The sequence below is a fragment of the uncultured Pseudoxanthomonas sp. genome (assembly GCF_947498795.1).
Classification (GTDB): Bacteria; Pseudomonadota; Gammaproteobacteria; order Xanthomonadales; family Xanthomonadaceae; genus Pseudoxanthomonas_A.
In genome coordinates, this window is the sequence record NZ_CANMLQ010000001.1 from 894516 (window position 1) to 950016 (window position 55501).

53 protein-coding genes, 2 tRNA genes and 2 pseudogenes (2 of these 57 only partly in view) are annotated in these 55501 nt (G+C 67.7%); 30 read left to right on the top strand and 27 right to left on the bottom strand.

All coding sequences use genetic code 11. The annotated features are described in order from the left end of the window. Positions 1–1022: the end of a serine/threonine-protein kinase gene (locus Q0907_RS04410; RefSeq protein WP_299341939.1), read on the top strand. The gene continues 1720 nt to the left of window position 1, outside the view; the window shows 1022 of its 2742 coding nt (coding positions 1721–2742); its start codon lies beyond the left edge, outside the window; the stop codon is at positions 1020–1022. 13 nt (positions 1023–1035) lie between these two features. Here Q0907_RS04410 and Q0907_RS04415 read toward each other — a convergent pair whose 3' ends face one another. From Q0907_RS04415 to Q0907_RS04440, 6 genes are all read right to left on the bottom strand, one after another. Then, positions 1036–1944, bottom strand: coding sequence for a DMT family transporter (locus tag Q0907_RS04415; RefSeq protein ID WP_296280188.1), 909 nt, complete (start codon positions 1942–1944; stop codon positions 1036–1038). Positions 1945–1956: 12 nt separating this feature from the next. Next, positions 1957–2997, bottom strand: coding sequence for a UDP-N-acetylmuramate dehydrogenase (gene murB, locus Q0907_RS04420; protein ID WP_299341942.1), 1041 nt, complete (start codon positions 2995–2997; stop codon positions 1957–1959). Next, a complete protein-coding gene (locus tag Q0907_RS04425; RefSeq protein WP_299341951.1) occupies positions 2994–4049 on the bottom strand; it encodes a quinone-dependent dihydroorotate dehydrogenase in 1056 nt (351 codons plus the stop codon). The genes murB and Q0907_RS04425 overlap by 4 nt, the downstream gene beginning before the upstream one ends. 14 nt (positions 4050–4063) lie before the next feature. Beyond that, complete coding sequence (locus tag Q0907_RS04430; protein ID WP_296280191.1) at positions 4064–4342, bottom strand: DUF4190 domain-containing protein; 279 nt, start codon at positions 4340–4342, stop codon at positions 4064–4066. A 147-nt stretch (positions 4343–4489) separates the two neighbouring features. Beyond that, positions 4490–6022, bottom strand: coding sequence for an aldehyde dehydrogenase family protein (locus Q0907_RS04435; protein WP_296280192.1), 1533 nt, complete (start codon positions 6020–6022; stop codon positions 4490–4492). A gap of 245 nt (positions 6023–6267) precedes the next feature. Next, positions 6268–6344 (bottom strand) — tRNA-Arg (locus Q0907_RS04440). Positions 6345–6461: 117 nt separating this feature from the next. On the opposite strand from Q0907_RS04440, the gene Q0907_RS04445 reads away from it, so the two are divergent. From Q0907_RS04445 to Q0907_RS04470, 6 genes are all read left to right on the top strand, one after another. After that, positions 6462–6917: a GNAT family N-acetyltransferase gene (locus Q0907_RS04445; protein WP_296280193.1), complete on the top strand. Its 456-nt coding sequence runs from the start codon at positions 6462–6464 to the stop codon at positions 6915–6917. Positions 6918–7244: 327 nt separating this feature from the next. After that, positions 7245–9737 carry a bifunctional aspartate kinase/homoserine dehydrogenase I gene (thrA, locus tag Q0907_RS04450; RefSeq protein ID WP_296280194.1) on the top strand — a complete coding sequence of 831 codons (2493 nt, stop codon included), beginning with the start codon at positions 7245–7247 and terminating at the stop codon, positions 9735–9737. Positions 9738–9768: 31 nt separating this feature from the next. Continuing rightward, complete coding sequence (locus Q0907_RS04455; protein WP_299341957.1) at positions 9769–10698, top strand: homoserine kinase; 930 nt, start codon at positions 9769–9771, stop codon at positions 10696–10698. Between the two features lie 53 nt (positions 10699–10751). After that, a complete protein-coding gene (thrC, locus tag Q0907_RS04460; RefSeq protein WP_299341959.1) occupies positions 10752–12041 on the top strand; it encodes a threonine synthase in 1290 nt (429 codons plus the stop codon). 200 nt (positions 12042–12241) lie between these two features. Continuing rightward, entirely contained in the window at positions 12242–13282 is a 1041-nt protein-coding gene (locus Q0907_RS04465; RefSeq protein WP_299341962.1) for a L,D-transpeptidase, read from the top strand. Positions 13283–13331: 49 nt separating this feature from the next. Next, positions 13332–14069: a murein L,D-transpeptidase catalytic domain family protein gene (locus Q0907_RS04470; RefSeq protein ID WP_299341965.1), complete on the top strand. Its 738-nt coding sequence runs from the start codon at positions 13332–13334 to the stop codon at positions 14067–14069. A gap of 5 nt (positions 14070–14074) precedes the next feature. On the opposite strand, the gene Q0907_RS04475 is transcribed toward Q0907_RS04470, so the two are convergent. The 5 genes from Q0907_RS04475 to Q0907_RS04495 form a co-directional block, all read right to left on the bottom strand. Beyond that, positions 14075–14935 carry an MBL fold metallo-hydrolase gene (locus Q0907_RS04475; RefSeq protein WP_299341968.1) on the bottom strand — a complete coding sequence of 287 codons (861 nt, stop codon included), beginning with the start codon at positions 14933–14935 and terminating at the stop codon, positions 14075–14077. Between the two features lie 65 nt (positions 14936–15000). Further along, complete coding sequence (locus Q0907_RS04480; protein WP_299341971.1) at positions 15001–15357, bottom strand: carboxymuconolactone decarboxylase family protein; 357 nt, start codon at positions 15355–15357, stop codon at positions 15001–15003. 22 nt (positions 15358–15379) lie between these two features. Further along, positions 15380–15745, bottom strand: a complete 366-nt coding sequence (locus Q0907_RS04485) for a rhodanese-like domain-containing protein (protein ID WP_299341973.1) — start codon at positions 15743–15745, stop codon at positions 15380–15382. Continuing rightward, positions 15745–16107 carry a metalloregulator ArsR/SmtB family transcription factor gene (locus Q0907_RS04490; protein ID WP_299341978.1) on the bottom strand — a complete coding sequence of 121 codons (363 nt, stop codon included), beginning with the start codon at positions 16105–16107 and terminating at the stop codon, positions 15745–15747. The genes Q0907_RS04485 and Q0907_RS04490 overlap by 1 nt, the downstream gene beginning before the upstream one ends. Continuing rightward, the gene (locus tag Q0907_RS04495; protein ID WP_299341981.1) at positions 16104–16493 is read right to left on the bottom strand and encodes a rhodanese-like domain-containing protein; all 390 of its coding nucleotides are present in this window, start codon (positions 16491–16493) and stop codon (positions 16104–16106) included. The genes Q0907_RS04490 and Q0907_RS04495 overlap by 4 nt, the downstream gene beginning before the upstream one ends. Before the next feature lie 108 nt (positions 16494–16601). Between Q0907_RS04495 and Q0907_RS04500 the strand changes: the two genes are divergently transcribed. The 6 genes from Q0907_RS04500 to Q0907_RS04525 all read left to right on the top strand — a co-directional run bounded on the left by Q0907_RS04500 (position 16602) and on the right by Q0907_RS04525 (position 24223). Continuing rightward, positions 16602–17873 (top strand): FAD-dependent oxidoreductase, encoded by a 1272-nt coding sequence (locus tag Q0907_RS04500; protein ID WP_299341984.1) that lies wholly within the window; start codon positions 16602–16604, stop codon positions 17871–17873. 31 nt (positions 17874–17904) lie between these two features. After that, positions 17905–18108, top strand: a complete 204-nt coding sequence (locus tag Q0907_RS04505; RefSeq protein WP_299341987.1) for a DUF2892 domain-containing protein — start codon at positions 17905–17907, stop codon at positions 18106–18108. Positions 18109–18122: 14 nt separating this feature from the next. Continuing rightward, complete coding sequence (locus tag Q0907_RS04510) at positions 18123–19196, top strand: efflux RND transporter periplasmic adaptor subunit (RefSeq protein ID WP_299341992.1); 1074 nt, start codon at positions 18123–18125, stop codon at positions 19194–19196. A 1-nt stretch (position 19197) separates the two neighbouring features. Beyond that, positions 19198–22455: an efflux RND transporter permease subunit gene (locus Q0907_RS04515; RefSeq protein ID WP_299341995.1), complete on the top strand. Its 3258-nt coding sequence runs from the start codon at positions 19198–19200 to the stop codon at positions 22453–22455. Between the two features lie 78 nt (positions 22456–22533). Continuing rightward, complete coding sequence (locus tag Q0907_RS04520; RefSeq protein WP_299341997.1) at positions 22534–23016, top strand: OsmC family protein; 483 nt, start codon at positions 22534–22536, stop codon at positions 23014–23016. Between the two features lie 172 nt (positions 23017–23188). Beyond that, positions 23189–24223, top strand: coding sequence for a LacI family DNA-binding transcriptional regulator (locus Q0907_RS04525; protein ID WP_299342625.1), 1035 nt, complete (start codon positions 23189–23191; stop codon positions 24221–24223). Positions 24224–24383: 160 nt separating this feature from the next. Here Q0907_RS04525 and Q0907_RS04530 read toward each other — a convergent pair. Continuing rightward, positions 24384–26059 (bottom strand): annotated as a pseudogene (locus Q0907_RS04530) (alpha-amylase family glycosyl hydrolase). After that, positions 26059–27444 (bottom strand): MFS transporter, encoded by a 1386-nt coding sequence (locus tag Q0907_RS04535; protein WP_299342000.1) that lies wholly within the window; start codon positions 27442–27444, stop codon positions 26059–26061. The pseudogene Q0907_RS04530 and the gene Q0907_RS04535 overlap by 1 nt, the downstream one beginning before the upstream one ends. A gap of 371 nt (positions 27445–27815) precedes the next feature. On the opposite strand from Q0907_RS04535, the gene Q0907_RS04540 reads away from it, so the two are divergent. Further along, complete coding sequence (locus Q0907_RS04540) at positions 27816–29432, top strand: alpha-glucosidase family protein (RefSeq protein WP_299342003.1); 1617 nt, start codon at positions 27816–27818, stop codon at positions 29430–29432. A gap of 311 nt (positions 29433–29743) precedes the next feature. Continuing rightward, positions 29744–32494 (top strand): TonB-dependent receptor, encoded by a 2751-nt coding sequence (locus Q0907_RS04545; RefSeq protein WP_296280205.1) that lies wholly within the window; start codon positions 29744–29746, stop codon positions 32492–32494. Positions 32495–32620: 126 nt separating this feature from the next. On the opposite strand, the gene Q0907_RS04550 is transcribed toward Q0907_RS04545, so the two are convergent. Next, positions 32621–32696, bottom strand: a tRNA-Ala gene (locus Q0907_RS04550). Positions 32697–32713: 17 nt separating this feature from the next. Further along, positions 32714–33823 (bottom strand): ribonuclease D, encoded by a 1110-nt coding sequence (gene rnd, locus Q0907_RS04555; RefSeq protein ID WP_299342006.1) that lies wholly within the window; start codon positions 33821–33823, stop codon positions 32714–32716. Between the two features lie 229 nt (positions 33824–34052). Here rnd and Q0907_RS04560 point away from each other — a divergent pair, with 229 nt between their 5' ends. The 7 genes from Q0907_RS04560 (at position 34053) to Q0907_RS04590 (ending at position 39003) form a co-directional block, all read left to right on the top strand. Further along, positions 34053–35783: a formylglycine-generating enzyme family protein gene (locus Q0907_RS04560; protein ID WP_299342627.1), complete on the top strand. Its 1731-nt coding sequence runs from the start codon at positions 34053–34055 to the stop codon at positions 35781–35783. A 17-nt stretch (positions 35784–35800) separates the two neighbouring features. After that, positions 35801–36712 (top strand): M48 family metallopeptidase, encoded by a 912-nt coding sequence (locus tag Q0907_RS04565; protein ID WP_296280207.1) that lies wholly within the window; start codon positions 35801–35803, stop codon positions 36710–36712. Beyond that, positions 36709–37242, top strand: a complete 534-nt coding sequence (locus Q0907_RS04570) for an SRPBCC family protein (protein WP_296280208.1) — start codon at positions 36709–36711, stop codon at positions 37240–37242. The genes Q0907_RS04565 and Q0907_RS04570 overlap by 4 nt, the downstream gene beginning before the upstream one ends. A gap of 34 nt (positions 37243–37276) precedes the next feature. After that, positions 37277–37516, top strand: coding sequence for a hypothetical protein (locus Q0907_RS04575; protein WP_299342012.1), 240 nt, complete (start codon positions 37277–37279; stop codon positions 37514–37516). 33 nt (positions 37517–37549) lie between these two features. Continuing rightward, positions 37550–37909, top strand: coding sequence for a hypothetical protein (locus Q0907_RS04580; protein WP_299342014.1), 360 nt, complete (start codon positions 37550–37552; stop codon positions 37907–37909). A 91-nt stretch (positions 37910–38000) separates the two neighbouring features. Further along, positions 38001–38351, top strand: a complete 351-nt coding sequence (locus Q0907_RS04585) for a VOC family protein (protein ID WP_299342016.1) — start codon at positions 38001–38003, stop codon at positions 38349–38351. A 208-nt stretch (positions 38352–38559) separates the two neighbouring features. Then, positions 38560–39003 carry a phage tail protein gene (locus Q0907_RS04590; RefSeq protein ID WP_299342019.1) on the top strand — a complete coding sequence of 148 codons (444 nt, stop codon included), beginning with the start codon at positions 38560–38562 and terminating at the stop codon, positions 39001–39003. A gap of 3 nt (positions 39004–39006) precedes the next feature. Here the strand turns inward: Q0907_RS04590 and Q0907_RS04595 are convergent, their stop codons facing one another. The 7 genes from Q0907_RS04595 to gluQRS all read right to left on the bottom strand — a co-directional run bounded on the left by Q0907_RS04595 (position 39007) and on the right by gluQRS (position 43023). Then, entirely contained in the window at positions 39007–39222 is a 216-nt protein-coding gene (locus tag Q0907_RS04595) for a hypothetical protein (protein ID WP_299342020.1), read from the bottom strand. Between the two features lie 6 nt (positions 39223–39228). Beyond that, a complete protein-coding gene (locus Q0907_RS04600; RefSeq protein ID WP_299342023.1) occupies positions 39229–39522 on the bottom strand; it encodes a hypothetical protein in 294 nt (97 codons plus the stop codon). A 78-nt stretch (positions 39523–39600) separates the two neighbouring features. Next, on the bottom strand, positions 39601–39771 hold the full coding sequence (locus tag Q0907_RS04605) for a hypothetical protein (protein ID WP_155944648.1): 171 nt from the start codon (positions 39769–39771) through the stop codon (positions 39601–39603). A gap of 53 nt (positions 39772–39824) precedes the next feature. After that, positions 39825–40565 (bottom strand): acetoacetyl-CoA reductase, encoded by a 741-nt coding sequence (gene phbB / locus Q0907_RS04610; RefSeq protein WP_296280214.1) that lies wholly within the window; start codon positions 40563–40565, stop codon positions 39825–39827. 72 nt (positions 40566–40637) lie between these two features. Beyond that, complete coding sequence (gene phaR, locus Q0907_RS04615) at positions 40638–41141, bottom strand: polyhydroxyalkanoate synthesis repressor PhaR (protein ID WP_296280215.1); 504 nt, start codon at positions 41139–41141, stop codon at positions 40638–40640. Between the two features lie 175 nt (positions 41142–41316). Next, entirely contained in the window at positions 41317–42057 is a 741-nt protein-coding gene (locus tag Q0907_RS04620; RefSeq protein ID WP_296280216.1) for a beta-ketoacyl-ACP reductase, read from the bottom strand. Between the two features lie 45 nt (positions 42058–42102). Next, a complete protein-coding gene (gene gluQRS / locus Q0907_RS04625; protein WP_299342027.1) occupies positions 42103–43023 on the bottom strand; it encodes a tRNA glutamyl-Q(34) synthetase GluQRS in 921 nt (306 codons plus the stop codon). 119 nt (positions 43024–43142) lie between these two features. On the opposite strand from gluQRS, the gene htpX reads away from it, so the two are divergent. Further along, positions 43143–44024: a protease HtpX gene (htpX, locus tag Q0907_RS04630; RefSeq protein ID WP_299342029.1), complete on the top strand. Its 882-nt coding sequence runs from the start codon at positions 43143–43145 to the stop codon at positions 44022–44024. Between the two features lie 76 nt (positions 44025–44100). Here htpX and Q0907_RS04635 read toward each other — a convergent pair whose 3' ends face one another. Further along, positions 44101–46176, bottom strand: a complete 2076-nt coding sequence (locus Q0907_RS04635; protein ID WP_299342032.1) for an EAL domain-containing protein — start codon at positions 46174–46176, stop codon at positions 44101–44103. A 97-nt stretch (positions 46177–46273) separates the two neighbouring features. Further along, the gene (gene epmB / locus Q0907_RS04640; protein ID WP_296280220.1) at positions 46274–47293 is read right to left on the bottom strand and encodes an EF-P beta-lysylation protein EpmB; all 1020 of its coding nucleotides are present in this window, start codon (positions 47291–47293) and stop codon (positions 46274–46276) included. A gap of 103 nt (positions 47294–47396) precedes the next feature. Between epmB and efp the strand changes: the two genes are divergently transcribed. The 7 genes from efp (at position 47397) to folE2 (ending at position 52858) form a co-directional block, all read left to right on the top strand. Next, positions 47397–47963, top strand: coding sequence for an elongation factor P (efp, locus tag Q0907_RS04645; RefSeq protein ID WP_162338187.1), 567 nt, complete (start codon positions 47397–47399; stop codon positions 47961–47963). Then, positions 47963–48172 carry a hypothetical protein gene (locus Q0907_RS04650; protein ID WP_299342034.1) on the top strand — a complete coding sequence of 70 codons (210 nt, stop codon included), beginning with the start codon at positions 47963–47965 and terminating at the stop codon, positions 48170–48172. The genes efp and Q0907_RS04650 overlap by 1 nt, the downstream gene beginning before the upstream one ends. Before the next feature lie 11 nt (positions 48173–48183). Beyond that, complete coding sequence (locus Q0907_RS04655; protein ID WP_299342036.1) at positions 48184–49524, top strand: TRZ/ATZ family hydrolase; 1341 nt, start codon at positions 48184–48186, stop codon at positions 49522–49524. A 46-nt stretch (positions 49525–49570) separates the two neighbouring features. Then, complete coding sequence (ubiG, locus tag Q0907_RS04660; protein ID WP_299342039.1) at positions 49571–50290, top strand: bifunctional 2-polyprenyl-6-hydroxyphenol methylase/3-demethylubiquinol 3-O-methyltransferase UbiG; 720 nt, start codon at positions 49571–49573, stop codon at positions 50288–50290. 2 nt (positions 50291–50292) lie between these two features. Beyond that, the gene (locus Q0907_RS04665) at positions 50293–50970 is read left to right on the top strand and encodes a phosphoglycolate phosphatase (RefSeq protein ID WP_299342631.1); all 678 of its coding nucleotides are present in this window, start codon (positions 50293–50295) and stop codon (positions 50968–50970) included. Positions 50971–51106: 136 nt separating this feature from the next. Continuing rightward, complete coding sequence (locus Q0907_RS04670; protein ID WP_299342042.1) at positions 51107–51814, top strand: phytoene/squalene synthase family protein; 708 nt, start codon at positions 51107–51109, stop codon at positions 51812–51814. A 111-nt stretch (positions 51815–51925) separates the two neighbouring features. After that, positions 51926–52858, top strand: coding sequence for a GTP cyclohydrolase FolE2 (gene folE2, locus Q0907_RS04675; protein WP_299342044.1), 933 nt, complete (start codon positions 51926–51928; stop codon positions 52856–52858). 217 nt (positions 52859–53075) lie between these two features. Here the strand turns inward: folE2 and Q0907_RS04680 are convergent. The 3 genes and pseudogenes from Q0907_RS04680 to yidD all read right to left on the bottom strand — a co-directional run. After that, positions 53076–53822 (bottom strand): annotated as a pseudogene (locus Q0907_RS04680) (M23 family metallopeptidase); the annotation flags it as partial. A 104-nt stretch (positions 53823–53926) separates the two neighbouring features. Beyond that, on the bottom strand, positions 53927–55273 hold the full coding sequence (locus tag Q0907_RS04685) for a dihydroorotase (RefSeq protein WP_299342047.1): 1347 nt from the start codon (positions 55271–55273) through the stop codon (positions 53927–53929). Continuing rightward, positions 55273–55501 carry the 3' portion of a membrane protein insertion efficiency factor YidD gene (gene yidD, locus Q0907_RS04690; RefSeq protein WP_299342050.1) on the bottom strand. 29 nt of this gene lie beyond the right edge of the window, so 229 of the gene's 258 nt are visible here — the last part of the coding sequence; the start codon falls outside the window, past its right edge; the stop codon is at positions 55273–55275. Before yidD ends, Q0907_RS04685 begins: the two co-directional genes overlap by 1 nt.

Genomic DNA, 55501 nt, shown 5'->3' on the forward strand with positions numbered 1-55501 from the left:
GCGTCGTGCAGGCCGTGCAGGAGCGCCTGCTCGCCAGCGTCGGCGAGCGCGATCCGGCCACGCTGGAGGCCACCAACAACCTCGCCGCCGTGCAGCGCAACCTGGGCGAACTGCCCGAGGCGCGCGCCAACATGGAGAATGTGGTGGCGCTGCGCACCGCGACGCTGGGTCCGGATGACGACGAAACCCTGTCCGCCATGGGCAACCTGGCCGTCCTGCGCATCATGAATCGCGAGAAGGACGCGGCGATCGCCATGCAGCGCGACCTCACCGCGCGCTACATCACCAAGCTGGGCAGCGAACATCCCACCACCCTGCAGGCGCGCAGCACGCTGGCCACGATGATGATCGACGGCGGCGACAAGCAGGCGGTGAAAGCCGCGGTTCCGGCGCTGCGCGAGGTACTCGCCGCGCGGGAACGCGTGCTTGGCCGCGACCACCCGCAGACGGTACGCACGCGCCTGAACCTGGCGACCGCGTATGCCAGGCTCGGCGATTTCGCCGCCGCACTGCCGCTGGAAGAGCAGGTCATCACCGCGCGCAGCCGGACCCAGGGTGCCGCGCACCCGGACACGCTGTCGACCCTGGTCAACCATGCCGGCACGTTGCTCAATGCCGGCCAGGCGGAAGCGGCACTGCGCCTGCTGGGCGACGTGCAGCCGCTGGCCTTGAAGACGCTCGGCGAAAAGCACCCGCAAGCGCAGGTCACCATGGTCATCCGTGCCGAAGCCTTGCGCGTGCTCGGTCGGACCGCGGACGCCGTGCCGGAGTACGAGCGCCTGTTCGCACTGCGCCGGCGCGTGCTGGGCGAGACGGACCTGGAAACCCGTATCGCGGCCTGGAACCTGATCGACACGTACAACGAGCTGGGACGCAAGGCCGAGGCCCAGGCCCTGTACGGGCAATACGTCGCCCCCCTGCTGGCGGCGGACCCGAACACGCTGGATGACGACGACGCGGATTTCGTGCAGCGCTATCGCGCCGGCGACCGGCCCGGCAAGCAGCCCGCCAGGCGGGGCTGAGTCGCCGGAACGGTCACTCGCCGGGTTTGGCGGCCGCGCTGGCGGCCTCCGAGGCCGAGCGCCGCGACAGCACCGCCTCGCGATGGGCGATGTACGCGTTGGCGCCGAAGATGATGCCGGCGCCAAGCAGCGTCCACCGGTCCAGCGACTCGTCGAACAACAGCCACCCGAACACCGCCACCACCGGCAGCTGCATGAAGCTGATCGGCGTGAGCGCCGATACTTCGCCCAACTTGAGCGCACGCGTCCACAGCATGTGGCCGCCGGTGCCGAGCACGCCGGCGGCGACGACCCAGGCCCAGGTAATGCCCTGCGGCCATTCCCACACGGCCAGCGCCGGCACCAGCGACATCGGCACCCACAGCAGGGTGGTGTAGATGACGATGCGGTCGGCCGGTTCGGTGTTCGAGAGTTGCTTGATCTGGATCGCGACCAGCGCGCTCATCACCGCGGCGAGTACCGCGATCATCGCGTCGGCGGTGAACTGCGACGTACCCGGGCGCACGATGATCAACACCCCGACGAACCCGAGTGCCACCGCAGTCCAGCGGCGTGCGCGAACCTGTTCGTTGAGCAGGGCGGCGGCGGCCAGGGTGACGAACAGCGGCGTGGAATACGACAGCGACACCGCCTGCGCCAGCGGCAGGTGGCCGATCGCCCAGAAGCCGGCCAGCATCGAACAGATGCCGATGACGCAGCGGAACAGGTAGCGCGGGAACTGCGTGGTCTTCAGGAAGCCGGGGCCGTGCCGCAGGATCAGCGGGGCCGCCGCCAGCAGGCCGAAGAAGTTGCGGAAGAACGCGATCTCGAACGTGTGCAGGGTCGCAGACGCCAGTCGGATCGCCACCACCATCAGCGCGAAGAACACCGTGCTGCCCAGCATCAGCACGGCGGCGCGATAGTGGGCGGGCAGGGCGGGCATGTGCAGGGCGATCTACCAGCGGGCGCCGATGATCTTCGGTTCCGGCTCGATGCGCACACCGAAGCGCGCATGCACCGCGTCCGCGATGCGTCGCGCCAACGCCAACAACTGCGCGCCGGTGGCCTCGCCATGGTTGACCAGCACCAGCGCATGCGCTGCGGATACGCCGGCATCGCCATCGCGGTGGCCCTTCCAGCCGCAGGCTTCGATCATCCAGGCCGCCGACAGCTTTCGGTTGTGCGTGGCATCGCCACGGAACACGGGCAAGGTCGGGTAATCGACCAGCAACGCATCCGCCTGCGCCTGCGAGACGATGGGATTCTTGAAGAAGCTGCCGGCGTTGCCGACCACGGCGGGGTCCGGCAGCTTGCGCCGGCGGATGCGGATGACCGCTTCGCCGACATCGCGGGCGGTCGGCGTGGCGATGCCCATCGCCGCCAGTTCGTCGCGGATGCCCGCGTAATCCAGCCGCAACGCAGGCGCGCGCGGCAGCAGGAACTCCACCGCAGTCACCAGATAGCGGTCGGGATCGTGCTTGAAGACGCTGTCGCGGTAGGCGAAGGCGCACGCGTCGCGGTCCAGGCGCACGCGCGTGCCGTCGCGGCGATCCATGGCCTCGACGACATGGATGAACTCGCCCACTTCGGTGCCATAAGCGCCGATGTTCTGGATCGGCGATGCGCCCGCGGTACCGGGAATCAGCGCCAGGTTCTCCAAGCCGCACAGGCCCTGGTCCAGCGTCCACATCACCAGCGGATGCCAGTCGACCCCGGCATCCGCGCGCACGAGCGCATGGCCACCATCGTCGGACAGCATGCGCACCTCGCGCGTGGCCATGGCGATCACGGCGCCCGGTGCGTCACCGGCGAACAACAGGTTGCTGCCGCCGCCGATCACCAGCGATCCGCCTTCGGCCACCTGGGGAAGCGCGAATACCTCGTCGAGCGCAGCTGCATCGTCGACCTCGATCAGCCACGGCGCCCGCGCCGGCACGCCGAAGGTGGTGCGCTCGCGCAGCGAGGCGTTCGGGGTGACGCGGTAGCCGGTGGTCATTCCGGCGCTACCGGCCCGCCGCTCGGGGCTTCGCGGCGGCGGCGGATCGCTTCCACGCATTCACGAACCAGTTCGGGGCCGCGGTAGACGAGGCCGGTGTAGCACTGCACCAGCGAGGCACCGGCCGACATCTTGGCCACGGCATCGGCGCCGGACAGGATGCCGCCGACGCCGATCAGCGGAATGCTGTGCGGCAGCCGCGTGCGCAACCGGCGCAGCACCAGCGTCGCCTGGCCCATCAGGGGCGCGCCCGACAGTCCCCCCGTCTCGCGCGCCTGCGGATGCTCCTGCACGCTCAGGCGCGAGACGGTGGTGTTGGTGGCGATGACGCCATCGACCTGCATGTCGCCGAGCACGCGGGCGACGGCGTCGATGTCGCTGTCCGACAGGTCCGGCGCGATCTTGACCAGCATCGGAACACGCTTACCGTGTTGCGCGGCCAGCTCTTCCTGCGCCTCGCGCAACGTGCCGATCAGCTGGCGCAGCGCCTGCTCTTCCTGCAGTTCGCGCAGGCCGGCGGTATTGGGCGATGAAATGTTGACGGTAATGTAGTCCGCCAGCGGGTAGACGCGCTCCAGGCAGTACAGGTAGTCGGAGGCGGCACGCTCGTTGGACGTGTCCTTGTTCTTGCCGATGTTGATGCCGAGCAGCCCGCGGTCGCGGCGCGCGGCTTCGACATTGCGCACCAGTGCATCGACGCCTTCGTTGTTGAAGCCGAGCCGGTTGATGACCGCCTGGTGTTCCGGCAGGCGGAACATCCTCGGTTTCGGATTGCCCGACTGCGGCTTCGGCGTGACCGTGCCGATCTCGACGAAGCCGAAGCCCAGCGCGAACAGGGCATCGATGTGCGCGCCGTTCTTGTCCATGCCGGCGGCCAGGCCGACGGGATTGGGGAAGGTCAGGCCCATGACCTTGGTGGGCATCGGCGTGATCGGCCGCGCCACCAGCGGGGTGGTGCCCGTGCGGTAGGCCAGGTCGAGCGCCTTCAGGCCCATGCCATGGGCGGTCTCGGCGTCGAGGCCGAACAGGAAGGGGCGGGCGAACGAATACATGGACGCGCGCGGAGTCAGTTCAGCGTCGCCAGCCAGGCCATGCCGCCCAGGAAGAGGAAGATCACCGCGATGCCGATCACCCACAGCAGCGCTGACACCCAGCCCAGTATCAAGCCGCCGATGGCCATGCCGTCGCCGTCCAGCGTGCCTGCGCTGCGGCGGATCTCGGCGCGCGCCATGTGACCGGTGATGATGGCTACGAGGGTGCCGATGAAGGGCAACAGGGTCCAGCCGAGGATGCCGGACACGAGGCTGGCGATGGCGAGGCTGCTGGTGGTGCGGGCTTGGTTCATCAGGGGCTCCGTGCAGGGGTCAGGGAGGCGCGCCGGCGCTGGACCGGGCGGACAAAAAAAAGCGCCACCCGGAAGGGGTGGCGCGATTATCCCAGAAGCCGGCCCGTTCAGGGCAGCCGGCACGCATGCCGGCCGGCCGCGTTCGGGTCAGAGATCGAACTTGATGCCCTGTGCCAGCGGCAGCGAGTCGGAGTAGTTGATCGTGTTGGTCTGGCGGCGCATGTAGACCTTCCATGCATCCGAGCCGGACTCGCGGCCGCCACCGGTCTCCTTCTCGCCACCGAATGCACCACCGATCTCGGCGCCGCTGGTGCCGATGTTGACGTTGGCGATGCCGCAGTCGCTGCCGGCCGCCGACAGGAACTGCTCGGCCGCCTTGAGGTTCTGGGTGAAGATCGACGACGACAGGCCCTGAGGCACGGCGTTCTGCATGTCGATGGCTTCGTCCAGGGTCTTGAACTTCATCACGTACAGGATCGGCGCGAAGGTCTCGTGCTGGACGACTTCATCGGAATTCTTCAGGCCGGTGACGATCGCCGGCAGCACGAAGTTGCCCGGGCGGTCGATCGCGGTACCGCCGGTTTCGACGGTGCCGCCGCTGGCCTTGGCCTTGGCGATGGAATCGAGGAACTGCTGCACGGCGCCCTGGCTGTTGAGCGGGCCCATCAGGTTGGCCGGATCCAGCGGATCGCCGATCTTGCCTTCCACCTGCTTGTACGCCTTGACCAGCGTGGACAGCACGGTGTCGTAGATGGATTCGTGCACGATCAGGCGACGCGTGGTGGTGCAGCGCTGGCCAGCGGTGCCGACGGCGCCGAACACGATGCCGGGGATCGCCAGCTTCAGGTCGGCGCTTTCATCGAGGATGATCGCGTTGTTGCCGCCCAGTTCCAGCAGGCTGCGGCCCATGCGGCGCGCGACGCGTTCGCCGACGGTACGGCCGACCTGGGTGGAGCCGGTGAAACTGATCAGCGGGATGCGCTTGTCGTCGACGAACTGCTGCGCCAGTTCCACGCCGGCGTCGTTGATCAGGAAGAAGATGTCCGGGAACCCGCCGGCCTTCAGCGCCTCGTTGCAGATCTTCATGCTGGCGATCGCGGTCAGCGGCGTCTTGTTGGACGGCTTCCAGATGCAGATGTCGCCGCAGATCGCGGCCAGGAACGCGTTCCATGCCCACACAGCGACCGGGAAGTTGAACGCGCTGATGATGCCGACCAGGCCGAGCGGCTGGTACTGCTCGTACATGCGATGGCCGGGGCGCTCGGAGTGCATGGTGTAGCCGTACAGCATGCGGCTCTGCCCCACGGCGAAGTCGGCGATGTCGATCATCTCCTGCACTTCGCCGTCGCCTTCGGGCTTGCTCTTGCCCATTTCCAGCGCGACCAGCGAGCCCAGCGCGTCCTTGTGCTTGCGCAGCGCTTCGCCGCACAGGCGCACCGCTTCGCCGCGGCGCGGCGCCGGCGTGGTGCGCCAGATCCTGAAGGCGGCCTGGGCGCGCGCGACGATCTTCTCGTAGTCGGCCTGGCTGCTCGCATGGACCTCGGCGATCACCTCGTCGGTGGTCGGGTTGATCGACTGCAGCAGGCCGGCGTCGGTGGTCGTGGACCACTCACCACTGCCGAGGTAGGTGCCGGAGTTGGTGGTGGTAAGGCCGAGGGCCTTGAGGAGGTCAGCAGGCATGGAAGCTCCAGGGTCGTTGCACGGGATGCCGCCGGACGGCGAAGCATCGAAAGAGGTGCGCGATTCTACCAGAGACGGCCCGCCGGACCTTGCGTAAGTCTGTGTTTTTCCAGCGATTCCGGGCCCATCGATGATTGCGCGGAACGCCGATGATTCGGTGCCGGGCTTTATTCGGATTGCCGATGCGGGAACGGATAGATCGTCGATTCGCCGAGGTGCGCAGGCGGCGCGGGCGATGGGAAAGATGGTGACCCCGGCGCGATTCGAACGCACGACCTGTCCCTTAGGAGGGGACCGCTCTATCCAGCTGAGCTACGGGGCCATCGGCGCCGATTCTCGCACGAAGCGCCGCCACGTACGACGCATCCGGCGCCCGGCCGTATCACGCCGACGATCCTCATGGCACTGTGGAACAACGCCCCCCCACCTGTTCGCACCCATGGACATCCGCCTCGATGACCTCCGCCATCCTGACGTCATTGCGCTGCTGCAGGAGCACCTGGACTGGATGCATCGCACCTCGCCGCCCGAAAGCGTGCATGCGCTCGACCTGGACGCGCTGCGGCAACCCGACATCGCCTTCTGGACGCTCTGGGACGGTGAGACGCTGGCCGGATGCGGTGCGCTGCGCGCGCTGGACGCGACCCACGGTGAAGTGAAGTCGATGCGGACCGCGCAGACGCACCTGAGACGTGGCGTCGCTGCGACGATGCTCGATCACATCCTGGCCGAGGCGCGCAGGCGGGGGTATGCGCGCCTCAGTCTGGAAACCGGTGCGATGGCGTACTTCGCCCCCGCGCATGCCCTGTATGCGCGTGCCGGTTTCCATCCATGCGCCCCCTTCGGCGATTACGTCGAAGACCCGAACAGCGTCTTCATGACACGTGCGCTGTAGGCAAGTGTATTGGTTTCAGTTGCATCCAACTGAAATCATTGGCTTTGTTGCGTCGCAGCGCTTGACAGCCCCCCGGGGTTCCGTGGTTCTCTTGCGCCATGCGACCTTCCGTCCACCCCTGTGCGACCCCGACCCCGGCCCCCATGCCAGCGTCGGCGCATGCGTGCGGCGGACGCTCCCTGATTACGACCATTACCACCCTGACTCGTCGGGTGCGGCTGGTCGTGTTCGCGTAATAAGCAAACCACGGCCCCGCACCCGGATCAGGATGCAGGGCCTCCCCACTTCCTGATGCGTGCCGGGCCTCCTACCCGAGGTTCCTGACCCATGTCGTCCCGCAACGCCGAAGTCCCACCTGCCAAACCGCGCACCGTCGTCCACAAGTTCGGCGGCACGTCCGTTGCCGATGCCGAGCGCTACCGCCATGTGGCGCAGCTGCTGCTGGCGCGCGACGAAGACGTGCAGGTCACCGTGGTGTCGGCGATGAAGGGCGTGACCGACGCGCTGATCGAGCTGTGCGAGTTGGCCGCGGCCAATCGCCCGGAATGGCATGAGGCCTGGCACGCCTTGCGCGCGCGCCATCGCGGTGCGGCCGTCGCGCTGCTCGGCGAGGCATCGGGACCGGTGATCGAATGGGTGGACGAGCGCTTCACCCGGCTCGAGGAAATCCTCAACGCACTGATCGTCATCGGCGGGCTGCCGGAACTCGTCCTGCAGCGCGTGCAGGGGCTGGGCGAAGTCTGTTCGGCGCGCCTGCTCGGGGAATACCTGACGCTGCAGGGCGAAGACTGCGCCGTGCTGGACGCGCGCGATGTGTTGCGCGTCGACCACGGCGAACTCGGCGTGGTGGTCGACTGGGAAACCAGCGCGCAGCGACTGGCGGCGTGGCAGGCCGCACACCCCCAGCGCCGCGTCGTGGCCACCGGCTTCGTCGCGCGCGACCGCGAGGGCCGTTTCACCACGCTCGGCCGCAACGGCAGCGACTACTCCGGCGCCATCTTCGCCGCCCTGTACGACGCCGCCGAACTGCACATCTGGACGGACGTGGACGGCGTGCTGTCGGCCGACCCGCGCGTGGTGCCGGAAGCCGTGCAGCTGGGTGCCCTGAGCTACGACGAAGCCTGCGAACTCGCATATTTCGGCGCCAAGGTCGTGCACCCGCAGACCATGTCGCCGGCGATGGAACGCGGCCTGCCGATCATCATCCGCAATACCTTCCATCCCGAACATCCCGGCACCCGCATCACCGCCGAACGCGATGCGGTCGGCCCGGTCAAGGGGCTGACGCTGAGCGCCGACCTGGCGCTGCTGAACCTGGAAGGCACCGGCCTGATCGGCGTCCCCGGCACGGCGGAGCGCGTGTTCGCGGCGCTGCGCAACGCGCATGTGTCGGTGGTGATGATCTCGCAGGGCTCGTCCGAGCATTCGATCTGCTGCGTGGTCCGGGCCAGCGAGGCGGGAAAGGGGCAGGCGGCGCTGCTGGACGCCTTCGCGCACGAGCTGGACACCCGGCAGATCCAGCGCGTCCAGCGGCGCGATGGCGTGAGCGTGCTCGCCGCGGTCGGCGATGGCATGGCGGGCACTCCCGGCGTATCGGCGCGCCTGTTCGGCGCGCTGGGGCGCGCGCAGGTCAATATCCTGGCGATCGCGCAGGGGTCTTCCGAGCGCAACATTTCGGTGGCGATCGACAGCGCCGACGCCACCAAGGCGCTGCGTGCGGCGCATGCGGGCTTCTGGCTGTCGCCGCAGACCTTCGCGGTGGGCGTGATCGGCCCGGGCAATGTCGGGGGCGCACTGATCGAGCAACTGCGCGCGGCGCAACCGCAACTGCTGGGCAAGGCCAACGTCGACCTGCGCCTGCGCGCCATCGCCTCGAGCAGGCGCATGCTGCTGGACGAGCGCAGCATCGGCGCCGACTGGCGCGCCCGCTTCGACGCCAGTACGCAACCGGCCGACCTCGACCGCTTCACACAGCACCTGCTGTCCGCGCACATGCCGCATGCGGTGATCGTGGACTGCAGCGCCAGCCCGGTGGTCGCGGACCGTTACGCCGAATGGCTGGCCGCCGGCATCCACGTCATCACGCCGAACAAGCAGGCCGGTGCCGGTCCGCTGGCGCGTTACCACGCCATCCGCGACGCCGCTGCGGCCAGCGGTGCCCGCTTCCGCTATGAAGCCACGGTCGGTGCGGGACTGCCGGTGATCTCGACACTGCGCGACCTGGTGGATACCGGCGACACCGTGGTCTCCGTGGAAGGCATCTTCTCCGGCACCCTGGCCTGGTTGTTCAACAGGTTCGACGGCAGCGTGCCGTTCTCGCAGCTGGTCACCGAAGCGCGCGGCCTGGGTTACACCGAACCCGATCCGCGCGATGACCTGTCCGGGACCGACGTGGCGCGCAAGCTGGTGATCCTGGCGCGCGAAGCGGGCCGGGAACTGGCGCTGGAAGACGTGCAGGTCGAGAGCCTGGTGCCGGAAGGGCTGCGGCAGGCGAGTGTCGACGACTTCATGGCGCGACTGGGCGAGGTGGATGCCACGTTCGGTGAGCGGCTTGCGAACGCGCGCGCCGCGGGGAACGTGCTGCGCTACGTCGCACGACTCGATGCCGAAGGCCATGCGAGTGTGGGGCTGGTCGAGCTGCCGTCGGGGCACGCCTTCGGCAACCTGCGCCTGACCGACAACATCGTGCAGTTCACCACGCGCCGTTACTGCGACAATCCGCTGATCGTGCAAGGCCCCGGCGCTGGTCCCGAGGTCACCGCCGCGGGCGTCTTCGCCGACGTGCTGCGCGTGGCGGCCGGGCAGGGGGCGAAGCTGTGAGGGATCCGACGACGAGGGACGGAGCGTGGGCATGAGGCAGCAGGCAAGTGCGTTTTCGCCGGCATCGGTGGGCAACGTCGGCGTGGGGTTCGACATCCTGGGCCACGTGATCGAAGGCGTCGGCGACACCGTCACCGTGCGTCGCATCGACGCGGCGGACGTCCGCATCTCGGCGATCCGCGGTGCCACTGTCGACCTGCCGCTGGATGCGCCCGGCAACACCGCGGGTGCGGCGCTGATCTCCCTGCGCGAAGCCCTGGCACTGCCGTTCGGATTCGAGGTGGAAATCGAGAAGGGCATTCCGCTCGGCTCGGGCATGGGCGGGTCCGCCGCATCCTGCGTGGCCGCGCTGGTGGCCGCGAACGCGCTGCTCGATGCGCCGCTCACGCGCGAGCAGCTGTATCCGCACGCACTCGTGGGCGAGGCGGTGGCCAGCGGCGGCAAGCATGGCGACAACCTGGGCCCGATGCTGCTGGGCGGGCTGGTGCTGTCGACGGCCGAGCGGCTGGTGCGCATACCCGTGCCCGATCACTGGCACAGCCTGCTCGTACATCCCGAGGCCATCCTGGAGACGCGTCGCGCGCGAGCCGCCCTGCAGGGAGCGTACGAACTCAAGGCGTTCGTGGCCCAGAGCGCGAACCTCGCACTGGTCCTCGCCGGCTGCCACGCCGGCGATGCGATGCTGGTACGCGACGGCCTGCGCGACGTGCTGGTCGAGCCGCGCCGTGCACCGTTGATCGCCGGTTTCGATGCCGTGAAACGCGCCGCGCTGGACGCAGGCGCACTGGGCGCCAGCATCTCGGGTGCGGGCCCCAGCGTGTTCGCCTGGTTCGAGTCGCGTGGCGAAGCGGAAGCGGCAACACCGTCCGTGCAGGCCGCTTTCGCCTCGGCCGGCTTCGACAGCCAGGCCTGGGTGTCGCCGATCAACGCCACGGGCGCGGAACTCCTGTCCGCCCACTGATTCCTTCCACCGGCCGCCGCGACTGCATGCGTGGTGCCTTGCCTGCGAACCCCATGAACTTCATCTCGACCCGACACGCTTCACCTGCCACCTCGCTCAGCCAGGCGATCGCCGCCGGCCTCGCGCCTGACGGCGGGCTGTATGTTCCCGAGGCACTCCCGAAGGCGCGCGAGCTCGCGCCCGGGCGCGACATCGCGGGAACGGCAACGGCCCTGCTGGCGCCGTTCTTCGCGGGTGATGGACTGGAACGAGAACTGGCCGCGATCTGCGGCGAGGCCTTCGACTTCCCGGCGCCGCTGCGTCCGCTCGGGACGCCGCGAGACCACGTACTCGAGCTGTTCCATGGACCGACCGCTGCCTTCAAGGATTTCGGCGCGCGCTTCCTCGCCGCGAGCATGGCGCGCCTGCGTCGCGGGCACGCCACGCCCTTGACGATCCTCGTCGCGACCTCCGGCGATACGGGTGCGGCAGTGGCGGCCGCCTTCCATCGCCAGCCGGGCCTGCGCGTGGTCGTGCTGTATCCGGACGGACGCGTGTCGCCGCGGCAGGCGCACCAGTTGGGCTGCTTCGGCGACAACATCGCGGCGTTGCGCGTGGCGGGTTCGTTCGATGATTGCCAGGCGCTGGTGAAGCGCGCCCTCAACGATGCCGACCTGCAAGCGCAGGTGCCCCTGAGTTCCGCCAACAGCATCAGCCTGGGCCGGCTGCTGCCACAGATGAGTTACTACGCCCATGCAGCGCTGGCGCACCACGCGGAGACGGGGCGGACATTGAACGTGGTCATCCCCACCGGCAACCTGGGCAACGCGATGGCGGCGATCCTGGCGCGCGCACTCGGCGTGCCGCTCGGCAGGATCGTGCTGGCGACCAATGCCAATCGCGTGCTGCCGGATTTCTTCGCGGGGGGCGACTATGCGCCGGCGGCCAGCGTGTCGACGCTAGCCAACGCGATGGATGTGGGTGCGCCGAGCAACTTCGAGCGCCTGCGCTGGCTCTACGCAGGCGATGACGCGGCACTGCGGACGGCGTTCACGGCGTCCAGTGTCGACGACGCGACCATACGCGCGGTCATCGCGCGCAGGTTCCGGGATCATGGCGAGGTGCATTGCCCGCATACGGCGACCGCGGTGAACGTACTCGAGGACCTGCGTGCGCAGGGGGAGGAGGGCGACTGGGCGGTCGCGGCCACGGCGCATCCTGCCAAGTTCGAGAGCGTGGTGGAACCGCTGATCGGCCGCGAGGTTGAAGTGCCGCCCGCGTTGGCCGACCTGCTGGCGCGTCCCGCGCAGGCCGATCCGATTCCGGCCGATTACGACGCCTTGCGCGAGCGCCTCTCGGTCTAGCCCGGCGACGGATCGCCCCTGCAGGAGCGACATGAGTCGCGACCGCACGGTCTGATGCACGTCGGCGTCTTCATGTGCGCCGGGGATGATGTCGAGAGGGCTTCCAAGCTGTCGCTGGTGCACGGTCGCGACTCGCGTCGCTCCTGCAGGAGGGCGTCGCCGTCCTCGGCGCACGACCCACCTGCGATAAGCTCTCGCCCATGAAGCGCACCCTGTTGCAGACCCTCCTGCTGGCCACCGTACTCGCCAGCATCGTTCCGACCATTACGCACGCGCAGTCCGCCGTACCGCAGGCCGATGTCCGTGCGCTGAAGCCGGGCGAATTCCTCTGGTACCCGCAGATCGCGCCGGAAGGCCCGGTGGTGCTGGTGGTCAGCCTCGACGAGCAACGTGCCTACGTCTACCGCAACGGCATCGCGATCGGCGTGTCCACGATCAGTTCGGGCAAGGCCGGCAAGGACACGCCGACCGGTGTGTTCACCATCCTGCAGAAGAACAAGGATCACCGTTCCAACCTCTACAACAATGCACCGATGCCCTACATGCAGCGGCTCACCTGGGACGGCATCGCGCTGCACGGGGGACACTTGCCGGGCTATCCGGCGTCGCATGGCTGCGTCCGCCTGCCGCAGGCCTTCGCCGAGAAGCTGTTCGGCATCACGCGCTTCGGTGACTCGGTGGTCGTGGCCAATGCGAAGGCATCGCCGGCCAGCCTGGTGCATCCCGCCGTGCTGGCCCCGGTGACCGCAGGAGGGCAGGTGGCACATCCGCCATTGTCGGCGTACGAGGTGTACTGGAACGAGGCGGCGTCCCCGGACGGGCCGGTCAGCATCCTGGTCAGCCTGTACGACCAGCGGGTATCGGTGTTGCGCAACGGCGTGCTCATCGGTGCCGCACCGGTGCAGCGGGTCCGCGACTTCGAGCTCAACGGCACCGTGCTGCTGGTGATGACGACCGAGATGGAGGACATCCCCAGCCTGCTCGATCCCCGGCACAAGGAACATCGCTGGGTCGCGCATCGGGTGCTGGGCGAGGAGGGCGCGCCGATGCCGCCGCTGCGCGCGCTGGGCGATTCCTTCTGGATTCCGCAGGATTTCGCCCGCCGCCTGTACGCCGTCCTCAAGCCTGGGACGACCGTACTGCTGTCCGATCTGCCCGGCGTGCGCGCAACGCAGGATGACCCGTCGACCGTGCCCGTCTTGGAATCGGACGAAAGCAGCCCCACGACAGGGGTACGCTGAGCCTCCCGGACGGAATCGGGAAGCTGCTTCCCATGCCCCGGATTCCGTCATGAACCGTTTCCACCGCGTGCTGCCGTTGTGCCTCGTCGTTGCGGGTATCGCCCCGACGTACGCGGTACGGGCCGCTTCGCCGCCTCCCGCGCCTTCCGAACGCCTGGTCGATGCGCTGCATCGTGCCGCGCCGTCGCTCGACCGCGAGGTGCTGTCGATGGCGGCGCATGCGCTGACGTGCACGATCCGGCGCGGCGAACCGGTGCCGATGCGGCGCCTCAGCGTGATCGACTATTCGTTGCCGTCGACGCAGCCCCGGCTGTGGGTGTTCGACCTGGAGCGCGCACGCCTGTTGTTCGAGGAGCGCGTCGCGCACGGGCGCAACACGGGGGAGAACCTCGCCACCCGTTTCTCCAATGCGACCGGCAGCTACATGTCCAGCCTCGGGGCGTTCGTCACCCAGGAAGCGTATAGCGGATCCAACGGCTATTCCCTGCGCCTGCAGGGGCTTGAGCCGGGCTTCAACGACAGGGCGCGTGAGCGCGCCATCGTCATACACGGCGCCCCTTATGTCAGCGACGCGCTCGTGCGCATGCAGGGACGCCTCGGCCGCAGCCTGGGGTGCCCGGCGGTCGGCAGTGCCGTGGCCAAGCCGCTGATCGACAGCATCCGCGGCGGTTCGTTCCTGTTCGCCTACTATCCCGATCCCGCCTGGCTGAAGCAGTCGCGCTTGCTCAGCGCCGATTGCGGAAGCGGCGTGGCCACCCATCCGGCATCGATCCCGCCGGGTGGATGATCGGGTCAGATCCTGATCGGAATCTTCAGGTAGCGTCGCCCGTTGTCTTCCGGTGCCGGCAGGCGGCCGGCGCGGATGTTGACCTGCAGCGACGGCAGCAGCAGCGTCGGCGCCGCCAGCGTGGCATCGCGCGCTTCGCGCATCGCGACGAAGCTGTCTTCGTCCACACCGCCGCCGATGTGCACGTTGCGCGCTTTCTCGTCGGCCACGGTGGTCTGCCACGCGTAGTGGTCGCGTCCCGGCGCCTTGTAGTCGTGGCACAGGTACAGAACGGTACTCGGCGGAAGGGCGAGCAGTTTCTGGATCGAGCGGTACAGCGTGCGCGCATCGCCGCCGGGGAAATCGGTACGCGCGGTACCGTAGTCGGGCATGAACAGCGTGTCGCCCACGAAAACCGCCTCGCCGACCCGGTAGGACACGCAGGCGGGCGTGTGGCCGGGGGTGTGGATCACCTCGACCTGCAGCCCCCCGAGCGCGAACGTGTCCCCATCGCGGAACAGGCGGTCGAACTCGCGCCCCTCGCCACTCACGTCATCCAGCCCGAACACCGGGGCGAACGTTCGCTGCACCTCGGTGATGCGCGAACCGATGCCGATCGCCGCGCCGGTCTTGTCCTTCAGGTAGGGGGCGGCACTGAGATGGTCGGCGTGCGCGTGCGTCTCCAGGATCCAGTCCACCGTCAGTCCGTGGTCGGCGACAAAGCCCAGCAACGTGTCGGCGCTGTGGTGCGAGGCGCGGCCGGAGCGGTGGTCGTAGTCCAGCACGGGGTCGATGATCGCCGCCTGGCGCGTGGCCGGGTCCCAGGCCACGTAGGTGATGGTGTTCGTGGCGTTGTCGAACTGCGCATGCACGCTGGCGTGTGTCATGGCACGGCTCCTGATTGACAGCGGTGGGCCATCATCGCAGGCCCCGAGTATTGATCAAAGAGCCCTCAGGATTCTTCCGCGGAGAACTCCTCGAACGCTTCCAGCGCATGCGCTGCATACATCAGCGATGGGCCACCGCCCATGTAGACGGCGACACCCAGCATCTCCTGGAACTCCTCCGGCGTGGCACCAAGGCGCACCAGCGCCTTGGCATGGAAACCGAGGCAGCCGTCGCAGCGCGCCGCCACGCCGATCGCCATCGCAATCAGTTCCTTGGTCTTCTCGTCGAGCGCACCAGCGCCCATCGCGCCGCGCGCCATGGCGCCGAATCCCTGCATCACCTCGGGCGCCGCCGTGCGGAAGGGGCCGAGGTGCCGGTTGATGCGGGTGGTCAGTTCCTGGTAACGGTCTGCACTGGACATGGGAATACCTTGTGGTGTCGGATCAATCGTGTCGCACGATGGGCAGGCCGTGGCTCTGCCACGCCGCCATGCCACCGGCCAGGTTGAGATAGGTGCGCGCGGGGTCGCCGGACAGGATGGCCTGGGCCACGCGCGAGCGCGTACCGCTCTGGCAGGCCAGCACGACCTCGTGCGTACCGGCGGCGAGGCGGGCATCCAGCAGCGCGGTGCTGCCGGCGCGCAGTTCGCCCAACGGGATGTTGAGGGCGCCTTGCACATGACCGCGTGCGAACTCGCCCTGTTCGCGCACGTCGACCAGTGCGGCTCCGCGGTTGAGGCACGCGACCGCTTCCTGCGGAGAAGCCTGCGCCCCACGACGGTCGAACAGGGCCTTGAGCACGCCCAGCATCACGACCTCCCCGTGCGCTTCCGGGGCGCTGGCGCCTCGGCCGGTGCGCAGTAGATGCCATGCAGCGTATGCATGACCTGCGCAGCCGGCCCCGGCATCAGTGCGTAGAACACGTTCTGGGCCTCGCGGCGCGTCTGCACCAGGCCTTCTTCGCGCAACACGGCCAGGTGCTGCGACAGCGCGGACTGGCTCAGGTCGAGCAGGGCGTTGATGTCGCCCACCGAGCGCTCGCCCGCGGTCAGCAGGCACAGGATCTGCAGCCGCTTCTCGTTGGCGAGGGCCTTGAGCAGTTGTGCGGCATCGCCCGCATGCGCCTGCATGGCGGCGATGTCGAACGTGGACGTGGAGAGGCTGCGGGTCATGCGGTTTCCGGGGTGAGGGGATGGCCGGCATTGCGCCATGCGGTGAGCCCGCCCGCAAGCGAGCGCACGCGGGTGAAGCCGAGCGCCTGCAGGCTGTCGGCCGCCAGCGCCGAGCGTCCGCCGGTCAGGCAGTAGAGGATCAGCTCGCGGTCGGGCAAGGCCAGCGCTTCGCTGGTGTCGCAGGCCATCGCCGGGTGCGCGTGGATCTGGAATTCCAGCACGCCGCGCGGCAGGTTGATCGCGCCCGGCAGGTGTCCCTGCACGTACTCGGCCGGTTCGCGCACATCGATCAGGACGCAGTCGTCCTGTGCCGCAAGCTGGTCGGGCGCGATCTCCTGGATGCGGCTGCGTGCCTCGATCACCAGATTCTGGACGGTGCGTGCCATGGGTGCCTCCAATATATTAGTTGACTCTAATATTAGTAGATGCTAATTTGTATTGCAAGCCGACCGGCACTCCCGCCGGGGGTGGCCATCGAACCTGGAGGGGAAGACATGGCACGCATCGTCGTATTGGGTGCAGGCATCGGGGGCATGAGCGCAGCCTATGAACTGCGCGGCACCCTGGGCCAGGGGCCGGAGGTCACCGTGATCGGGGAGGGCGACCGCTTCTCCTTCACGCCGTCCAATCCCTGGGTCGCCGTGGGCTGGCGCAAGCCGTCCGATGTCGAAATGCCGGTCGCCCGCTACCTGGCGAAGAAGAACATCGCCTTCGAGGGCGTCGGCGCCGAGCAGGTCGAGCCCGACCACAACCGTGTGCGGCTGCGCGACGGGCGCACTGTCGACTACGACTATCTGGTGATCGCGACGGGTCCGCGACTGGCGTTCGATGAAGTGCCGGGCCTGGGGCCTGAAGGCGGCTTCACCCAGTCGATCTGCACCACGCCGCATGCCACCACTGCCTGGCAGGCCTACCAGGCGTTCCTCGAAAATCCGGGCCCGGTCGTCGTGGGCGCCGCGCCGATGGCCAGCTGCTTCGGTCCGGCTTATGAGTTCGCGATGATCCTGGACAGCGACCTGCGCAAGCGCAGGCTGCGCGACCGGGTGCCGATCACCTACGTAAGCCCGGAACCGTACGTCGGACACATGGGCCTGGGCGGTGTCGGTGACTCCAGGGGCTTGATGGAATCGGAATTCCGCCAGCGCCACATCCAGTGGATCACCAACGCGAAGATCACCGCGGTGCGCGACGGCGAGATGGACGTGTCCGAAATGGACGATGTCGGTCAGCCGAGGAAGATGCACACCTTGCCGTTCGCGTATTCGATGGTGCTGCCAGCCTTCACCGGCGTGTCGGCGGTGCGCCAGGGAGAAGGGCTGTGCAATCCGCGCGGCTTCATCCTGATCGACAAGCATCAGCGCAACCCGGCCTATCCCAACATCTTCTCGCTCGGCGTGTGCGTGGCGATCCCGCCGGTGGAGGCCACGCCGGTGCCGACGGGCGCGCCGAAGACCGGCTTCATGATCGAGTCCATGGTCACCGCCGTGGCGCACAACATCCAGGCCGAGCTGGCCGGCAGGCCGGTCACCGCCGAAGCGACGTGGAACGCGATCTGTCTGGCCGACATGGGCGATACCGGCGCCGCCTTCGTGGCACTTCCGCAGATCCCGCCACGCAACGTCACCTGGGCCAAGGTCGGCAAATGGGTGCACGTAGCCAAGATCGCGTTCGAAAAGTACTTCCTGATGAAGATGAAGTCCGGCAACACCGAACCGATCTACGAGAAATACGTGCTCAAGCTGCTCGGCATCATGCGCACCCGCTGATTTCCCCCATTCCGTTTCCGGAGAACCCCTCATGAACCTCGACCGTGCCGTCCTCGGCTTCGCTGGCGTGATGACCCTCGCCAGCCTGGCGCTGGCTCACTTCGTTTCGCCGCTGTGGCTCTGGTTCACCCTCTTCATCGGCGTGAACATGCTTCAGGCCAGCGTGACCGGCTTCTGTCCGGCGGCCATCGTCTTCCGCAAGCTGGGCGTACGCGCCGGCTGCGCATTCAAGTGAGCGCGAGGCCTGCCGTGAGCCGCATCGCGATGTCGTCGCGCCCGTTGTTGCCTCTGTTGCTGGTGGCCGCCCTTGCCGCGTGCGGGCGCGAAGAGCCCGCCCCGACTGCCGCGCGCATCGAGGGACTGCAGACGTTCCAGGTGAAGACTTCCGATGCGGCGGGCGGCCGTGCCTGGGAGGGCGTGGTGGAAGCCGTGCAACAGGCCACGCTGTCGGCGCAGACGAACGGGCGCGTGGTCGCCGTGGCGCGCGACGTCAACGACCGCGTGGCGGCAGGCGACGTGCTGGTACGGCTCAGCGCGGTCGAACAGCAATCCGGTGTCGACGCCGCCCGCGCCCAGTTGCGCGCGGCCGAAGCATCCGCGACCGAGGCGGAAGCCAACTACCGGCGCTTCGCCAACCTGGCGAAGGACCAGTTCGTCTCCCGGGCCCAGCTCGACCAGGCCCGGATGGCGCGCGATTCGGCGGCCGCCGCACGCGACGCCGCCCGCGCCCAACTGGCGAACGCCGGCCAGCAGACCGACTACACCACGGTGCGCGCGCCCTACGCGGGCATCGTCGCCACCCGCGATATCGAGCCGGGCGAGAGCGTCGGCATCGGCCAGACCCTGATGACCGTGTTCGCACCGGGCGCCCTGCGCATCGAAGTGGCGGTGCCGCAGTCGGAAGCGGAGGCGGTCCGGGCCGACCCCACCGCCGTGGTCACCTTCGACGATGGGCGCCGGATCGATGCCGCCGACGTCACCGTCTTTCCGGCCGCGGATGCGTCCACCCACGCCGTGCGGATTCGCGTGCAGCTGCCGGCGCTCGATGTGCCGCCGCAACCCGGGCTGACCGCGAAAGTGGTGTTCCCGGCCGTGAAGGGCGCAGCATTCCCGCGCGTTCCCACCAGCGCACTGGTGCGCCGCGGCGAGGTGACGGCGGTGTACGTTCTTAGGGACGGGCGGCTGTCGTTGCGTCAGGTCAGGCTGGGTGATGCGGCCGGCGACCAGGTGGACGTGATCTCGGGATTGAAACCCGGCGAGAGGATCGCCACCGATCCTGTCGCCGCGCAGCAGGCGCTGGTGGCGGCGCGCAAGGACGACTGACATGGCATCGCTCCCGAACCCCCCGCGGCTAGGCATCTCCGGTCGCATCGCGCGCAGCTTCCAGGCCAATCCGCTGACGCCGATCCTCGCGCTGCTCGGCCTGCTGCTGGGGCTGGTGGCGGTGATGATCACGCCGCGCGAGGAAGAGCCGCAGATCGACGTCACCATGGCCAACGTCATCGTGCCGTTCCCGGGCGCGGATGCGCACCAGGTCGAGCAGATGGTGACCTATCCGCTGGAACAGAAACTGTCCGAGATCGAGGAGATCAAGCACACCTATTCGATCAGCCGGCCCGGCATGTCTGTGCTGACGGTGGAGTTCGACGTGGGCGTGAAGCGCCAGCCCGCGCTGGTGCGCCTGTACGACAAGGTGTTCTCGAACCAGGACTGGATGCCGGCGAACCTCGACGTGGGCCAGCCCATCATCAAGCCCAAGGGCATCGACGACGTGCCGGTGATGGCACTGACCCTGTGGACGGACGATCCGCAGCGCGGCGCACGCGACCTGGCCGAAGTGGCCCACACGCTGGAAACCGAACTCAAGCGCATCCCCGGCACGCGCGATGTATTCACCCTGGGTGCGCCTGAGCGTGCCGTCATGGTACAGCTCGATGCGGCGCGACTGGCCAGCCATGGCCTGGCGGTGAATGATCTGTCCGCGGCCCTGCAGGCCGCCAACCTGGCGCGCCAGGCGGGTGAGCGTGTCGGTGCGGACGGGGTGGTGCAGGTGACCTCCGGCCAGTTCCTGGCCGATCGCGCGGACGTCGCCGGCCTGGTGCTGGGCGTGTCGGGTGGCCAGCCGGTGCGCCTGGAGGACGTGGCGACGGTCCGCGATGCGGCCGATGCGCCGTCGAGTTACGTGTGGCACGGTGCGCCCGCCAAACGCTCGGGACCTTCCAGTGGCGTGGCGCCCGCGGTGACGCTGGCCATCGCCAAGAAGCCGGGCAGCAATGCGGCCGACATCACATCCGCCGCCCTGGCGCGGGTGGAGGCGCTGCGTGGCAGCGTGATTCCCGACGGCATCCAGGTGGAGACCACGCGCGACTACGGCCTGACGGCCAGCGACAAGGCGCAGACGCTGATCAAGAAACTGGTCTTCGCCACCGGCTCGGTGGTGCTGCTGGTGCTGTTCGCGCTGGGCCGCCGCGAGGCCATCGTGATCGGCAGCGCGGTGGTGCTGACCCTGGCGGTCACGCTGTTCGCGTCCTGGGCCATGGGATTCACCCTCAACCGCGTCTCGCTGTTCGCGCTGATCTTCTCCATCGGCATCCTGGTGGACGATGCCATCGTGGTGGTCGAGAACATCCACCGGCACATGGCGCAGGGCGGCATGTCGCTGGCCGAGGCCATTCCGCCCGCGGTGGACGAAGTGGGCGGTCCGACCATCCTGGCCACCTTCACCGTGATCGCGGCGTTGATGCCCATGGCCTTCGTCACCGGCCTGATGGGGCCGTACATGCGGCCTATCCCGATCAATGCCTCGGTCGGCATGCTGCTGTCGCTGATGATCGCGCTGGTGGTCACGCCGTGGCTGTCGTTGAAGCTGCTCAAGCGGCATGCGGTCGCGCCTGCGGGTGAGGGCGCTGCCCACGGGCACGCGGAAGGCACCATGGCCGCGCGCCTGCATCGCCTGTTCGAGCGCGTGATGACGCCCTTCCTGGATGCCGGCACGGGTGCGCGGCGCCGGCGCCTGCTGTTCGTGGCGATGGCCGTGCTGGTGGCGCTGGCCGCCAGCCTGGCGGTGTTCAAGCTGGTGGTGCTGAAGATGCTGCCGTTCGACAACAAGTCCGAACTGCAGATCGTGGTCGACCTGCCCGAAGGCCGCACGCTCGAGGACACCAACGCCCTGTTGACCGAACTCGCCGGCGTGCTGGACCGCACGCCGGAAGTCCTGCATTACGAGGGCTACGCCGGTACGGCCGCGCCGATCAACTTCAACGGGCTGGTGCGGCAGTACTACCTGCGCGAGGGTGCGAACGTGGGCGACCTGCAGGTGAACCTGGTGGACCGCCACGACCGCGAGCGCAAGAGCCACGAGATCGCCGTCGCCCTGCGCCCGCAGGTGGACGCGATCGGCCGTCGCCATGGCGCGTCGGTCAAGGTGGTGGAAGTGCCGCCCGGGCCGCCCGTGCTGTCGCCGATCGTGGCCGAGGTGTACGGGCCCGACTACGCGCGCCAGCGGCAGGTGGCGCGGGCGCTCGAGCAGCGCTTCATGGCCACCGACGGCATCGTCGACGTGGACACCAGCGTGGAAGCCGATGCGCGTCGCGACATCCTGGTGATCGACCGCGTGCGCGCGGCGCGCCTGGGGGTTCCGCAGTCGGCGATCACCGAGACGATCGCCGCGGGCCTGTCGGGACTGGACGCCACCCACGTGATCGATGGCGGCTCGAAGTATCCGCGCCCCATCCGCCTGCGCCTGCCGCTGGCCGACCAGGCGTCGCTCGACGGCCTGCTCGCGCTGCGGGTACGCGGCGGCAATGGCCAACTGGTGCCGTTGTCCGAACTGGTGCGGGCGCGTTCCACCTGGTGGGACGGTGCCATCCACCACAAGGACCTGCTGCCCGTGGTCTACGTGATGGGTGACGAGAGCGGCACGGTCGACAGTCCGCTGTACGGGATGTTCGATCTGGTAGGCCAGATCGCCGACAACGCCATCGACGGACAGCAGGTGGCGCAGTTCTTCATCCGCCAGCCCCCCGACACCACCGCCTTCGGCATCAAGTGGGATGGCGAGTGGCAGATCACCTACGAGACCTTCCGCGACATGGGCATCGCCTACGCGGCCGGCATGGTGCTGATCTACCTGCTGGTGGTGGCCTACTTCCGCAACTACGTGGTACCGCTGGTGATCATGGCGCCCATCCCGTTGACCGTGATCGGCGTGATGCCGGGCCACGCCCTGCTGGGCGCGCAGTTCACCGCCACCAGCATGATCGGCATGATCGCGCTGGCGGGCATCATCGTGCGCAACTCGATCCTGCTGGTGGACTTCATCAACCATCTGGTCGAGCGCGGGCAGTCACTGGAGTCGGCGGTCGTCGACGCCTGCGCGGTGCGTGCGCAACCGATCGCGCTGACCGCGCTGGCGGCGATGGCGGGTGCGTTCTTCATCCTGGACGACCACATCTTCAACGGCCTGGCGATCTCGCTGATCTTCGGCATCCTGGTATCCACGGTGCTGACACTGGTGGTGATCCCGTTGCTGTACTACGGGCTGCTGCAACGCAAGCAACGGCTTGCAGGGAAGGCGCGGTGATGCGTCCGTCGGTCACCCGGGACAGGCGTCCCGTGCCGTATGCTGGCCTCACCCTCGAGTACTCCGCGTGAGCCGACCATGAGTGACACCCAGCACATCAGCCTCACCCTGGAGCAGGAAGACGACTACGCCTTCCGCATCCGCTTCGACGAGACGACCATCGCCGACCTCATGACCGACGAGCCCGAGCCGCTGGGGAAGGGCGAAGGTCCGAACCCGACGCGCCTGCTGCTGTCGGCCGTGGCCAACTGCCTGTCGGCCAGCCTGTTGTTCGCCCTGCGCAAGTTCAAGAACGCGCCGGGCAAGCTGGTGACCCACGCGACCGCCGAACTGGTGCGGAACGAACAGGGTCGACTGCGCGTGGGACACATCCATGCCGATATCCGGCTGGCCGAGGCGGGGGCGACGCATGCCTCGCTGGAGCGGATCCTGGCCCAGTTCGAAAACTTCTGCGTGGTCACCGAGAGCGTGCGCCACGGCATCGAGGTCTCCGTCAGCATCACCGACGCCGATGGCGTGCAGCTGCACGGTGCGACTCGAACGGACCAGGGCACGCCCTGAGCTGCGAGCCCGCTCTTGGGGGAGCGAGGTACGTCGTGATGAGGCGCTGCCGGCGCCCTTTCGCGACTTGCGTCGCTCCCACGGCGGAAGGGGAGGCCCCGACCGGATCGCCGCCTGCGGCCCGGCGTGGCATGATCCTGTCCTCCGCCGTCCGTATCCGAAGCCGTCCGTGATCGCGCCCATCAAGGGGAAGGCCACCTCGCTGGACATCGCCCACCTCGCGGGCGTGTCCCAGCCCACCGTGTCGCGCGCCCTGCGGGGCAGTCCGATGGTCAACGAGGAAACACGCAAGCGCATCCTCGCCATCGCCGAACAGCTCAACTACAAGGTGGACAAGAACGCGTCCAACCTGCGCCGGCAGCATTCCGGAACGCTGGCGCTGCTTTTCTTCGAAGATCCCACGCCCGACGAATCGGCGATCAACCCGTTCTTCCTGTCCATGCTGGGCAGCATTACCCGTGCATGCGCACTGCGCGGCTACGACCTGTTGATCTCGTTCCAGCAATTGTCGACTGACTGGCAGGCCGACTACGAGGACAGCAAGAAGGCCGACGGCATCATCCTTCTGGGTTATGGAGACTATCTGGAAGCCCGCAGCCGGCTGGAGCGGCTGGTGGAGCAGGGCACGCATTTCGTCCGCTGGGGCGCCGTGCAGCCCGGTACGCCGGGGGTTTCGATCGGTTGCGACAACACCCAGGGCGGCCATGACATCACGGCGCACCTGATCGCGCAGGGGCGCCGCCGCATCGCGTTCCTCGGACATGCGTCCAACCACTATCCGGAATTCTTCGAACGCTACCTCGGCCATCGCCGGGCGCTCGAAGCCGCCGGTCTGGTGGCAGACCCTGCACTGCAGGTGGATGCGATCACGACCGAGCAATCCGGCTACGAGGCGGCCAGCACGTTGCTGGCGAGTGGTGCGACGTTCGACGCCGTCTTCGGCGCCAGCGACCTGATCGCCGTCGGCGCGATGAAGGCGCTGCTCGAACACGGCCGGCACGTGCCCGACGATGTCGCTGTGGCCGGCTTCGACGACATCCCGCTGGCAAGTTTCATGAATCCCGGCCTGTCCACCGTGCAACAGGACACCAAGCTGGCGGGCGCCCTGCTGGTCGAGACATTGCTGGCGCTCATCAATGGTGAACCGGCGGAAAGCCAGACCATTCCGGTGAAGCTGGCGCTGCGCGGATCGACCGCTGCCAAGTGAGTCTGCGGTTGTAGGAGCGACGTAAGTCGGGACCGCGCGCCATCAGCTCTGCTGGCGTTCCCCGTCTCCGGGAACGTGCCCTCTCCAGCGCGCCGACGCGCGTACAGGTCGTTTCTGGTTGACGGTCGCGACTTGCGTCGCTCCCACAGAAGGCATTGGTTCAATTCGCCTTCGGCGACTTGCGTGCCATCAGCTCCGCGAGACGTGCCCGCGTATCGGGCCGGTTGATCGCATCATCCAGCAGGAACACACGCACACCGTGGGCCGGCACGTCCGCCTGCAGGCGGTTGCGCACGCGCTGGGTCTTGCCGGTGAAGGCGTCGCGCCACTGGCCTGGCTCGAGATACTCGGACACGGACATCTTTGCCGGCGTATCCGCCTTGTTCAGCAGCACCAGGGCGGTCTGGGTGGTTCCTTCGTGCTGGAGCACGCGGTAGAAGATCGCCTGGTCGCCCTTCAGGCGTACGTTGAGCTGCAAGCCGCGCTGCAGGGCAGGTGTTTCGCGGCGCAGCTGCGCGATGCGCTTCAACGGGGCGAAGATCGGGCTCTGCGGTGCCGCGTCGATGCGTTCCTGGCCGAAGTAGTTGCGGTTGCCGGCGTGCTCGGCGTTGCCACGCTCGAAGCCCACTTCCGAGCCGTAATAGATCACCGGGATGCCGCGCGCCGTGAACAGCCAGTTGTGCGCGTCGATGAAGCCGGTGTCCGCGGCCTTCATGCGCGCCATGTCGTGGTTGTCGTAGAACGTCATGAGATCGTACGGATTGGCGTACGGACCGTCTTCCAGGTACAGCGCCTTGCCGAGTTCCTCGTAGCTGGTGCCCGGTTTCTCGAACACCTCGGTCAATTTGGCCTTCAGCGGGAAGTCCAGCACGCTATAGCTGCCATTGCGGGCCCAGGTATGGCCGGCGATGCTGGCGGCGTCGTAGTTGAAGTTCTCGCCGAACATGAAGAAGCCCGGCTTCTTCGCGCGGATGCGGTCGGCGAATTCCTTCCAGAACGCGTGCGGCATCCATGCGATGGTGTCCACGCGGAACGCGGCCGCGCCCTGGTCGATCCACTGCTCGTACGCGCCGACCAGGTACTCCATCACCGCCGGGTTGTTCTCGTTGAAGTCGGACAACTGCGCCAGGCCGCCGCCGGTGTTGTAGAAGGCGTGCATCGGCTTGCGACGCGGATCCAGCTTGTCCGGGTCCAGGTTCTGGTGGTCGGCGATCAGCTTGCCGTCCTTGTCCCACACCTTGCCGTACTGCGGTTGCATCTTCGGCATCGAGTACGCGGGCGAGCCGTGGTTGCCGACGATATCCAGCACCACGTCGAGCTTCTGATCCTTCATGGCGCGGGTGAAGCCGGCGAAATCCAGGCCTTCGCTGGGCAGGTGTTCATCCAGCTTGTAGAAGTTGACGCCCCAGTAGCCGTGGTACCCGGTCTTGCCGCGGTCGGTGAACATGCCTTCCCACTTCACCTCCTCGCCGCCGGTGAACGCTTCATCGGGATTGTCGACGATGGGAGTGACCCATACCGAGGTGAAGCCGAGGTCGCGGATGTAGCCGGCGTTGTCCAGCACACCCTTGAAGTCGCCGCCGAGGTAGCCGATGTTGTCGCTACGCCCGGGGTGGGGCGATCGAAGGTAGGGTGCTTCCCGCCCTGGTCGCGATGGTCGTTCGACGGATCGCCATTGACGAAGCGGTCGGTCAGCACGAAGTACACCGCCTCTTTCGCGAACGGTTCGGTCGTGCCGTAGACCTCGTCGACGGGAACGACGGCGAACGCCAGCGTGGGCGCGCACAGCAGGCCTGCGAGCAACACGGCGAGCGGGCGGGGGGCGGGAAAACGCATCAGTGCACCTGCGGCGGGGCGGAAGAGGGAGCGTCGGCGGCTTCGTGCACGCCGGCCAGCGAGAGGGCGGCAAGCAGCAGGCTGCCGCCGCTGATCACGAGGGCGAAGATCGCCTGGTTGTCGAAGAAGTGGCGCAGGGCCGGGCCGAGCAGGGTCGCGGCGACGATCTGCGGCACCACGATGAACATGTTGAAGATGCCCATGTAGATGCCCATCTTCTCCGCCGGAACATGGCTGGACAGGAGGGCGTACGGCATCGACAGGATGCTGGCCCAGGCCACGCCGACCAACGCGAACGACCCGATCAGCCATGACGGGTGGGGCACGAACCACATCGACAGGAAGCCGATCCCGCCCAGCACTAGCGAGCCGGCGTGCACGGCCTTGCGGTTCAGCGGCAGGCGTGCGGCGTAGAAGCTGAGCAGCAGCGCCACCAGCATCGACGACAGGCCGTAGTAGCCCATGTACGAGCCCACCAGGTCCGCCGCGTCCTGGAAGGCGCCGTTGGCCGACTGGAACGCCGCCGCCTGCGCGGGCACCGTCATGTCGAATGCCGCCGGATCCGGTGCGGCCGAATCGAACACGTGTTCGGTCAGGCCGGGCGTAGCCATGCTCCACATGGCGAAAAACGCCAGCCAGCTGAAGAACTGCACCACGCCCAGGCGGCGCATCTGCGCCGGCATGTGGACGACATGGCGGACGATCTCGCTGGCCACGTTGCCTTGCGCGCGCTTCTCGGCCTTGAACCGCTCCAGATCATCCGGCGGATATTCGCGCGTGGTGAGGATGGTCACCAGGATGCTGGCCATGAACACGAAGGCGCCGATGGCGAAGGCGATCTTCACCGAGGGCGGCACCACGCCCGGGCCCGCTTCGTTGGACACGCCCAACCGGGTGATGAACCACGGCAGGTTGCTGGCCACCCAGCTACCGATGCCGATGATCAAGGTCTGCAGCACGAAGCCGTAGGAGCGCTGGCTCTCCGGCAGTTTGTCGGCCACCAGCGCGCGGAAGGGCTCCATGCTGATGTTGATGCTCGCATCCAGCACCCATAGCAGGCCTGCGGCGATCCACAGGGTCGGCGAGTGCGGCATGAACACCAGCGCGATCGAACTCAGGATCGCGCCGGCGAGGAAATAAGGTCGGCGCCGCCCGAGCAGCGGGTGCCAAGTGCGATCGCTGAAGTAGCCGATCACCGGCTGTACCAGCAGTCCCGTCAACGGCGCGGCGATCCACAACAGCGGCAGTGCATCCTTTTCCGCCCCCAGTGTCTGGAAGATGCGCGACATGAAGCCGCCCTGCAGCGCGAACCCGAACTGGATGCCGAGGAAGCCGAACGACATGTTCCAGATCTGCCAGAAGGACAGGCGGGGCTTGGCGGTCATTCGGATCCCTGGGTTGCGTGTTTCAGTGGAAGTGCGCGCGCGATGGCGAACGTCGCGGCATCTTGCCGACATGCGCGTCCGATTCCATGCTGCACCGCAAACAACACGCAGGCGCGAGTTGCCGCCCATCCTTGCGATGCCATCGCCTGCGAGATGCATGCAAACCGTTGGCACGCATGGGTTTTGCGACAGGGAGTGCGTGGTCGGGGTGCGATGGCGCGAATGGCGTATCGCCGCGGGTCGTGCCGATCTGCATACGTATTCATGCGTGGCGACCGCGACCCGCGCGCACGCAGTCCGGCACGGCGTGGAATAGTGGCGCCCGCCGAGCGCACCGGAGGGGTGCGTTACGCATTGCGACGGGTGCATCGATGACGAAGAACAACTGGTGGCGTGGCGCGGTGATCTACCAGATCTACCCGCGCAGCTTCCTGGACACCAACGGGGATGGCGTCGGTGACCTGCCGGGCATCGTCGAGAAGCTCGACTACATCGCCGGGCTGGGCGTGGATGCCATCTGGATCTCGCCATTCTTCAAGTCGCCGATGGCCGACTTCGGCTACGACATCGCCGACTACCGCGATGTCGACCCGCTGTTCGGCACGCTGGAGGACTTCGATCGCCTGCTGGCCAAGGCGCACGCGCTGGGCGTCAAGGTGATGATCGACCAGGTGCTGAGCCACTGTTCGGTCGAACACCCGTGGTTCAAGGAGAGCCGGGAGAGCCGCGACAATCCCAAGGCCGACTGGTACGTATGGGCCGATCCCAAGGAAGACGGCACGCCCCCCAACAACTGGATGTCGCTGTTCGGCGGCGTTGCATGGCGCTGGGAACCGCGTCGCGAGCAGTATTACCTGCACAACTTCCTCGCCAGCCAGCCGGACCTGAACTTCCACAACCCGGCCGTGCAACAGGCCACGCTGGACAACGTGCAGTTCTGGCTGGACCGCGGTGTCGATGGCCTGCGCCTGGATGCGATCAACTTCTGCTTCCACGACGCGCAGCTGCGCGACAATCCTCCCAAGCCGAAAGACCAGCGCGTGGGCCGCGGATTCAGTCCCGACAACCCGTACGCCTACCAGTATCACTACTTCAACAACACGCAGCCCGAGAACATTCCCTTCCTGGAGCGCCTGCGTGGGTTGCTGGACGCATATCCTGACGCCGCGGCGCTCGGCGAGATATCGTCCGAAGATTCACTGGCCACCACGGCCGAGTACGTCACCGACCAGCGCCTGCACATGGGCTACAGCTTCGAGCTGCTGACCGAGGACGGCAGCGCCGCCTACATCCGCGGCACCGTCGAACGGCTGGAAGCGGCGATGGTGGAAGGCTGGCCGTGCTGGGCCGTGTCCAACCACGATGTGCAGCGCGCGGTGACGCGCTGGGGAGGCGGGGATGCTTCGCCCGCGCTGGCCGCACAACTGGTGGCCCTGGTGTGCTCGCTGCGCGGCTCCGTCTGCCTCTACCAGGGCGAGGAACTGGGCCTGCCGGAAGCGGACGTGCCGTATGAAGCATTGCAGGATCCCTACGGCAAGACCTTCTGGCCCAACTTCAAGGGGCGCGATGGGTGCCGTACGCCCATGCCATGGGACGGGGGAGACGAGGCCGGCTTCAGCCGGGCGTCGCCGTGGCTGCCGATTCCCGACGAACACCGCGCCATCAACGTCGCCCGGCAGGACGCCGATCCCGCGTCGGTGCTCAACCTCGTGCGCCGCTTCCTCGCGTGGCGACGCACGCAGCCCGCACTGAGAAGCGGAAGCATCCGTTTCCTCGACGCGCAGGAACCCGTCCTCGCCTTCGTGCGCGAAGCGGACGGGCAGCGCGTGCTGGCGGTCTTCAACCTGTCGGCGCAACCGGTCACCTGGTCGCTGCCGGAAGGCATGTCGGTGGACGCGCTGGACGGTCACGGCCTGCCGCGGGTGTCGCTGGAGGGAACACGGTTGTCTTTGCCGCCCCGCGGCGTGTTCTTCGCACGCGCGCGCTGACATTTTCCTTTTTCGAACGGTACGCACCCACCGTGCATGCGCGTGGGCGTGGCGTCGTGGACGGACCTTCCCGACGCCTGCGCGCGCATGCCGGCGATGCCGTGCTTTCGCCTGTTTTTCCGTACGGAACGCGCGTTACGGCGGGTCGCGGAAATATGCATGAATACGTATGCAGGGCGATTTGTGCGACTGCGTGCGCCACTACCATGGCCGCACGTTCCGGGGCCCCGTGTCCCGGCGTGTAAGACCCGGGCGATCGCATGGCGCGACGCACCCGGTTCGTCGCATACAACGTCCTTGGAGAGGGGAACATGCAACTCAAGCGCAACCTGCTGAGCGCGGCGTTGGCGTCTGCCATCGCGCTCACCGCGACCGGTGTGAACGCCCAGACCGCCGCCACGACCGAACAACAGACCCAACAGGCCGATGCCACCGAGCTGGATACGGTGGTCGTGACCGGCATCCGTCGCGGCATCGAGAGCGCGATCTCGGTCAAGCGCGATTCCACGTCCATCGTCGAAGCCATTTCGGCCGAAGACATCGGCAAGCTGCCTGACGTCAGCATCGCCGAATCGCTGGCGCGCCTGCCTGGCCTCGCGGCGCAGCGCGTCGCCGGCCGTGCGCAGGTGATCAGCGTGCGTGGCCTGTCGCCCGACTTCTCCACCACGCTGCTGAACGGTCGCGAGATGGTCAGCACCGGCGACAACCGCAGCGTCGAGTTCGACCAGTACCCGTCCGAGCTCGTCAGCGGCGTCACCGTGTACAAGACGCCCGATGCCGGCCTGGTCGGCCAGGGCCTGTCGGGTACCGTCGACATGCAGACCGTGCGTCCGCTGAGCTTCGATGCACCGGTCGGCGCCGTCGGCATCCGCGGCCAGCGCAACTCGCTGGGCAATGCCGCCGATGCGTCCGGCTACGGCGAGCGCATCAACGCCAGCTACATCACCCAGAACGAAGCGCGCACCTTCGGTTTCTCGATCGGCTACTCGCACGCGACCACGCCGATCCAGGAAAACCAGGTCGGCCTGTATGAGCCGTGGCAGGCCATCGGCGACAACTGGCGCCCGGGCGTGCCGGCAGGCACGTTCTACTCCGACGGCATCAAGGCGCTGCGCCGAACCGGCGAAACCAAGCGCGATGGCGTGATGGCCACGCTGCAGTTCCGTCCGTCCAACGCCTGGACCAGCACGCTGGACCTGTTCCACTCCGAAGCCGAGCAGGTCAGCACCGCGAACCAGTTCGAAGTGCACATCGGCGACTACAACGGCGGCTACGGTCGCCTGGACGTCGACAACCCCGTCATCAACGGCAACGACACGTTCACCGGCGGCACGGCCAACAACGTGTACCCGCTGGTGCGCGGCATGTACAACTACCGCGAAGACGAGATCAACGCCTTCGGCTGGAACAACGAGTTCAATGTCGGTTCGGTGCGCCTGACCGCCGACGTCAGCTGGTCGAAGACCAAGCGCGACGAGATCAACCTCGAGAACAACACCCAGCGCCTGCCGGCGCCGCAGCTGGATTCGGTGGACCTGACGTTCCGTTCGGGCGGCTTCTCGCAGATCAACCCGGGCTTCGACTACTCGGATCCGTCGCAGCTGTTCCTGGCCAACACGATCTACGGCTCGGGCTACGGCAAGACCCCGAAGGTCGAGGACGAACTGAAGGGCGTCAAGCTGGCGGCGTCGTTCCCGCTGCCGGAAGCGCTGGGCTGGTTCACCGATCTCGATGTCGGCCTGAACTATGCCGATCGCGAGAAGAGCAAGCGCCAGCCCGAGGGCAACATCAACCTCGGCGCACAGGGCGTCACCGCCGTCGGGTCCGACCTGCAGTACGGACTGGTGGACCTGCGGTTCGCCGGCATCGGCTACATCCCGTCCTGGAACGTGCCGGCTGCGGTCGCGCGCTACATGACGTTCAATCCTGTCGACGATCTGTCCTACCTGATTCCCAAGGCATGGGACGTCAACGAGAAGATCTCCACGGGCTTCGCACGCGCAAACCTCGATACCGAATGGGGTTCCGTGCCGGTGCGCGGCAACATCGGCGTGCAGATCCAGCACGTTGACCAGTCGTCGACGTCGCGGTACTGGGACAGCACCCAGCCGGCGGGCAGCAACGTGCAGCCGGTCGAGCGTGGCAAGACCTACACCGAAGTGCTGCCCAGCATGAACCTGGCGTTCTCGCTGCCGGCCGACCAGACGCTGCGCGTCGGCCTGGCCGAGCAGGTGGCCCGTCCGCGCGTGGATGAGCTGCGCGCTTCGCTGGAGTTCGGCGTCAATACCGCGACCGGCGAGCCGGGCGGCAGCGGCGGCAACCCGGAACTGGAGCCCTGGCGCGCCTACGCCTTCGACCTGTCGTACGAAAAGTACTTCGGCACGAAGGCGTACGTGGCCGCGGCGTTCTTCTACAAGGACCTGCGCACCTACATCTACACGGAATCGCGTGACGGCTTCGACTTCAGCGACTTCCTGGTCGACTACGTGCCCGGTCCGGGCGAGCCGCCGACGCAGAGCACCGGTCGCTTCACGGCGCCCTACAACGGCAAGGGCGGCAAGATGCAGGGCATCGAGCTGACCGCATCGCTGCCGCTCGACCTGTTCAGCGACGCGCTGGAAGGCTTCGGCGTGATCGCCAGCGCGAGCTTCAACGACAGCGACATCACCATCCCGCCGCCGCCGGGGTCCACCAACAGCGTCGGCAGCCAGGACATCGCGCTGCCGGGTCTGTCCGAGCGCACGTTCAACTTCACCGCGTACTACGAGCGCAACGGCTTCGAAGCGCGTGTCAGCCAGCGCAAGCGTTCGGATTTCATCGGCGAGATCGGCAACTTCGACGGCGACCGCACCCTGCGCTACGTGGTCGGCGAGGACGTCACCGACGCCCAGGTGAGCTATTCGTTCCCGGACGGCCATGCCTTGAACGGACTGAGCTTCCTGTTCCAGGTCAGCAACCTCACCGACGAGGCCTACCAGACCTACGCCGGCACCAAGGACCGTCCGCTGGAATACATCGAGTGGGGCCGCACGTACCTGCTGGGCGTCAACTACAAGTTCTGATCCACGCGTCACCTTGCTCTCCCAGCCCGCCGGCTCGCTGCCGGCGGGTTTTTCTTTTGGAGACTGCGGATAGCGGCGCGCAGGCAACAAAAAAGGCCAGGCATTCGCCTGGCCTTTCGTGTTGGATGGTGGAGCCAGGGAGGATCGAACTCCCGACCTCGTCATTGCGAACGACGCGCTCTCCCAGCTGAGCTATGGCCCCACAAGAGCGGCGCCATTCTAGCCCGCGGCCGCGGCCGGTGCCAAGCCTGAACGGTCGAGGATGGGGTCCAGGGCCGTTGCCAGTTCGGTGCGCCGCCAGCCCGCCAGTGCGGCAGGCCACCGGCCGGACTCCTGCAGCGCCTCCAGGTAGCGACGCGAGGCGAGTACGCCGTCGGGCAAGCCGAGTTCTACGCTGCGTGCCGACACCGCATCCTGCAGGCGCTTGAGCTGGGCCTTGTCGCCGTCGGTGGCGGTGCGGGCCAGCGGCATCGCGGCCTCGTCGTCCAACGGCGTGTCGAGGGCCTGCCAGATCGCGTCGGCCAGCTTGCGCGGTGCTTTCGGCTGGGTGTCGAACAGGCGCAACAGGGAGGCCTTGTCCGCGGGCGGCGTGCGCGCCAGCGCGACCGCCAGCTCGTTGTCGAGGATCCAGCTGCGCGGCTTGTCGCTGGTGCGCGCCTGCCTGTCGCGCCAACGCAGCAGGCGTACCAGCCGCTGCTGCGCTTCCGCGTCCAGGAACTGTGCGCTGCGCATCGACAGGTGCGGCCAGCGTTCGACGTCGTCGCTGGCGGCATTCTCGACGAAGCGCGCGCAGTCCTCTTCCAGCCAGGCAAGACGGCCGCTGGCGACCAGCTGCGCCTGCAGGGCATCGTGCACGGCGAACAGATAACGCACGTCGTCGGCGGCATAGTGCAGCTGCGATTCGCTCAGCGGACGACGCAGCCAGTCGGAGCGCGTCTCGCCCTTGGCCAGCACGACGCCGGTGACGCGTTCCACCAGCTTCTGGTAACCCAGGCCCGCGGCGATGCCCGCGATCGCCGCGGCGATCTGGGTATCGAACAGGGGCGCCGGCAATGCATCGCACGCCACCTTGAAGGCCACCAGATCCTCGCTGGCGCTGTGCATGACCTTGGTGATCGCGGGATCGAGCAGCCAGGGGCGCAGCGCCGCGGTCATGCCCGGCGCGAGCGGATCGACCAGCAGCACGTCGTCGTCGAGGGCGATTTGCACGAGGGCGAGCTGCGGCCAGTAGGTGCGCTCGCGCACGAATTCGGTATCCAGCCCGATCCGCGTGGGCCGGCGCTGCAGGTGCGCATCCAATGCGGCGGGGGTGTCGATCCAGTGGGGCACGTGTTCTCCGCGTGATGCTTCGATTGCTCAGTCAGGGGACAATAACCTAAGGTCCGGGCTGTGCAGGTAGTGTCTGCCCGCATTGTCTCACGGGGGCGCAGGCTCCCATCACGGAGGGTGTTTGCGCGCGATCCTCGCCGCATTGTTGCTGTCGCTGCCATGGCTGGCGGGCTGCTCGCGCGATGCGCCCGAGGCGCAGGACGCAGGCGCGGCCCGCGATGCCTTGCGCATGCCCAGTGTCACGGTCACCGGCGATGACAGCGGGGTCGAGGAGCTCAATTGGCGACCGCCCCCGGTGGCGCTGGCGCCCGAGGACGTCGCCGAGGCGCACAAGCGCGCTGCGGATGCACTGTCCGAGGGGCGCCTGTTCGACGGTCCCGATGACGCCATTCCCCTCTACCTTGCGTTGCGCGACATCGATGCGAACGATGCGAGGGCGAAGGCGGGACTGGACCGCAGTCTGGATCGCCTGCTGGATCAGGGCGCGCAGGCCGTGCGCCATGCCGAGGACCGGACCGAGTCGCTGCGCCGCGCCCGCCAGATCGCGGCCGTGGCACGCACCGTGGCGCCGGCCGATCCGGCGGTGGGCGCGTATCTGGCGCGGGTGGACGAAGCCGACCAGCTCACGCGCCTGAACATGGCCAGCGAGCGTGCGCTGCGTGAGGGCAGCCTGGGCGAGGCGGGCGGCGGCGCACTGGCCGGCTTCCGCGAAGTCCTGAAGTGGAAGCCGGGCCAGGCGCGTGCGCGGCAGGGCATCGCCGCGGTGGAAAGCGCGATGATCCGGCGGGCGGAGGTGGCGGCACAGGCCAGTGACTTCGCCACCGCGCGCACGTGGTTGGGACATGCTGCCGCCGTCCGCGACGACGCCCCGACGGTCGCCGATGCGCGCCTGCGCGTGGAGGGCATCCGCCTGGCGCGGATCATCGCGCTGAGGGATGCCGGCATCCGCGATCTGGCGACGGCGCTGGGGCTGAAGGACGCGCGCGTGAAGTTGGCCGAGGTGCTGCGCATCGCCGAACCCGGTGACCGGGTGGCTGCGGATTTCCGCCAGCGCATCGACCTGGCGACCCACTACGGCCTGTTCCGTCCCGGCCAGGCCTTCACCGACGCGCTGCACCATGGCGGGCGTGGTCCCGAAATGGTGGTGGTGCCGCACGGCGGCTTCAGCATGGGCGCGGCCGAAGACGAGGCCGGCGCGGCGGATGCCGAGAAGCCGGCCCATTACGTGCGATTCGACCGGGGATTCGCCATGGCGCGGCACCCGGTGACGGTGGGCGAATTCCGCCGGTTCGTCGAGGCCACCCAGTACCGCCCGCGCGCCACCCGCCGCGGACACTCGGTGGTGTACGACGAGCGCAGCGGCAACTTCGTGCGCCGCAGTGGCGTCGACTGGCAGTCCGACTATGCGGGCCAGCCCGCCAGCGACGACATGCCGGTGCTGCACGTGAGCGTGTACGACGCCGAGGCTTACGCCGAATGGCTCGCGGGCCAGACCGGGCACGGCTATCGCCTGCCCAGCGAAGCCGAGTACGAATACGCGCTGCGCGCCGGCCAGCAGGGCCGCTATCCGTGGGGCAACGGCCAGCCACCGCGCGGTGTCGCCAACCTCACCGGGGGCAACGACCGCTCGCCCAGCGGACGCAACTGGAACAACGCCTTCGTCGGCTATGGCGACGGTTATTGGGGCCCCGCGCCGGTGGGGCGCTTCCGCGCCAATGCCTTCGGCCTGAAGGACCTGGACGGCAATACCAGCGAATGGGTGGGCGATTGCTGGCATGCCAGCTACCGGCGTGCGCCGGCCGACGGCGCGGCGTGGTTCAATCCCGGCTGCCGGTCGCGGGTGGTGCGCGGTGGCTCCTGGGCCAGTTCGCCGGCGCAGGCGCGTGCCGCGTGGCGTTCGTCCTCGGATTCGGATATGACTAATGCGCGGGTGGGCTTCCGCGTCGTTCGCGGCATCTAGCCGCCAGGGAGAGGGTGATGAGGCAAGATCCTAACGGGCGCTCGCAGTACGGGCAGGGTGGCGGGCGTCGCGGCGGCGGACTGGGCAACCTGCGCTGGCTGATCCTGCTTGGCTTCCTGATCTATGGCGGCTGTTATTACCTGAGCAATCGCGTGGTAGATCCGTATACCGGCGAGAAGGTGCTGATCGACAATTCGATTGGCGTTGAAGAGGAAAAGGCGCTCGGCCTGCAGGCCTACGAGGAAATCCTGCAGCAGGAGCAGCCGGTCGATCCCAACTCGCAGATCGCCCAGCAGGTGCGCACCATCGCCCAGCGGTTGATCGCGAAGGTGCCCGAGGTCGAGGCCGCCATCGCGGCGGAGAAAGGAACCCAGCCCAGCGGCAACTGGAAGTCCTTCGACTGGGATGTCAACGTCATCCAGTCCGAGCAGGCCAATGCCTTCTGCCTGCCCGGCGGCAAGATGGCCGTGTATACCGGACTCATCCCCGTCGCGCAGAACGCCGATGCGGTGGCCGTGGTGATGGGTCACGAGATCGCCCACGCGCTGCTGCGCCACGGCGCCCAGCGCATGTCGCAGCAGAAGCTCACGCAGATCGGCCAGATGGCGGGCGCGATGAGCGGCATGGACCCGCAACAGCAGCAGATGGTGATGGCCGCGATGGGGTATGGCTATCTGCTGCCGTACGCGCGTGAGCATGAAACGCAGGCCGACGAAGTGGGCCTGATGCTGGCTGCCGCGGCCTGTTTCAACCCGGAGGAAGCCGTTCCCCTGTGGCAGCGCATGAGCGAAGCCAGTGGCGGGCAGGCACCGCCGGAGTTCTCTTCCACGCATCCGAATCCCGGCACGCGCATCCAGAACCTCACCGCGTTGATGCCGAAGGCGAAGGAGTACCGCCAGAAGTTCTGCCCGCAGGGAGCGGCACAGTGAAGGCGCTGGCGGTCATTGTTCTGCTCGCCGCCATCGCGCCGGCGCAGGCAGCGATCAAGGACGCGCAGCCGGATGGCTTCACGATCGAGAACGCGGAATGGGTGCCGGTGTCGCCGCAGGTGGCGTACGCAGCGCTGACCGATGACGTAGGCCGCTGGTGGCCAGCCGACCATACGTGGTGGGGTGATGCCTCGAAGCTCTCCATCAGCGACAAGGTCGGTGGCTGCTTCTGCGAAATCAATGGTGCGCAGCAGGCGTGGCACATGACGGTTGTGTTCACCGATCCCGGCAAGCTGATGCGCATGACCGGAGGCCTGGGGCCCCTGCAGGGCATGGGGCTGCAGGGCGTGCTGGAATGGCGTTTCACCGAAGAGAAGGGCGGCACACGCATCACCCTGTGGTACCGCGCCGGAGGCTATACGCCGGATGACATCGGCAAGTTCGCACCCGTCGTCGACAAGGTGCAGGGGCTGCAACTGGGCGGCCTGGCCGCCTTCCTGCGCAAGGGCGCCGACGGCGCCCCACGCTGACCATCACTCCCACGTTCGAGGAAAGGAACACCGCATGAGCATTCGTTTGTCGGAAAAGGACAGTGGCCGCACGCTGGGCAACATCTCGGACGCGGATTTCCAGATGCTGGTGGACTACATGGAAGAGGAATCTTCCAGGGACCAGGACTACTACGTGGAACACACGGCCATCGATGCGCTGGAAGGCCTGGGGGCGAGCGCCGAGTTCGTCGCGCTGTTGCGCACTGCGGTGGGCGAGTCCGAGGGTGTCGATGTGGTGTGGTCGGCAGAGTAGGGCGCAGGTTTGACGCCGCACAGGTCGACTGTGTTGAAGTTTCCAACTGAAGCGAGGGCCGCAGTGTTCCTCGGGCTCTGCGTCGGCGTTCTCCAGCTCGTCGTCGGTGTTCTCGTGTTGACGTGGGCTTGGCCTCTGTTCGCAGACCCGCCGTTCCTCAGCCAAGGGTTGGTCAAGGAGTATCACGAAGTCCGTCAGATGCTGCCTCGCGATGATGCGACGCTGACCACGCTGCAAGGGCTTCGCTGGAAGCTGCATTGGCTGTTCTACAAGCATGAGCAGGGCGTGCTGCTGGGAATGGGGGTGGGCTTCTTCCTGCTCGCATGCGGAACGGCATTAGTAGCAACGATGTGCTGGTCATTCACGGCAGGAACGCGTCGTAGGATGGGTTGAGCCGAAGGCGATACCCATCGTCGCGAACACGAACGTCGAGGACGATGGGTATCGCCTTCGGCTCAACCCATCCTACGCAGAGCCAGTTTCCATGCCCCACATCATCCCCATGCAACCTGTCCGCCACCTGCCGCGGGCGATCGCCTTCTACGAGGCGCTCGGCTTCCTCGTCGAGGACCGGCGTGACGACTGGGGTTGGGCGAAGCTGCGGTGGGGTGACTGTAGGGTGATGCTGGACCAGTCCATCAACGTGAATCCCGACGGGGCGCGTGGTGCGGTGCTGTACCTGTATCCGGACGACGTCGATGCCTTCCACCGGCAGGCGCGCGCCAGCGGCCTGGAGGTGCCCGACCTCGACGAGACGTTCTATGGCATGCGTGAGTTCCGGATCGACGATCCGGATGGCAATCGTCTCTGGATCGGGCAGCAGGCCAGGGACTAGGGCTCTCGCCATCGGGATCGTGAGGTCGTCCCGGCCCCATGGGCGACGGCGCGGTAAGCACTCCAAGCTTCGTCGACGGGGTTCGACGATCCATCTCGAGCAGGCGTGGAAGGAACACGGCTGACCGCTGGCGTGATGTGACTGCGTTGGAGAAGGAGATCGACCGCCCCTGGCTGGCCTGTCTCCCTCCCTCACATGGAACCTGCCCATGGCCTTAGTGCGTGACCGTCCGTATACCGGCATGAACTTCCTCGTCGACCTCGGTACCGGAGAGGACGGCGCCCAGGGCGGCGTGTCCGAAGTGACGTTCCCCGATGCGCGGCTGCAGCTCAACGAATACCGTAACGGCAACGACAAGACACTCGAAGCGACCAAGCTGTCCACGCTGACGCATTACGGACACCTGGTGTTGCGTCGGGGTGTGACCGGCTCGCTGGCGTGGTACCAGTGGTGGGACGAAGCACGCAACGGCGGCGATGCGCGGCGCAGTATCAGCGTGACGCTGCTGGATGAGCAGGGCAATCCGGTGATGCGCTGGCGCTTTCTGCGCGCGCGGCCGGCGGCTTACCAGACCTCGTCGATGGATGCTCTGCTGGCGGAGATCCTGTTCGAGACGCTGGAGATCGCGTTCGACCGCTTCGAACTGGAGTAGGGCTCAGTCCAGCGGATCGCGTGGCGCATTACGGAAGTAGTGCAGCACGAAGCCGATCGTCAGGCCCAGCAGCCCGCAGCCGAACGCCATGGCGGAGGAGGCGGGCTCCTTGCCGGTCAGGTAGAACACGGCGACGCCGGCGGCGATACCCAGCAGTGTGGGGATTGCGAAGCGCGGCCTCGCCCAGAGGTCGAACAACAACGACCCGAGTATCTCCATGACCGGTCAGGGCGCCGCTGCCGCAGGGCAGGGGCCCGACATGCCGGTTTCGTACGTCTGCAGCGTCCAGCCAGCGGGTTCGAGAACATAGCGGCGCTCGGTGCGGACCGAGCCCTCGCATCCGACCAGCAGCACGCTGGAGCCGGGTTTGGCTACCGCAAGAGCCACAGGTTCGACGCAGCCGACATGCTTGCAGCGTGGTGCGTCGAGGCGCGCAGCAGTCTGCGTGGCGCAACCCGCAAGGCCGGACAGTGCCACCACGACCACCCCCCGCCATGTCGGTGAACGGAAACGATGCATGTGGCCTCTCCCGGGCAGGCCACGGACCGTGGCGGGACGACGGTATCGCGCTGCCCGTACGCGGACAACCCGGCGGCGTCAGAGCTTGCTGAAGACCGTCGCCGCGACCAGCAGGCCGAAGCCGGCGACCACCAGCCAGAAGGCATGCGGGGCCAGCACCGGCACGTAGCCGAACTTGGCCGCGATGCCGCCGCCGCCGAGCAGCAGCGCGATCAGCCAGACACCGAAGGTGGGAGGAGTGAGTTTCATGGAAAGTTCTCGAAAAGGGTCCTGGAGGTGTCGGTGTTCGAACGGCAATCCGGTCAGAAGCTCATGAACAGGCCGCCGTTGACCGGCAGGTTGGCGCCGGTGATGTAGCCGGCATCGTCCGCCGTGAGGAAGGCCACCGCGCGTGCGATGTCGTCCGGTTGACCGATGCGGCCGACCGGCACCGAGGCGACGGTGCGCTCGCGCACGTCATCGGGCATGGCGCGGGTCATCGGCGTTTCCACATAGCCGGGCGAGACGCTGTTGACGGTGACGCCCTTGCGCGCGACTTCGCGCGCGAGCGACATCGAGAAGCCGTGCAGGCCGGCCTTGGCCGCGGCGTAGTTCACCTGGCCGAAGTTGCCGGTCTGGCCACTGACCGAACTGATGTTGACGATGCGGCCGAAGCCGCGCGCCTGCATGCCGTCCACCACGTGGCGGCAGAGATTGAACACGCTGTCCAGGTTCACGCCGATCACCGCGTCCCACTGCGCCTTGTCCATCTTGCGCAGCGTCGCGTCGCGGGTGATGCCGGCATTGTTGACCAGGATGTCGAGCGTGCCGTGGCGGGCTTCCACGTCATGGACGAAGGCGGCGCAGGCATCGAAATCGGCCACGTCGACGACGGCGGTCTCGATGCCCAGCGCGGCGGTATGGCGGCCGAAGTGCTCGAGCCGCTCGGGCGATGCGGGCAGGTCGGCGGCGATCACCTTGCGGCCCTCGCGCGCCAGCGCCTGGCAGATCGCCAGCCCCAGCCCTCCCAAGCCACCGGTCACCACGGCAATGCGTTGCGTCATGCGGAATTCCTATCGCGACTCAAAAAAAGGCCCGCGCAACGGGGCGCGGGCCGGGTTTCACCACGTGGGACGTCAGCGCGAGCGCGGCTTCGGCGTCTCGCGTGGCGGATCCTTCGGCTTGACCGTGGTCGGGCGGCCCATGCCACCGGTCAGGTTGCGCTGGAATTCCTGCCACAGTTCCATGTTGCGCTCGGTGAGCTGGTTCATCATGGTCCACGGCGTCTGGCCGAGCAGGTTGCCCATCTGGCTGCGGAACTGCTGCTGCTGCTCCATGAACAGCTGCATGCTGCGCTCCAGGTAATTGCCCATGAAGCCCTGCAGCGAATCGCCGTAGAAACGGATGATCTGGCTGAGCAACTGGGTGGACAGGATCGGTTCGCCGTCCTGTTCCTGTTCGCTGATGATCTGCAGCAGGACCGTCCGGGTCAGGTCGTCGCCGCTCTTGGCGTCGCGGACTTCGAAGTCTTCGCCATCGACGATCAGCTGGCGCACGTCCTCGATGGTGATGTAGCTGGAGATCTCGGTGTCGTACAGGCGACGGTTGGGGTACTTCTTGATGATGCGGATCGCAGCCATTGAGTCTTCGCTCTAAACGCGTATGGCGGCCAGCATGACGCAGCGCAACAGCCCTTGCAACAGGCCACACGGCAGGCCCGCCCTGTTCAGCCAACCGGATTGCTGCGCAGCATGGACACGGACGACGTCCCTTTCGGGGCGTCGGGGGAATGCGTGGGCAAGGACCTGCCGGGCCTTACCACCCCATGTGGTGGCCGCCGTTGATGTCGAGGTTCGAGCCGGTGATCCAGCTGGCCTGTTCGTCCACCAGGAACGCCACCGCATATGCGATTTCCTCGGGCTTGCCGAGGCGGCCGGTGGGGATGTCCGCGGCGATCTTGGCCCGTACGTCCTCCGGTACCGCCATCACCATGTCGGTGGCCACGTACCCGGGCGACACCGTGTTGACGGTGATGCCGAGCTTGGCGTTCTCGCGCGCCAGCGAAATGGTGAAGCCGTGCATGCCGGCCTTGGCGGCGGCGTAGTTGGCCTGCCCGTACTGGCCCTTCAGGCCGTTGATCGAGCTGATCTGGATGATGCGGCCCCACTTGCGTTCGCGCATGCCGTCGATGACCGGGCGGGTGACGTTGAACACCGAATTGAGGTTGGTGTTGATGACGTCGCCCCACTGGGTCGCCGACATCTTGTGGAAGGTGCCGTCGCGGGTGATGCCTGCGTTGTTGATCAGCACGTCGACCGGGCCGAGCGTCTGTTCGACTTCCTTCACCATCGCCTGCGCTTCGTCCGGCGAAGTCACATCGCCCTTGACCAGCGCGATGTCATAGCCCTCGGCCTTCATCTGCGCCTGCCACGCGCGCGCCTTCTCTTCGTTGCGGTAATTGGTGGCGACCTTGTGGCCCATGTCGGCCAGCTTCTTGCAGATGGCGGTACCGATACCTCCGGTGCCACCGGTGACCAGGGCGACGCGCGATGTCATGTGGGGACTCTCCTTGGACCGCCGCAAGCCGACGGCCACCCGATTCTAGACAGCGCCTGCGACAGGATTGTTGTGCGCTGCAGCGAACGTCAGTGATATCACTTTTGGAAGACGATCCGGGCGGAATTCGCGATGCGCGGCGTGCAGCAACGACGCAACGTTCGAAAGGCCCTCGAGCACGGCCGCCGGTTGGCCCAGCGCCTGCCAGGCCGCGCGCAGTGCCGGCAGCGGGGCGTCGTCGTCGACGGGGAGCGACGCCATGGATTTCGACAGTTTGTTGCCGTCGGCGTCTAGGATCAGGGGCAGGTGCAGGTACTGCGGCATCGTCAGGCCGAGCGCGCGCTGCAGAAGGATCTGCCGGGGTGTGGAATCGAGCAGGTCCGACCCGCGCACGATGTGCGTGATGCCCTGATCGGCATCGTCGACCACCACCGCCAACTGGTAGGCCCAGAAGCCATCGGCACGCCGCAGGACCACGTCGCCTACCTCTAGGTCGACGCGTTGGTCGAACGTTCCCTGCAGCGCGTCCTCGAAGACCACGCGGGTGCCATCGGGTACGCGCAGTCTCACGGCGGCGCTGCGACCCGGGCCGGGCGCGATGCATTGGCGATGGATGCCGCCCGTGGCGACGAGATCGCTGCGGCTGCAGGGGCAAGGGAATGCGTGGCCGTCGTGCAGCAGGCGGGACAGCGCATCGGCATACAGGTCGTGACGCGCGCTCTGCCAGACGACCGGCAGGTCCGAGACAAGGCCGAACGACGCCAGCGTCGCCAGTTGCTGCCGCGCAGCGCCGGCGACTTCGCGTGGAGGATCGAGGTCCTCCACGCGCACCAGCCACTCGCCGTCGTGATGCCGGGCGATGAGCCAACTGCCCAAGGCGGCGACCAGGGAGCCGAAATGCAGGCGGCCGGTGGGCGATGGCGCGAAGCGGCCGCGATAGCGGAGGGAGGGATCGTTCTCGGTCATTCGTCGGAAGCAAGGGCAAGCTGAACCGGCAGTCAGGAAGTCGCTTGAATTCATTACACCGCAGCCGCAATTCTGCGGCGTCCGCGTTCACTTTTGCACGACCCTGGGAGATCCGAACCGTGTTCACGCGTGTTGCCTTGTTCCTCGCCACCAATTTCGCCGTCCTGGTGCTCGCGGGTATCGTCATGTCCCTCTTCGGCGTGAACCCGAATCAGATGGGCGGCCTGCTCGTGTTCGCCGCCGTGTTCGGTTTCGGCGGTTCGCTGATTTCCCTGCTGACCTCGAAATGGATGGCCAAGCGCGCCACCGGTGCGCAGGTGATCGAACAGCCTCGCAACGATACCGAGCGCTGGCTGGTGGCCACGGTGCAGCGCCAGGCCCAGGCGGCCGGCATCGGCATGCCCGAGGTCGCGGTCTACGACGCCCCCGAGATCAATGCGTTCGCTACCGGCGCCAACCGAAACAATGCACTGGTAGCCGTGTCCACGGGCCTGCTGCGGCAGATGAACCAGGACGAGGCGGAAGCGGTGCTGGGCCATGAAGTCGCCCACGTCGCCAACGGCGACATGGTGACCATGGCGCTGCTGCAGGGCGTTCTGAACACGTTCGTCATCGTGCTGGCGCGCGTGGTGGGCGGCATCGTCGACAGCTTCCTCTCCGGCAATCGCGAGGGTGGCGGCCGCGGATTCGGCTACTACATCATCGTGATGGCGCTGGAAGTCGTGTTCGGCCTGTTCGCCACGATGATCGCCATGTGGTTCTCGCGTCGCCGCGAATTCCGCGCCGACCATGGTGGTGCGACGCTGGCAGGCCGCCAGAAGATGATCGCCGCACTGGAACGCCTGTCGCAGCAGCAGCGCCCGAGTACGCTGCCCGCGCAGGTGGAGGCCTTCGGCATTGCCGGCGGCATCGGCCAGGGCATGAAGAAGCTGTTCCTCAGCCACCCGCCGCTGGAAGACCGCATCGCCGCGCTGCGCGCACAACAGGCGACCGTGGCCTGATACCGGCCGGCCCGCACGTAAAAAAAACCCGCCGGAAGGCGGGTTTTTCGATTGCGGTGCACGGGTAGCCGACCGATCAGCTGAAGTCGTAATTCATTGCCGGACCGGGCGCCGCCAGGAAGTTGCCTTCCACGTAGTCCAGGCTGGCGGTGAACAGGAACGCCATGGTCGCTGCGTCCTGCACATGCTCGGCTACCGTCAGGATCCCCAGCGCCTGCGCGCGTTCGGAGATCTCGCGGATCTTCTGCTGGTGCTCGGTGTTCTTGCCCAGGTCTTCGCTGAAGACGCGGTCGATCTTGAGGAAGGTCGGCTGGAAGTGCGACAGCAACTGGAACGAATCCAGGCCCGCACCGAAATGTTCCAGGCCGACCTGGCAGCCCAGCTTGGCCGCCGCGGACTGGAAGGCCTGGGCCTGGCGCAGGTGCGTGAACACCTTGGCCTCCGGGGTCTGCAGCCACAGGCGGTCGCCGGGTACGTCGTGCGCGGCGAGTTGCCTGGCGATCAGGTCGAGCAGGCGGTTGTCGGCGAACGAGGCCGGGCTGACCTTCACCACCAGGCGCGTGTCATGGCCGGCGCGCTTGCGTTCGGCCAGGACTTCGATGGCGCGGTTGACCACCCAGCGGTCGATCGCATCGAGCAGGCCATTTTCTTCGGCGATGCCGATGAAGGACTGCGGCAGCACGACCTCGCCGTTGGATTCCAGCCGCAGCAGCGCTTCGTACACCTCGCCGGGTTCGCCCTGCAGGCTGACCACCGGTTGGTAGTGCAGGCGGAAACTGCCGTCCTGCAGGGCTTCGCGCAGGCGCTGGATCCAGTTCTGGACGCGCTCTTCCTCGGCCCGGTCGACGGCGCCGGGGTCGAAGATCTCGATGCGGTTGCCGCCCAGGTTGGTGGCGGTCTGCAGGCAATCCGTGGCGCGGGTCAGCACCGGACCGACGCTGGCGATCTTCTCGCCGATCTGTACGCCGCCGATGCTGGCCGTCACCGACGCCGAGCGTTCGCCCACGTTGAAGACGTGCGAGGCATAGGACGCCCGCAGCCTTTCCGCCAGCGCCGCGGTCTGCGCATGGTTGCCGCGCAGCAGGACTGCGAACGTGCGCTCGCCGAAGCGGGCGGCGAGGGTGCCTTCGTCGAGCTTCTCTGACAGGCGCGCCGCCAGCGCGGCGGCCAGGGCGTCGGCCGAGTCGATGCCGATCTCGGACAGCAGTCGCTGGTAGTGGTCGGGCTCGAGCAGCAGCAGGGCGTACTGGTCTTCGCCGCGCGCCACCTGGGCCACGGCGTTCTCCAGCTCGCGCAGGAAAGTGGGGCGGTTGAGCAGGCCGGTGACCATGTCGCGCTGCCGCAGGTCTTCGACTTCGCGCGCCAGCTCGGGGTCGAACTCCTCGCGGCGGCGGAAGATTACCTGCACGCAGGCCTCGCCCTCGTAGGTCGCGGTGGCGAACTCCAGCGTGGCGGGAAAGCTGTCGCCGTCGATGCTGCGGGCTTCCAGTTCGAAGCGCGGCGGAGGCGGTTCGCCCTTGCTGAGCTTCTTCAGCAGCGCCTTGAAATCGTTGACGTACTGCGGACCTACCAGGTCAAGCAGCGACAGGCCTTCCACATCCTCGAACGATTCGAAGCCGAACATCTCCAGGTAGGCGTCGTTGGCACGGATGTGCATGCCCTCGTGGATGTAGGCGATGGGGTCGCGCGAGGACGAGATCAATGCATCGCACCGGCGCTCGGTTTCGCGCATCTGGCTTTCCAGCCGGCGCTGCGAGCGCCGCGCATCCAGGTCGGCCCACTCGCGGCGCAGTACCGTCAGCACATGCTCCGCACGCCCCCGCAAGGCGATGGCGCGTGCGCCGGCCGCCTGGTCGGCGAGCAGGTCGGCTTCGCTGATCGCATCGGCCAGCACGATCACGGGGATGTCCTTGCCGCTGGCGTCGACCTGGGCCAGCACGGTCGCCAGGGGAATGCCCTTGGCACTGCGGGACGCCAGCAGCAGATCCATCGGCTGGCCGGCCACCATCTGCCCCAGTTCGCCGGCGTCCAGCGGTCGCAGCGGGCGCACGGCGATACCGCCGTTGCGCAGCGTGGAGACGATGGCTTCCGCGTCCTCCGCGCTGTCGTCCACCAGGGTCAGTCGTAGCGTGGTGTCTTTGCCGATCTGCATGCAGCGTGTCCGCGAGGGGTGCGCGTTTAATACCTGAACGCGGCAGGTGAGTCCAATGCAGCCGTCGCAGATGCGAACACGGCCCGGCGAGGGCGCCTCACAGCGGTCGCTTGCCCGTGTCCCCGGCAATTTCCCGCACCAGCCTCGGCACCAGGTAGCCGGACAGGCGGGCGGCCAGGTCCGCATGCAGCGCCTTCGCGCGCACGTCGTCGACTTCGAAGTGGGCGGCGCCGGCCACCCGGTCCAACTGGTGCAGGTAATACGGCAGCACCCCCGCGGCGAAGCCGCGTTCGCTCAGGGCGGCCAGCGCGTCGACGTCGTCGTTCACCCCCCGCAGCAGCACCGCCTGGTTGAGCAGGTGAACGCCGGCATCGCGCAGGCGGCGCAGCGCGGCGTCGACCGCACCGTCGAACTCGTTGGCGTGGTTGGCATGGATCACCAGCGTCAGCGGCCAGGGCAGGCGGCCCAGCCAGGCCAGCAGGCCCTCGTCGATGCGCTCGGGCAGCACGACCGGCAGGCGGCTGTGCAGGCGCAGCCGGCGCAGGTGCGGAATGCCGGCCAGGGCGTCCGTCAGCTCGGCGAGCTTCGCGTCCGACAGGGACAGCGGGTCGCCACCCGACAGCAGCACTTCCTCGATGCTGTCGTCGCGGCGGATCACGTCCACGGCTTCGCGCCAGCCGTCGCGTGCGGCGGTTTCCTCGGCGTAAGGGAAGTGGCGGCGGAAACAGTAGCGGCAGTTGATGGCGCAACTGCCGGTCGCCACCAGCAGGGCGCGGCCGCGATATTTCTGGATCACGCCGTTCCCGGTGCGTGCGGCGCCGTCGCCGACGGCATCCAGCCCGTAGCCGGATGCGGGGCGCATCTCGTCGTCCAGGGGCAGCACCTGGCGAAGCAGCGGATCGTGCGGATCGCCGGCGCGCATGCGAGCCACGAAGCCGCGTGGCACGCGCAGGGCGAACTGCGATGCGGCCTGGTCGGACACGCGATCCGCCAGCGACTCCAGCCCCAGCAATGCCAGCAGTTCACGGGGATCGCGCACGGCATCGCGCCAGGCCTGTTGCCAGCGGAGGGCCGGCCGGGCAGCGGGCTGTCGGGGGTCGGGGGCTGCGGTTATCATGTCGGGTCTGAAAACAAGCACCCGCCGGGTCCGGCGGGTCCCCGCATTCTATCCGGCCGGCCGCCTCGCGCGGCGGGTACGCCTTACCTCCAGGAGCAGCAGCATGGCCAGTTACGGCATGAACGACGTCAAGAACGGGATGAAGATCCTGATCAACAACGACCCGGCGATCATCACCGATACCGAGTACGTCAAGCCGGGCAAGGGCCAGGCCTTCACCCGCGTGAAGTACCGCCTGATCAAGAGCGGCCGCGTGCAGGAAATCACCATGAAGAGCACCGACTCGGTCGAAGCGGCGGACGTGGTGGATACCGACATGCAGTACCTGTACACCGATGGCGAGTACTGGCACTTCATGCAGCAGGAGACCTTCGAGCAGGTGCAGGCCGACAAGGCCGGCATGGGCGGCGCCGAGAAGTGGCTGAAGGGCGAGGAAGACTGCGTGGTCACCCTGTGGAACGGCAACCCGATCCAGGTGACCCCGCCGAACTTCGTCGAGCTGCAGATCACCGAGACCGACCCGGGCGTGAAGGGCGACACCGCGGGTACCGGCGGCAAGCCGGCCACGCTGGAAACCGGCGCCGTCGTGCGCGTCCCGCTGTTCGTCGGCCAGGAAGAAGTGATCAAGGTCGACACCCGTACCGGCGAATACGTCAGCCGCGTCAAGTGATGGGACAGCTCTCGCTGTACCTCGGCGTCTGGGCCGTCGGCGTACTGCTCGCCGGCCTGGGAGTGATGCTGTGCTGGAACGCCAGCCTGGCGTACCTGTTTCCCGCCGTGCCGCGGCTGGGCTACGGCCGCGCGCTGGCGCTGATGTTGCTGTGCTGGCTGCTGTTCGGGGCCGGCGCCATCGGCCTGACCTATACGCTGGGATTCTGAGCCGAGGCCCCATGAACGACCGTACGCCCGTTGCCTGTGACCTGTTGATCGAAGCCGGCTTCGTGGTGCCGGTCGTTCCGCACGGCGCGGTGCTGGAAGACCATGCGGTCGCCGTGAGCGATGGCCGCATCGTCGCCGTGCTGCCGGTGGCCGACGCGCGCGCGCGCTTCGCGCCGCGCGAGACGGTATCGCGTCCGGACGCGGTGCTGATCCCCGGCATGGTCAACGCGCACACCCACAACCCGATGACGCTGCTGCGCGGCGTGGCCGACGACCTGCCGTTGAAGGTCTGGCTGCAGCAGCACATCTGGCCCATCGAGGGGGCGGTGATCGGCCCGGACTTCGTGGCCGACGGCATCACCCTGGCCATCGCCGAAATGCTTCGCGGCGGCACCACCTGCGTCAACGAGAACTACTTCTTCCCCGACGTACAGGCGGCGACCTACAAGCGTTACGGCTTCCGTGCGCGCGTCGGCCTGCCGGTCATCGATTTCCCGACTGCCTGGGCCGCGTCGGACGATGAGTACTTCGAGAAGGCCGGCGAAGTGCACGACCAGTGGCGCGACGATGCGCTGATCGCGACGGCGTTCGCCCCGCATGCCCCATACACGGTCAACGACGCCAATTTCGAACGCGTGCGGATGCTGTCCGACCAGCTCGACGTGCCGGTTCACCTGCACCTGCACGAGACCGCCCAGGAAGTGGAGCAGTCGATCGAGAAGCACGGCCAGCGCCCGATCGCGCGCCTGGACCGGCTGGGCCTGGTCAACGACCGGCTGATCGCCATCCACATGACCCAGCTGACCGAGGCCGAGATCCATCTCTGCGCCGAACGCGGCGTCAGCGTGGTGCATTGCCCCGAATCCAACCTCAAGCTCGCCTCGGGCTTCTGCCCCGCCTGCGCGCTGGAGCGCGCTGGCGTGACGCTGGCGGTCGGTACCGACGGCTGCGCCAGCAACAACGACCTGGACATGTTCAGCGAAACCCGTACTGCGGCGTTGCTGGCCAAGGCCGTGGCCCAGGATGCGGCAGCGCTGGATGCGTTCAGCGCGCTGCGCGCGGCCACGCTGGGCGGTGCCAAGGCGATCGGCTTCGACGACCGCATCGGCTCGATCGAACCCGGCAAGCAGGCCGACCTGGTCTGCGTCGACCTGTCGGCGCTGGAGACCCAGCCGCTGCACCACGTGGTGTCGCAGCTGATCTATGCGACCGGACGGCAGCAGGTCAGCGACGTCTGGATCGCGGGCCGGCCGAAGCTGCGGCAGCGCGTGCTGGTGGATATCGACATCGACGGCGTCATCGCCAATGTGCGGCAGTGGCGCGAGCGGATCGCCGGCATCCGTCTGTCCTGAGCGATGCGTGACGGCGCCATGGCCGGCGTCGTCTTACAATGGCGGCATGACGACCTCGACTGCGCCCCGCGACGACAATTTCAGCCAGGCCGAACTCGACAAGTTCGGCGCTCTCGCCAATCGCTGGTGGGATCCGGATGGTCCCCAGAAGGCGCTGCACGCACTCAATCCCGTCCGCCTGCAGTATGTCCGCGAACGCGCCCACCTGCCGGGTGCCGCCGCGCTGGACGTCGGCTGCGGCGGCGGTCTTCTCAGCGAGGCGCTCGCCCGCGAGGGTGCTCACGTCACCGCGATCGACCTCGCCCCGGAACTGGTGAAGGTAGGGCGGCTGCACAAGCTCGAGTCCGGCCTGCAGGTCGACTATCAGTTGCGTTCGGTCGAGTCGCTGGCCGAGGAACGGCCCGGGACGTTCGACGTGGTCACCTGCATGGAGATGCTGGAACACGTGCCGGATCCCGCGGCGATCATCCGCGCGTGCCATGCCCTGCTGAAGCCGGGCGGCCACCTCTTCCTGTCCACGCTGAACCGCACGCCGGCCGCATTCGCCCTGGCGATCGTGGGCGCAGAGTACGTCGCGCGCGTGCTGCCGAAGGGTACGCACCATTACAAGGAATTCATCAAGCCATCGGAGCTGGCTGCCTGGCTGCGCGAGGCGGGCTTCCAGTTGCAGGACGTCACCGGGTTGGCCTACGAGCCCTGGCGCCAGCGGGCGCGGCTGGCCTCGCGCACCGACGTCAACTATCTCGCCAGCGCGGTGAAGCCGTGACGATGACCGGTTTCCCGCGCGCGGCGCTGTTCGACCTGGACGGCACGTTGCTCGACAGCGCACCGGACATGCTGGCCACCGCCAACCGCATGCGTGCATCGCGCGGCATCGGCGCGATGGCCCTGTCGGCCCTGCGTCCGCACGTATCGAAGGGTGCGCGCGCGATGCTGGCCGCGGCGTTCCCGGACCTGGAGCAGGCGCCCCGCGAAGCGCTGGTGCCGGAATTCCTGGCGATCTACCAGGAAGAACTCGGCCGTCACAGCGTGCTCTTCGACGGTGTCGCCGAGATGCTCGATGCGCTGGAAGCGGCGGGCAGCACGTGGGGCGTCGTGACCAACAAGCCGGAGTATCTTGCGCGCGACATCCTGCCGCAGTTGGGCTGGGAAACGCGATGCGCCGTGCTGATCGGCGGCGACACGCTGGCCGAAAAAAAGCCGCATCCACTGCCGTTGCAGGTCGCCGCCGAGCGCATCGGCACCGCCATCACCGACTGCGTGTACGTGGGCGACGACGAGCGCGACATCCAGTCGGCGCGTGCCGCCGGCATGCCGTCCATCGCGGCATTGTGGGGATACCGGCAGGCGCATGAGGAGCCTGCGCAGTGGCAAGCGGATGTCATGGTCGAGTCGCCCGAGGCCCTCATCGAACCGTCGGCCTGGCCCTCGATCCGGCCGTTGTAGGAGCGACGTAAGTCGCGACCGCACGGTTGCAGTCCTCGATTGTTTCAGTCGCGAATAGAAAACGTATTGCGTCCAGTCGCCCGTGCGCGCCAGCCTCACCGTCGCGACTGACGTCGCTCCTACAGAGTTCCACTGCATGTCCGATTCCGCCGCCCTCGACAGCTTCCTGGACAAATGGCGCGCCCGATGGCCGGAATGGTCGGTCGCCGAGGTATTCGTGGCGCCAGCACGACGCGACATCGTGGTGGCCTGGTTCGCGCTGCTGCAGGAGTTCGAGGACATCCTGAACATCGCTGGCGACCCCCTGCCGGCGGACGCCAAGCTGGCCTGGTGGTGCGAGGAACTGCGTGGCTGGGCCTCGCAACGTTCGCGACATCCGCTCGGCCGTCGTCTCGAACCGGTGCGCGCCGACTGGGCGCGGCTTGCCGATGCGTTGCCCACGCTTGCAGAAGCGCGCGCGGTAGCGCGGGATCGCGAGGCGGGCTTCGCCGCGTTGTCGCGTTACGGCGAAGCGGTTGCTGCCGTGGAGGACGGAGTGCTGGGACGCATCCCCGCCTCGCAGGCGATCGTTGCGGAGATGCTGGCTGCCCGCTTGATGGAGGTCGGCGGCGCAGCCGTGCCGGTGAGCCTGCGGCAAGGCGCGGATGAAGCGGGCCAGCTCCGGGCCTGGGCCACCGCGTTGCTCGAAGCCTGGCCCCTGCGCGAGGGTGCGCGCGAGCGTCGCCTGCTGTCCGCCTATGTGCAGGGCCGCCTTCTCCGTTTCGCGCGCCGGGGCGAACCTGCTCCGCTGCCATCGCAGGCCGCGCTGTTGTTCACCGGCTGGCGCGCCGCGCGCGGCGGCTGAACACGCTGCCTATCGTCGCGATAGCCTGCGAAAGGCGTCGTAACGGACTGTTTCATCTGGTGATTCGGGGCAGGGGGTACAATGCGCGCCATCACTCCCCCGTGCACGATGATGACTTCCTCGCTCCCCCTGGCGCCCCGCGCCGACCTTCCCGACGTCGCCCACCAGCGCGTGCCGCTGGCGCGTCCGCTGGACTGGGTGGGCATGGATAACATCGCGCTGCCGGTCCGCATTCCGGACGGGCAGGGCGGTCAGCTGCAGGTGGCGGCGAGCATCGACCTGTCGGTGAACCTGGCCAATGCTGATGCACGGGGCATCCACATGTCCCGGCTGTACCTGGAACTCCAGGATGGCCTGGCGCGTGAAGCCATCACCCCGGCCGGCCTGCGCCATCTGCTGCAGACCAGTGTCGACTCCCAGGCCGGCCTGGCCACCCAGGCGCGCCTGCGCATCCGCTACGAAGCACTGCTGCAGCGGAAGGCGCTGGAAAGCGACTACGCCGGCTGGAAGCGTTATCCGGTCGAGATCGAGGCCACGCTCGCCGACGGCCACCTGATCCTGGCACTGGCGTTCTCCGTGGAGTATTCGAGCACCTGCCCGGCGTCGGCTGCGCTGTCCCGCCAGGCCAATGCCGAGCGGTTCACCGAGGACTTCGCCGCGGCGCATCCGCTGTCGGTCAACGTGGTGCACGACTGGCTCGCCTCCGAGCGCGGGCTGGCCGCCACGCCGCATGCGCAGCGCAGTCGCGCCAGCGTGCGCGTCGAGCTGCGTCCGCAGTTCGATGAACTCCCATTGGTGGCCTTGGTCGATGCGCTCGAAGCCGCGCTGGCGACGCCGGTCCAGACGGCCGTCAAGCGCGTGGACGAACAGGCGTTCGCCCGCCTCAACGCAGAGAATCTGATGTTCTGCGAAGACGCAGCCCGTCGGGTGGCGTCGGTGCTTGCCGGCGATGCGCGCATCGCCCGCTACGACGCCACCGTCGCGCACTACGAAAGCCTGCACCCGCACGACGCGGTCGCCCGGGTCAGCGGCAGCAACGACTGAGGCCTCGGTTGCCGGATGTGGGAGCGACGTAAGTCGCGATCGCTCTCAAAGCAAGGCTTCGCGACTTGCGTCGCTCCCACAACGGCAGGCTGGGTCACTTCCCGCGTTCGAGCACCAGCAGTGGGTCGATGCGCACATCGAACCGCGCCCACCGGAACCAGAAGCGTCATGGACCATCAACGCGCCGCAGCGCGCCGATGGGGCGAACAACGGGTGCCTACTTCCCGCGTTCGAGCACCAGCAGTGGGTCGATTCTCACGTCGAACCAGCTCATCCCCCAGTGCAGATGCGGCCCCGTGGCGCGCCCGGTCGCACCGACGGCTCCGATGACCTGTCCGGCTTCGATCCGGTCGCCGACGTTCACGTCGATGCGCGACAGATGGAGGAAGTTCGAGCTTACGCCGTGTCCATGGTCGAGCAACACAGTGCCGCCCGTGAGATAGAGGTCGGGTGATGCGAACGTCACGATGCCGGCGGCGGGTGCCTTGACCGGCGTGCCGGTCGGCGCTGCGATGTCCATGCCGGAGTGGCCGGCGCCGGGCTGGCCGTTGTAGACGCGGGCGTTGCCGAAGCGACCGCTGATGCGACCCTGCACGGGCCACTGGAACGGCAGCGCGAAATCCGCACGCGCGTCGTCGCGGTCGCGCGCGGCGGTGACCAGGGCCTGCTCGCGCTGGATGCGCGCGGCGATCTCCGGGGGCGGATTGACGGTCTTCGGCGGCACGCCGTTGACGCGCTCGACCGGCCAGTCGCGTGGCGTTACCGCGATCTCGACGGCTTGCATGCGGCCGGAGGGTGTCGTGACGGCGACGCTCAGTGGGCCCGCTTCGTCGCGCCCCACGCCGAACACGACAGTGCCGTAGCCGGTGGTGCGCAACAGGCGTTCACGAAAGCGCACCTCGCTTCCCGGCGGCACTTTGCCGAACACCAGCGCGCCCTGCGACACGCTCGCCGGGAACACGACGCGCTCCTCCTGCGGGACGGGCGCCACGGACGCGCTTTCCTGGGCGCCTACGAGGGGAATCCAGCCTGCACAGACCGCGGCGAGAAGCGCCGCTACCGCCAACTTCAACGCGCGAACTCCAGCCGCTGGCCGTTGGGCGTGCCGACCAGGTGTTCGCCATTCCAGACCATGCGCCCATTGACCCAGGTAGCGCCGATGCGCGAGCGGAACGTGCGGCCTTCGAACGGCGACCAGCCGACCTTGGACAGCACGTCTTCGCGCTTCACGGTGAAAGGTTCGTCGTCGATCAGCACGAGGTCGGCGAAGTAGCCTTCGCGCAGATAGCCGCGCTCCTTCACGTCGAACAGCTGCGCGGGGGCGTGGGCGAACTTCTGTACCACGCGGGCGACGTCCATGCGCTTCTCATGCACCAGTTCCAGCGCGGCCACCAGCGCGTACTGCACCAGCGGCAGGCCGGAGGGCGCCTGCACGTAGGGCTTTTCCTTTTCTTCCAGCGTATGCGGGGCGTGGTCGGTGGCGAGCACATCGATCACGTCCTCCACCAGCGCCTTGATCAGCGCTTCGCGGTCGCTGGCGTCCTTGATGGCGGGATTGCACTTGATCAGGTTGCCCAGCGCCGCGTAATCCGCGCGGTCGAAGCGCAGGAAGTGGATGCAGGTTTCCGCGGTGATGCGCTTGCGCGCACCGTCCGGATGCACCAGCGGTCCCGGCGTGAACAGCGCCAGCTCATCAGCGGTGGAGATGTGCAGCACGTGCAGGCGGGTGCCGTGCTTGCGCGCCAGCGACATCGCCAGCCGCGTGGACTTGATGCAGGCCTCGCGGCTGCGGATGTCCGGGTGGTGTTCGGCACTGAGCGCATCGCCGTACCTGGCCTGGAACGCCGCCAGGTTGGCGTCGATCATCGGCGTGTCTTCGCAGTGCGTGATGATCGGCGTGGGCGCTTCGCGGAAGATCGCGTCCAGCGTGTCGGGATTGTCGACCAGCATGTTGCCGGTGGAGGCGCCCATGAACACCTTGATGCCCGGCGCGGTCTTCGGGTCCAGCGTGCGGATCGCCTCCAGGTTGTCGTTGCTGGCGCCCATGTAGAAGCCGTAATTGCCCCAGGCCCGGCCCTTGGCCCGCTGGTACTTGTCCTCCAGCGCGGCCGCGTCCAGCGTCGGCGGGCTGGTGTTGGGCATGTCCATGAACGTGGTCAGGCCGCCGGCGACGGCTGCCGCGGATTCGGTCGCCATGTCGCCCTTGTGCGGCATGCCGGGCTCGCGGAAATGCACCTGATCGTCGATCATCCCCGGCAGCAGCAGGCGCCCGGCGGCGTCGATCACCGTGTCGTCGCCCCGGGGCCTTATTTCGGCGGCGATGCGGGCGATACGCCCGTTCTCGATGCGCAGGTCACCCTCGGTGACGCGGCCTTCATTGACCAGACGGGCGTTGACGATGACGGTAGCGGGCATCAGTGGTGTCCTGTGCAGGAATGGGGAGGGGAGGCGCCGGTGCGCGGGGGGACCGGGTCGTGGCCGCCGGGATGCAGGGGATGGCAACGGCCTATCCGCCGCACCGCCAGCCAGCCGCCCTTCAGTGGGCCGAACCGGCCGATCGCCTCCATGGCGTACTCGGAGCAGGACGGCACGAAGCGGCAACGCGGTCCTAGCATAGGACTGATGAAGCGCTTGTAGCCCTTC

What these genes read in the sequence shown, in the direction of transcription:
- Q0907_RS04415 (WP_296280188.1), bottom strand. Translation starts at nt 1,944, where the DNA reads ATGCCCGCCCTGCCCGCCCACTATCGCGCCGCCGTGCTGATGCTGGGC.
- murB (WP_299341942.1), bottom strand. Translation starts at nt 2,997, where the DNA reads ATGACCACCGGCTACCGCGTCACCCCGAACGCCTCGCTGCGCGAGCGC.
- Q0907_RS04425 (WP_299341951.1), bottom strand. Translation starts at nt 4,049, where the DNA reads ATGTATTCGTTCGCCCGCCCCTTCCTGTTCGGCCTCGACGCCGAGACC.
- Q0907_RS04430 (WP_296280191.1), bottom strand. Translation starts at nt 4,342, where the DNA reads ATGAACCAAGCCCGCACCACCAGCAGCCTCGCCATCGCCAGCCTCGTG.
- Q0907_RS04435 (WP_296280192.1), bottom strand. Translation starts at nt 6,022, where the DNA reads ATGCCTGCTGACCTCCTCAAGGCCCTCGGCCTTACCACCACCAACTCC.
- Q0907_RS04445 (WP_296280193.1), top strand. Translation starts at nt 6,462, where the DNA reads ATGGACATCCGCCTCGATGACCTCCGCCATCCTGACGTCATTGCGCTG.
- thrA (WP_296280194.1), top strand. Translation starts at nt 7,245, where the DNA reads ATGTCGTCCCGCAACGCCGAAGTCCCACCTGCCAAACCGCGCACCGTC.
- Q0907_RS04455 (WP_299341957.1), top strand. Translation starts at nt 9,769, where the DNA reads ATGAGGCAGCAGGCAAGTGCGTTTTCGCCGGCATCGGTGGGCAACGTC.
- thrC (WP_299341959.1), top strand. Translation starts at nt 10,752, where the DNA reads ATGAACTTCATCTCGACCCGACACGCTTCACCTGCCACCTCGCTCAGC.
- Q0907_RS04465 (WP_299341962.1), top strand. Translation starts at nt 12,242, where the DNA reads ATGAAGCGCACCCTGTTGCAGACCCTCCTGCTGGCCACCGTACTCGCC.
- Q0907_RS04470 (WP_299341965.1), top strand. Translation starts at nt 13,332, where the DNA reads ATGAACCGTTTCCACCGCGTGCTGCCGTTGTGCCTCGTCGTTGCGGGT.
- Q0907_RS04475 (WP_299341968.1), bottom strand. Translation starts at nt 14,935, where the DNA reads ATGACACACGCCAGCGTGCATGCGCAGTTCGACAACGCCACGAACACC.
- Q0907_RS04480 (WP_299341971.1), bottom strand. Translation starts at nt 15,357, where the DNA reads ATGTCCAGTGCAGACCGTTACCAGGAACTGACCACCCGCATCAACCGG.
- Q0907_RS04485 (WP_299341973.1), bottom strand. Translation starts at nt 15,745, where the DNA reads ATGCTGGGCGTGCTCAAGGCCCTGTTCGACCGTCGTGGGGCGCAGGCT.
- Q0907_RS04490 (WP_299341978.1), bottom strand. Translation starts at nt 16,107, where the DNA reads ATGACCCGCAGCCTCTCCACGTCCACGTTCGACATCGCCGCCATGCAG.
- Q0907_RS04495 (WP_299341981.1), bottom strand. Translation starts at nt 16,493, where the DNA reads ATGGCACGCACCGTCCAGAATCTGGTGATCGAGGCACGCAGCCGCATC.
- Q0907_RS04500 (WP_299341984.1), top strand. Translation starts at nt 16,602, where the DNA reads ATGGCACGCATCGTCGTATTGGGTGCAGGCATCGGGGGCATGAGCGCA.
- Q0907_RS04505 (WP_299341987.1), top strand. Translation starts at nt 17,905, where the DNA reads ATGAACCTCGACCGTGCCGTCCTCGGCTTCGCTGGCGTGATGACCCTC.
- Q0907_RS04515 (WP_299341995.1), top strand. Translation starts at nt 19,198, where the DNA reads ATGGCATCGCTCCCGAACCCCCCGCGGCTAGGCATCTCCGGTCGCATC.
- Q0907_RS04520 (WP_299341997.1), top strand. Translation starts at nt 22,534, where the DNA reads ATGAGTGACACCCAGCACATCAGCCTCACCCTGGAGCAGGAAGACGAC.
- Q0907_RS04535 (WP_299342000.1), bottom strand. Translation starts at nt 27,444, where the DNA reads ATGACCGCCAAGCCCCGCCTGTCCTTCTGGCAGATCTGGAACATGTCG.
- Q0907_RS04540 (WP_299342003.1), top strand. Translation starts at nt 27,816, where the DNA reads ATGACGAAGAACAACTGGTGGCGTGGCGCGGTGATCTACCAGATCTAC.
- Q0907_RS04545 (WP_296280205.1), top strand. Translation starts at nt 29,744, where the DNA reads ATGCAACTCAAGCGCAACCTGCTGAGCGCGGCGTTGGCGTCTGCCATC.
- Q0907_RS04560 (WP_299342627.1), top strand. Translation starts at nt 34,053, where the DNA reads ATGCCCAGTGTCACGGTCACCGGCGATGACAGCGGGGTCGAGGAGCTC.
- Q0907_RS04565 (WP_296280207.1), top strand. Translation starts at nt 35,801, where the DNA reads ATGAGGCAAGATCCTAACGGGCGCTCGCAGTACGGGCAGGGTGGCGGG.
- Q0907_RS04575 (WP_299342012.1), top strand. Translation starts at nt 37,277, where the DNA reads ATGAGCATTCGTTTGTCGGAAAAGGACAGTGGCCGCACGCTGGGCAAC.
- Q0907_RS04585 (WP_299342016.1), top strand. Translation starts at nt 38,001, where the DNA reads ATGCCCCACATCATCCCCATGCAACCTGTCCGCCACCTGCCGCGGGCG.
- Q0907_RS04590 (WP_299342019.1), top strand. Translation starts at nt 38,560, where the DNA reads ATGGCCTTAGTGCGTGACCGTCCGTATACCGGCATGAACTTCCTCGTC.
- Q0907_RS04595 (WP_299342020.1), bottom strand. Translation starts at nt 39,222, where the DNA reads ATGGAGATACTCGGGTCGTTGTTGTTCGACCTCTGGGCGAGGCCGCGC.
- Q0907_RS04600 (WP_299342023.1), bottom strand. Translation starts at nt 39,522, where the DNA reads ATGCATCGTTTCCGTTCACCGACATGGCGGGGGGTGGTCGTGGTGGCA.
- Q0907_RS04605 (WP_155944648.1), bottom strand. Translation starts at nt 39,771, where the DNA reads ATGAAACTCACTCCTCCCACCTTCGGTGTCTGGCTGATCGCGCTGCTG.
- phbB (WP_296280214.1), bottom strand. Translation starts at nt 40,565, where the DNA reads ATGACGCAACGCATTGCCGTGGTGACCGGTGGCTTGGGAGGGCTGGGG.
- phaR (WP_296280215.1), bottom strand. Translation starts at nt 41,141, where the DNA reads ATGGCTGCGATCCGCATCATCAAGAAGTACCCCAACCGTCGCCTGTAC.
- Q0907_RS04620 (WP_296280216.1), bottom strand. Translation starts at nt 42,057, where the DNA reads ATGACATCGCGCGTCGCCCTGGTCACCGGTGGCACCGGAGGTATCGGT.
- gluQRS (WP_299342027.1), bottom strand. Translation starts at nt 43,023, where the DNA reads ATGACCGAGAACGATCCCTCCCTCCGCTATCGCGGCCGCTTCGCGCCA.
- Q0907_RS04635 (WP_299342032.1), bottom strand. Translation starts at nt 46,176, where the DNA reads ATGCAGATCGGCAAAGACACCACGCTACGACTGACCCTGGTGGACGAC.
- epmB (WP_296280220.1), bottom strand. Translation starts at nt 47,293, where the DNA reads ATGATAACCGCAGCCCCCGACCCCCGACAGCCCGCTGCCCGGCCGGCC.
- efp (WP_162338187.1), top strand. Translation starts at nt 47,397, where the DNA reads ATGGCCAGTTACGGCATGAACGACGTCAAGAACGGGATGAAGATCCTG.
- Q0907_RS04650 (WP_299342034.1), top strand. Translation starts at nt 47,963, where the DNA reads ATGGGACAGCTCTCGCTGTACCTCGGCGTCTGGGCCGTCGGCGTACTG.
- Q0907_RS04655 (WP_299342036.1), top strand. Translation starts at nt 48,184, where the DNA reads ATGAACGACCGTACGCCCGTTGCCTGTGACCTGTTGATCGAAGCCGGC.
- ubiG (WP_299342039.1), top strand. Translation starts at nt 49,571, where the DNA reads ATGACGACCTCGACTGCGCCCCGCGACGACAATTTCAGCCAGGCCGAA.
- Q0907_RS04665 (WP_299342631.1), top strand. Translation starts at nt 50,293, where the DNA reads ATGACCGGTTTCCCGCGCGCGGCGCTGTTCGACCTGGACGGCACGTTG.
- Q0907_RS04670 (WP_299342042.1), top strand. Translation starts at nt 51,107, where the DNA reads ATGTCCGATTCCGCCGCCCTCGACAGCTTCCTGGACAAATGGCGCGCC.
- folE2 (WP_299342044.1), top strand. Translation starts at nt 51,926, where the DNA reads ATGACTTCCTCGCTCCCCCTGGCGCCCCGCGCCGACCTTCCCGACGTC.
- Q0907_RS04685 (WP_299342047.1), bottom strand. Translation starts at nt 55,273, where the DNA reads ATGCCCGCTACCGTCATCGTCAACGCCCGTCTGGTCAATGAAGGCCGC.